We start from the raw sequence: 42,679 nt of genomic DNA, 5'->3' as shown, positions 1-42,679 counted from the left end.
GAATGCTCCCATCGGGGCCTAACGCCTATTGGACCCTGAAATCAGGGCGTCGGGGCGTATGGTTTGCACGGCCTCGCCGACGGGTCAAGCTGAATCTTACGAAGATTCAACGCATTGTCCGATCGCGGCTGGCTGCAGGCTTCTTCAGCATCCACGGATATGGAGAAGAAGCGACCGGTAGCGGGTTATTCGAGCGCGGGCGAGGCGTCGCAGGGCGACCCGGCGGGCGAGGGTGCGCGGCGTGCTCCGCGCCTGATGGACGAAGTTCGCCGCTGCATCCGGGTGCGGCACTACAGCCTGCGCACCGAGCAGGCCTACGTGGGGTGGATCACGCGGTTCATCCGCGCCAACCATCGGCGGCATCCGCGCGAGTTGGGGCAGCGCGAGGTCGAGGCCTTCCTGTCGCTGCTGGCGGTGCGGGGGCAGGTGGCGGCCAGCACGCAGAACCAGGCGCTGGCGGCGCTGCTGTTCCTGTACCGGGAGGTGCTGGGCCAGAAGCTGCCGTGGATGGACAACGTGGTGCGCGCCAAGCGGCCGCTCAAGGTGCCGGTGGTGCTGTCGGTGGCCGAGGTGCGGGCGCTGCTGGCGGCGATGGACGGGCGGGCCTGGCTGATGGCCAGCCTGATCTACGGCTCGGGCATGCGCCTGATGGAGTGCCTGCGGCTGCGGGTGAAGGACGTGGATTTCGACCGCGGCGAGATCACGGTGCGCGAGGGCAAGGGCGCGCGCGACCGGCGCACGGTGCTGCCGGCCTCGCTCGGGCCGATGCTGCAGCGCGAGGTCGAGCGCGTGCAGGCGCTGCACGCCGCCGACCTGCGCGAGGGCTTCGGCCGGGTCTGGCTGCCGTTCGCGCTGGCGCGCAAATACCCGAAGGCCGACCGGGCGCCGGGCTGGCAGTACCTGTTTCCGTCGGATCGGCGCTCGATCGATCCGCGCGATGGCATCGAGCGCCGCCACCACGTCGATGACCAGGTGCTCTCGCGCGGGATGAAGGCCGCGGCCGCGCGGATCGGCCTGGCCAAGCCGGTCAGCGCCCACACCCTGCGCCACAGCTTCGCCACGCACCTGCTCGAGGCGGGCTACGACATCCGCACCGTGCAGGAGCTGCTGGGCCACAAGGATGTCTCGACCACGCAGATCTACACCCACGTGCTCAACCGCGGCGCCGGCGCCGTGCTCAGCCCGCTGGACCGGCCTGGCTGAGCCGCCGGCTCAGCGCGGCTTGGCCGGCATCGGGAACGGGGTGACCACTTTCTCGCCGGTGCCGGCGTCGCGGATGCTCAGCTGGCCCTTGCGGTCGACTTCCTCCACCCGCAGCACGCTCTGCATCGGCAGGTGCAGCACGCGGGTGTGCGCGAACTCGTCGCGCAGGCGTTCCTCGGTCGGGTCCACCACCAGGCCTTCGTTGACGTCGAACACCAGGTCGGAGACTTCGGTGAAGCCCCACAGCGAACTGGCGGTCACGCGCCGCGCGTACAGCTCGTAGATCTTGCCGGCGCTCAGGAAGGTGATCTTGTAGAGGATGCGGGTCGTCATGGCGCGGATTCTAGCGCCAGACCGGGCGGGCCGGCGTCAGCCGCCGCGGGCGCGCTGCGCCAGCATTGGCTTCAGGGCCAGCGCGTACAGCAGGCCCACGCCGAAGCCGGCCAGGTGCGCCCACCAGGCCACGGCGCCGAAGCTGGGGCCGACGAAGGTGAAGACCAGCTGCAGCGCCGCCCACAGCCCGATCAGCAGCGCGGCCGGCACCTTGATGAACTCCAGCCACACGCCCAGCGGCACCACCACGCCCAGGCGCGCGCTGGGGAACAGCGCCAGGTAGGCGCCGATCACCGCCGACACGCCGCCGCTGGCGCCGATGATCGCGCGCGCCGGGCTGCCCATCAGCAGCGCCGCTGCCAGGTTGGCCAGCGCGCCGCCGGCCAGGAACAGCAGCAGGAAGCGCCACGGCCCCAGGCTGCGCTCGGCCGGTAGCCCGAACAGGAACAGGAACAGCAGGTTGCCCACCAGGTGCACCGGCCCGAGGTGGATGAACAGCGCGCTGACCAGGGTCAGCAGCCGCTCGTCGCGCATCGCCGCGCGCCATTCGGTGACGCTGCCCGATAGCGTGCCCCAGCGCAGCAGCGTGCTGCGCCAGGCGGCATCGTCGGGCAGCAGGGCGATCCAGATCAGGGCCGCCACCATCAGCGTCGCCAGCAGCGGCGTGGCCCAGCGCCACTGCGGCTTGCGTCGTTTCGGGAGGTGCACGAAAACCATGGCGTCCTACGGTCGCGCCAGCAGCAGGCGCTGGCCATTCACCGAGATTACCAAGCCTTCGCGGCGGATTTCCTCCAGCACGATGCCCGCGGCCGGGCTGGCGCCTTCGCCCAAGCGCTGGCCATCGAGGATCACGAAGCGCTGCGCAGGCGCCTCGGCGAACACATGCATGCTGAGCTTGAGCGGCGGCAATTGTGCTCGCGTCCCCGCATCCAGGCTCGCCAGCGTCGGCAGCGACTCCGCCGGTAACGGGGTCAGGTTCACTTCCTCAGGCGGAACCGATGCCTGCACCACGGCATCCCCGCGCTCGGCCGCTGGCGCAGTAAACGGGGTCAGGTTTGCTTCCTGGGCCCCGGTGGCTGCCTCGGCAGCGGGCGTCGGACGCCGCTCGCTGGCCTCGTTTCGCGCAATCGCCGTGCCTGCCGTTTCAGTCGTCGTCGAAGGGGTCGTCGCAGATGCCGGCATCGGCGCAGGAGGCTCGGTGGCGCTTCGGTCCTGCGGCGCCGAGGCAGCGAGGCTTGTCGCGGGCGACGGGGCACTCGGTGCAGGCGCCGCCGGGGGCGCTCCAGGCAACGGCGCTTGCCCGGCATCCACCGGACTCGATTCCGGCGAGGTCGGTGGGGTCAAGTGAACCTGGTTCCGTTCTTCGCGCGAGAGTTCGCGCCAGGTCAGGAAGGCGAGGGTGGCCAGCAGCAGCGCGCCAAGCAGCCACGCCCACGCGGGCATCGTCGTGGGGGCCTTCGGGCGGCTCGCCACTTGCTCGACGAACAGGCCGGGCGCGCGGCCGCGCTGGCGCTCGGCTTCGGACTTGCGCAGGGCTTCGAGGATCAGCGACATCAGTCCAGCCCCCGGCGCAGGCGCGGGCCGTCGCCATCGCCGGACGACAGCGCGAGCAGGGTTTCCGGGCCCACCACGCCGTCGGCCGCGAGGCCGTGCGCGGTTTGCAGGCGGCGCACGGCGGCCACGCTGGCATCGTCGAGCACCGCGGGGCCGGCATCGGCGTCGGCCAGGCCGGCACGGTCGCGCAGGCGGTCGTTGATCCAGTCGACCGCGGGGCCGCTGTCGCCGGCCGCAGGCGGCGTCGACAGGAAGGCCGGGCCGCGCCACACCGCCACGTAGTCACCGCGCCAGTGGCGCTCGAGCGCCAACCGATCCGTGTCGAAGCGGCCGCCGCCCAGCCACAGCCGCACGCGCAGTGCGTCGGCGCCCAGCAGCACCGCCCATGACTCGCCCGCGGGACCGGAAAGGCGCAGCAGCGCGGGTCGTCCCAGCGCCGCCAGTTTGTCGAGGCTGGCGCGTCCGCGCAGGCAATACAGCCCGGGCGAGACCACCGGCGGGCAGCGGCTGGCGTCGGCCACCGCCGCTTCCTGTGCGCGAACGGTCCACAGGCCCAGCAGTTGCCGCCACGCCGGCTCCGCGCTGGCGCCGGCCAGGGCGATGCGCTGCGCCAGCGATTCGCCCGGCAAGTAGGGCACGACGGTTTCCACCGTGGCCGGCGCGGGCGCGGGCAGGGCGGCTGTCGTCGTCGCGGGAAGGGGTTCCGGCGCCGGACGCTCCGGCCACAGCCAGAACCCCAGCGCCGCCAGCGCAATCACCGCGCCCACGCCGTGGGCGGCATTCAATTTCGGCAGCTTCGACAGCCGCGGCGCCAGCGCCTCGCGCGCCGCGCGGTCCACCCAGCGCTCGCCGATCTGGGCTTCGTCGTGCGCGTAGCCGGCCAGCAGCGCGCGCTCGGCGATGATGTTGGCCAGCCGCGGCACGCCGCCCGAATGCTGGTGGATGCGCTTCACCGCCAGCTTGGTGAACGGGAAGCGCTGGCCGCCGGCCACGGCGTACCGATGCCGCAGGTAGTGCTCGAGCTCGCCGGCATCGAGCGGCGTGAGGTGGAAGCGCGCGGTGATGCGCTGCGCCAGCTGGCGCAGGTCTTCGCGCGCCAGCAGGTCGCGCAGCTCGGGCTGGCCGAGCAGGATGATCTGCAGCAGCTTCTGGGTGTCGGTCTCGAGGTTGGTGAGCAGGCGCACCTGCTCCAGCGCCTCTACACTGAGGTTTTGCGCCTCGTCGATGATCAGCACCACGCGCAGGCCCTGTGCGTAGGCCTCGAGCAGGTAGGCGTTGAGCGCGTCCACCAGCGCCTTCTGGCTGCTGCGCTTGGCCGGCAGCCGGATGCGCAGCTCCTGGCAGATCGTCTGCAGCAGCTCGACCGGGTCCACGCGCGGATTCAGCACCAGCGCGACGCGGGTGTTCTCGGGCAGCTGCTCCAGCAGCAGGCGGCAGAGCGTGGTCTTGCCGGTGCCCACTTCGCCGGTCAGCTGCACGAAGCCGCCGCCGCCGCCCTGGCCGATGCCGAACAGCAGGTGCGCCAGCGCATCCCGGTGGCGCTCGCTCAGGTACACGAAGCGCGGGTCCGGGGTGATCGAGAACGGCGGCTCGGTGAGGCCGTAGTGCTCGAGGTACATGGCGCCTCGCCAGGAAAGGGATGCCTAGCCTGCCACAACGGCTCCCTGTAGGAGGGCCTTCAGTCCCGAAGCTCTTCGGCGAAGGGCTTCGGGCCTGAAGGCCCTCCTACAGGGGTCGGCTTATTCGTCGAGGGTGAGGAGGGAGGCGTTGCCGCCGGCCGCCGTCGTGTTCACCGTCAGCGTGCGCTCGGAGGCGAAGCGCAGCAGGTAGTGCGGGCCGCCGGCCTTGGGGCCGGTGCCGCTGAGGCCTTCGCCGCCGAAGGGCTGCACGCCGACCACCGCGCCGATCTGGTTGCGGTTCACGTAGCAGTTGCCCACCTTCACCGTGCGCGAGATCTTCTCGATGGTCGAGTCGATGCGCGAGTGGATGCCCAGCGTCAGGCCGTAGCCAGTGGCGTTGATCGCGGCCAGCACCTCGTCGAGCTGCGAGGCCTCGTAGCGGATCACGTGCAGCACCGGGCCGAACACTTCGCGCGTCAGCTGCGACAGCGACTTGAGCTCGTACGCGCGCGGGGCGAAGAAGCTGCCGTGGGCGGTGGCCCCGGGCAGCGTGACCGCCTTGATCAGCTTGGCCTCGCGGTCCATGCGCTCGGCGTGGTCGGCCAGGATCTTGCGCGCGTCCTCGTCGATCACCGGGCCCACGTCGGTGCTCAGCAGGGCCGGGTCGCCGACCACGAGCTCGTCCATCGCGCCCGCCAGCATGTGCACCACCTTGTCGGCGATGTCGGCCTGCACGAACAGCACGCGCGCCGCCGAGCAGCGCTGGCCGGCGGAATCGAAGGCCGAGGCCATCGCGTCCTTCACCAGCTGCTCGGGCAGGGCCGAGGAGTCGGCGATCAGCGCGTTCTGGCCGCCGGTCTCGGCGATCAGCGCGGCGATCGAGGCGTTGCGCGCCGCCAGCGAGCGGTTGATCGCCCAGGCGGTTTCAGTCGAGCCGGTGAAGCAGACGCCGGCCACGCGCGGATCCTTCGTCAGCGCCGCGCCGACGGTGGCGCCGTCGCCGGGCACGAACTGCAGCACGTCCTTCGGCACGCCGGCTTCGTGCATCAGCTGCGTGGCGACGAAGGCGGTGAGCGTGGTCTGCTCGGCCGGCTTGGCGATCACGCTGTTGCCGGCGGCCAGCGCCGCGGCCACCTGGCCCACGTAAATGGCCAGCGGGAAGTTCCAGGGGCTGATGCACACGAACACGCCGCGGCCGTGCAGCCACAGCTCGTTGGATTCACCGGTGGGGCCCGGCAGCTTCTCGGGCGCGCCGAACAGCTTGCGCGCCTGCAGCGCGTAGTAGCGCAGGAAATCCACCGCCTCGCGCACCTCGGCCACCGAGGCCGACATCGACTTGCCGGCTTCCTTGACGCACAGCGCCAGGAATTCCGGCATGCGCTGCTCCATCAGGTTGGCGGCGTGCTCGAGGATGGTGGCGCGGCTGGCGGCCGGCAGGCGGTCCCAGCCATCCTGCGCGGCGACGGCATTGGCCAGCGCCTTCTCGACGGTGGCGGCATCGGCGCCGGTCCACTGGCCGATCAGCTCGCGGCGGTCGGCGGGGTTGGTCACGGCGTTGGCCGCGCCCGCAGCGCTGGCGCCCGGCACCAGCGGCGTCGCCGCCCACGATTTCAGCGCGGCGTTGATCTGGCTGGCCAGCGTGGCCAGGGTGTCGTCGTTGGCGAGATTGGCGCCCATGGAGTTGTTCCTGTCTTCGCCCTGCGAGCGGTAGAGATCGGTCGGCGCGGGAATGCGCGGGTGCGGCTTGCTGGCGAGCGCGTCCACCTGGGCCACCGGGTCGGCGACCAGGTCCTGGGGCGGCAGCGTCTCGTCGGCGATGCGGTTGACGAAGCTGGAGTTGGCGCCGTTTTCGAGCAGGCGCCGCACCAGGTAAGGCAGCAGGTCCTCGTGCGACCCCACCGGCGCATACACGCGGCACGGCACGCCCAGCTTGTCCGCCGGGATCACCTCGGCATACAGGTCGTCGCCCATTCCGTGCAGCTTCTGGAATTCGAAGCGCTGGCCGCCGGCATAGTGATGAATCGCCGCGATCGTCTGCGCGTTATGCGTCGCAAACATCGGATAAACCGCATCCGAAGCCGCCAGCATCCGGCGCGCACACGCCAGGTAGCTCACGTCGGTATTCGCCTTGCGCGTGAACACCGGATACCCCGCATACCCTTCGGCCTGCGCTTTCTTGACCTCGGAATCCCAATACGCGCCCTTCACCAGCCGCATCGGCATGCGGCGGCCGGTCTTGCGGGCCAGGTCGGCCAGGTAGTCGATCACGAACGGCGCGCGCTTCTGGTAGGCCTGCACGGCCAGGCCGTAGCCCTCCCAGCCGTCCAGCGACGGGTCGGTGAAGGCGCCGCCGATCACGTCCAGGCTCAGCTCCAGCCGCTCCGATTCCTCGGCGTCGATGGTGAAGCCGATGCCGTGCGACTTCGCCAGCCGCGCCAGCTCCAGCACGCGCGGCGTCAGCTCGGCCCGCACGCGGGCGCGCTTGGCCAGCTCGTAGCGCGGGTGCAGGGCCGAGAGCTTCACGGAAATAGACGGGGCCGCGAACACATCCGGATACGGCCCGCCGGCGCCGATCGCGCCGATGGCGTCGCGGTAGGCGGCGAAATAGCGGTCGGCATCGGCCTGCGTGAACGCGGCCTCGCCCAACATGTCGAACGAATACAGGTACTTGGCCTGCTCGCCCTTGCGGCTGCGCTCCAGCGCCTCGGCAATGGTGCGGCCCATCACGAACTGGTGGCCCATGATCCGCATCGCCTGGCGCACCGCGAGGCGGATGGCCGGCTCGCCGGCCCGGCCCACCAGGCGGCGGAAGGCGCCGATGGCGTTGCGGCGGGTCTCGTCGGCCAGGTTCACCATGCGGCCGGTCAGCATCAGGCCCCAGGTGGAGGCGTTCACCAGCACCGAGCTCGACTGGCCCATGTGGCGGTCCCAGTCGGCATCGCCCAGCTTGTCGCGGATGAGCTTGTCGGCGGTGGCGCGGTCGGGGATGCGCAGCAGGGCCTCGGCCACGCACATCAGCAGCACGCCTTCCTCGCTGGAGAGGTCGTATTGCCGCATGAAGGCCTCGACCATGCCCGGGTCGGCGGCGCGCACCCGGGTGCGCTGCACCAGGGCGACGGCGGTGGCCTGCACCTGCGCCTGTTCGGCGGGCGGCAGCCGGGCCTGGTCCAGCAGGCCGGCCAGGTGCTCGGCCTCGTCGCGGTGGTAGGCGGCGGTGATCCGGGCGCGCAGTTCCGACGGCGGGCCGGGCAGTTCGGGGCTCAGGATCGGGGTCACGGGGGTCCAGGGCGGGGCGGCGCGGGTGTGCGCGAGAACGCGGATTCTAGTGCCCCCGCGGGGGGCGCGGAAGCGGGCGTCCTTCACGAAGCTGGCGGTCCCGGGGCCGATTTGGCTTGCCGGGCCTGCGCGTGGGCCGGTAAAATTCGCGGGTTTTCCGAAGCTGGTCGCAGGCCTCCCGCGTGATCGAGCTCGTCGCAGCGCTGCCGTCAGGTCCCGGAGCCCGTTTGGTGCTCCGCCCGAGGCGCGCGCTGAGTGCGGGCCAGTTCGCCGGGCTGTTCGCGTCCTTGTCGCTGGCCACCTTCGGGGTGGCGGGCTACGCCTTCGCGCAGGGCAACGTGTTCGCCCCGGTGTTCGCGCTGCTGGACGCGGCCTTCATCGCAGCGGTGTTGCGATGGGTGTGGCGGCAGGGCGACCGGTACGAAGAGATCGCGCTCGACGAGCGCCAGCTCGAAGTCCGGCGCTCCGCGCAGGCCGAGCCGGCCTTCCGGGCGCATCCCTACTGGGTGCGGCTGTCGGTCGACGGTGGCGAGGGTCGGGAACGGGTTTTGCTGGGCTCGCAGGGCCGGCAGGTGGAGGTCGGGGCATTCCTCTCCAACGAGGAGCGCCGCGACCTCGCCGTGCAGTTGAAAGGATTACTGGCGTCGGCCTCGAGCCGTGGCCGGAACGAAAATCATACGTTGGGGTAAGTTCGGATGAATGCAGCGATGAAAGCAGCGCGCGCCACCCGGTCCGGGGTCACCCGGATCACCGTCGGCCTCGCCGCCGGCCTGGCCAGCACCCTGGCCTGGGCCAGCGAGCCGGTCCGCTGGCAGCTCAACATGCCCGAGGGCGTCACCCGCACCGCGGAAAACGCCTACGAGATGCACATGCTGATGCTGTACATCTGCATTGGCATCGGCCTGATCGTGTTCGGCGCGATGGGCTATGCGATGTTCAAGTTCCGCAAGTCCAAGGGTGCGGTGCCCGACACCGGCTTCACCCACTCGACCAAGCTCGAGGTCATCTGGACCGTGGTGCCGGTGCTGATCCTGGTGGTCATGGCCTGGCCGGCCACCGTCAAGGTGATGGAGCAGTACGAGACCAAGGGCCACGAGATGACCGTCAAGGTCACCGGCTACCAGTGGATGTGGCGCTACGAGATCGTCGGCGAGGACGTGAACTTCATCTCCCGCCTCGACCGCGAGTCCGACCGCATCCGCCAGAGCGGCGAGCGCCCGACCGCCGAGACCGCGCCGCACTACCTGCGCGAAGTCGACCGCGTGCTGGTGCTGCCGACCGAAACCAAGATCCGCTTCGTGATCACCGCCGACGACGTCATCCACGCCTGGTGGGTGCCGGCCCTGGGCTGGAAGCAGGACGCGATCCCGGGAATCATCAACGAGGCCTGGACGGAAATCCGCGAGCCCGGCACCTACCGCGGCGTCTGCGCCGAGCTGTGCGGCAAGGACCATGGCTTCATGCCGATCGTGGTCAAGGCCGTCCCGCGCGCCGAGTACGAGGCCTGGCTGTCCGCCCAGAAGTCCGGCGACCTCGCCGAAGCCGCCCGCATCGCTGCCACCGCCCCCGCTGACGCGGGCGGCGAGGGCTGAGCAGAACCCGAGAGAGGCACAGAATCATGGCTAACCACGACGTCGCCCACGCCGACCACCACGGCGAGCACAAGCAGAGCTTCTTCCAGCGCTGGTTCTACTCCACCAACCACAAGGACATCGGTACCCTGTACCTGGTGTTCTCGCTGGTGATGTTCTTCATCGGCGGTTCGATGGCGCTCGTCATCCGCGCCGAACTCTTCCAGCCCGGCCTGCAGCTGGTCGAGCCGGAGTTCTTCAACCAGATGACCACCATGCATGCGCTGGTGATGATCTTCGGCGCCGTCATGCCCGCCTTCGTGGGCCTGGCCAACTGGATGATCCCGCTGATGATCGGCGCGCCCGACATGGCGCTGCCGCGCATGAACAACTGGTCCTTCTGGATCATGCCGTTCGCCTTCACCCTGCTGCTGATGCCGCTGTTCCTGTACTTCTTCGGCATCGGCGGCGGCGCCCCGGCCGGCGGCTGGACCCTGTACCCGCCGCTGTCGCTGCAGGGCGGCTCCAGCACCGCGTTCACCATCTTCGCCATCCACCTGATGGGCATCAGCTCGATCATGGGTGCGATCAACATCATCGCCACCATCCTCAACATGCGCGCCCCGGGCGTGGACCTGCTGAAGATGCCGGTGTTCGTCTGGACCTGGCTGATCACCGCCTTCCTGCTGATCGCCGTGATGCCGGTGCTGGCGGGCGCGGTCACCATGCTGCTGACCGACAAGTTCTTCGACACCAGCTTCTTCAACGCCGCCGGCGGCGGTGACCCGGTGATGTACCAGCACATCTTCTGGTTCTTCGGGCACCCCGAGGTCTACATCATGATCCTGCCGGCCTTCGGCATCGTTTCGGAGATCATCCCGACCTTCGCCCGCAAGCCGCTGTTCGGCTACCAGGCCATGGTGTACGCCACCGCGTCGATCGCGTTCCTGTCGTTCATCGTCTGGGCCCACCACATGTTCACCGTGGGCATGCCGCTCGGCGGCGAGCTGTACTTCATGTACGCCACGATGCTGATCGCCATCCCCACCGGCGTGAAGGTGTTCAACTGGGCCACCACCATGTGGCGCGGCTCGATGACCTTCGAGACGCCGATGCTGTTCGCGCTCGGCTTCGTGATCATGTTCACCATCGGCGGCTTCTCGGGCCTGATGCTGGCCATCGTCCCGGCCGACTTCCAGTACCACGACACCTACTTCGTGGTCGCGCACTTCCACTACGTGCTGGTGACCGGCGCCGTGTTCGGCATCATGGCCGGCGTGTACTACTGGCTGCCGAAGTGGACCGGCCACATGTACAACGAGACCCTGGGCAAGTGGCACTTCTGGCTGTCCACGTTCTTCGTGAACCTGCTGTTCTTCCCGCAGCACTTCCTGGGCCTGGCCGGCATGCAGCGCCGCGTCCCGGACTACAACGTGGCCTTCGCCGACTTCAACCAGTGGTCGACCATCGGCGGCTTCGGCTTCGGCCTCAGCCAGCTGCTGTTCGCCTACATCGTCTGGAAGGCCGCGCGTGGCGGCGTCAAGGCGGAAGCGCGTTCGTGGGAAGGCGCCAAGGGCCTGGAGTGGACCGTCGCCTCGCCGGCGCCGCACCACACCTTCACCGTGCCGCCGGTCATCAAGGACGGCGACCTGGCCCACGGCGACGTCACCCACTGACGTCGCCCGCCTGAGCCCGAGACCGCCATGACCCAGCCCACCGACAAGTCCGACCTGGAGAAGCGCCGCCGCGGCACGCGCCTCACCGCGTGGGCGATCGGCCTGGTCGCGGTCGGCATCTACGCGGCCTTCCTGCTCTCGGTGATGCTGCCATGAGCGCCGAAGGCCGCGCGTCCCGCCCGTCGGTCAAGTCCAGCCTGCGCACCATCGCGATGGTGTCGGCGCTGTCCTTCGTCGGCGCCTTCTCGCTGGTGCCGCTGTACCGCATCGCCTGCGAGAAGGTGTTCGGCATCAAGCTCGAACAGGGCCCGGCCGGCGAGCAGCACGTGGCCGGCCTGGTGGTGGATGAAACCCGCACCATCACGGTCGAGTTCGACGGCACCGTGAACTCCAAGCTGCCCTGGGCCTTCAAGCCGCAGGTGCTGAGCATGCAGGTGCACCCGGGCCGCACCTACGAGGCGAACTACATCGCCCGCAACACGGCCGACCACGCCATTGTCGGCAACGCCGCGCCGTCGGTGGCGCCGTCCACGGCGTCCACCTTTTTCAACAAGACCGAGTGCTTCTGCTTCACCGAGCAGCTGCTGCACGCCGGCGAGGAACGCCTGATGCCGGTGCGCTTCGTGGTCGATCCCGACCTGCCGGAGCACATCAGCACCATCACCTTGTCCTACACTTTCTTCAGCAACGAGCCGGCCACGGCGCGCCTCGTGGGCGAGGCCGGCACCGCGCCGGCCGCCGCCCGCAGCGCGCCCTGATCCAACCGCCTTACAGGAATACCGGGGAATCCCATGGCACAGACCCACGACGATCCGAACATCTACTACGTCCCGCACCACAGCCCGTGGCCCTTCGTTGGCTCGATCACGCTGTTCATCACCATGATCGGCGTCGCCAACTGGCTCAACGGCCAGGCCTGGGGCCAGCCGGTGTTCTTCGTCGGCCTGGTGGCGACGATGGCGGTGCTGTTCGGCTGGTTCGGCAACGTGATCAGCGAGTCGCTGGCGGGCAAGTACAACGACAAGGTCGACGCGTCGTTCCGCATGGGCATGATGTGGTTCATCTTCTCGGAGATCATGTTCTTCGCGGCCTTCTTCGGCGCCCTGTTCTACGCCCGCCAGTTCGCGCTGCCGTGGCTCTCGGGCGAGGGCGACGGTGCCCTGACCAACCAGTTCCTCTGGGAAGGCTACGTCGCCGGCTGGCCGACCGCCGGCCCGGAGCAGCTGGGCGGCGCCTTCCAGACCATCCCGGCCTGGGGCCTGCCGCTGATCAACACCCTGATCCTGCTGGCGTCCGGCGTCACCATCACCATCGCGCACCACGCGCTCAAGGCCGGCAAGCGCACCTCGCTGCTGGTCTGGCTGGGCGCCACCGTGCTGCTGGGCTCGATCTTCCTGTTCTACCAGGCGGAGGAGTACATCCACGCCTACCGTGACCTGAACCTCACCCTGGGCTCGGGCATCTACGGTTCCACCTTCTTCATGCTCACCGGCTTCCACGGCATGCACGTGTTCCTGGGCACGCTGATGCTGGCCATCATCTGGCTGCGCTGCCTGAAGGGCCACTTCAGCAAGGACCACCACTTCGCCTTCGAGGCCGTGGCCTGGTACTGGCACTTCGTGGACGTGGTCTGGCTCGGCCTGTTCCTGTTCGTCTACGTGCTCTGACGCACCGCGGGGGACTGCGGTCCCCCGTACTCCCTGTGGGAGGGACTTCAGTCCCGATGCTTTTCGGCGAAAGGCATCGGGACTGAAGTCCCTCCCACAGGTTCTTTAGCCACCAGCGAAGCTCAGCCGCCGACGCCGTGCGGCTTGATCACGCCGGTGAAGATGCCGGCGATGACCAGCAGGATCAGCCCCACCGACAGGCCGATGCGCCAGGTCAGCGACTTCACGGTGCGGTCGGTCTTGCCCTTGTCGACCATCATGTAATACAGGCCCGCGCCAAGGTTCCAGAGGATCACGATCAGGACAGCGATGATGAGGAGTTTCTGCACGACGACCGCCCGGTGTCTGGGGAAGCCCGCATTATCCGCCCGCGGAGCGCGGACCGCGTGAACCGCCGCCTGGTCCTCAGCGTTCTCGGCCTGTGCCTTGCGCTCGGCTTCGCCCAGCTGGGCCGCTGGCAGCTCTCGCGCGAAGGCATCAAGCGCGGGCAGCTGGCCGCCGCCGAGGCCGCCCTGGCGGGGCCGCCGCGCGGGCTGGCCGCGGCCCTGGCCGAGCCGGCGGGCATCGACAAGGTCGCGGGCCGCGCGCGCTTCACGGCGACGCCGCGCCTGTGGCTGGACAATCAGCGCCGCGGCCAGCAGGTGGGCATGCGCCTGTACTGCGCGGCCGCGCCGGCGGAGGGCGGCACGCCGCTGCTGGTGGACCTGGGTTGGCTGCCGGTGGCGCCGGATCGGCGTCTTCCGTCGGTGGCCTGCCCCGAAGGCGAGCATGCGCTGGCGGGCCTGCTGGTGCCGCCGCCTTCGGTCGGGCTGCGCCTTGGCCCGGGCCTGGTCGAACAGGACGGCGCCTGGCTGGCGACGCGGCTCGACCCGGCCGAAGTCAGCGCCGCGTGGACGGACACGCCGGCACTGGCGGCGCGCGTGCTGCGGCTGGATCCTGCGGTTCCGCTGGGCCACGCGCGCGACCTGGAACTGCTGGGCAACACCCTGCCGCCGGAAAAACACCGCGGCTACGCCGTCCAGTGGTTCGGACTGGCGCTGGCCACCCTCGTGATCCTGATCGTACTCAACCTGCGCCGACGCCGATGACCGCCGAAAACCAACGCACGCCGAACCAGACCCGCTCGCGCCTCTCCCTGCTGCTGGTCGCCGCGATGTTCCTGGGCAGCTTCGGCGTCGCTGCCGCGCTGTTCTTCGGCGGCTGGAAGCCGACCAGCACCCGCAACATCGGCGAGATGCTCTCGCCCTATCCGGACCTGCGCGATGTTGCGCTGGTGCGCGCCAACGGGCAGCCCTGGCAGTGGCGGCCGGCCGAGCGCCACTGGCACATCGTGGTGGCGCCGCCGGCCGACTGCGGCGAGCCCTGCGCGCAGCTGCTCAACGCCCTGCATCGCGTCTGGTACTCGGAAGGCCGCCACGCCGAGAAGCTCGAGGTGCTCTGGTTCGGCGCGCTGCCGCCCGGCGCGCCCGAGTTCAGCGGCCTGGTGCCGATGCAGCCCAGCGCCGCCCTGCAGGCCAAGCTGCCCGACCAGGCCCGCGCCGACGCGCTGCCGGTCTACCTCGCCGATCCCAATGGTTACCTGGTCCTGCGCTACGCCCCGGGCTTCAACCCGTCGGGCCTGCGCAAGGACCTCGGACGTGTGTTGAAGTAGGAAACCCATGAACAGCCCCCATCGCCACTACCACCGCCTCGCCTGGGCCGCCGTGCTGCTGGCCCTGTGCGTGATCGTGTTCGGCGGCTTCGTCCGCCTCTCCAACGCCGGCCTGAGCTGCCCGGACTGGCCCACCTGCTACGGCAAGGCCACCTGGCCCACGCTCGACCACGAGATCGCCAGCGCGAATGAAAGCTACGAGCGCGCCGTCGAAGTCAGCAAGGCCTGGCGCGAGCAGTTCCACCGCCACATCGCCGCGCTGCTGGGCGTGTTCGTGCTGGTGCTGGCCCTGCTGGGTGCGCGCCGCTATCGCCACGGCGTCGCCAGCGTACTGGCCGCGGCCGCGCTGGTGGCGCTGTCGATCCCGGTCTACATGGGCGTCGAGGGCCAGTTCGAAGGCAACCACATGCTTTCGGTGGCCTTGTTCATCGTGGCCGAACTGATCCTGGTCGCGCACGCGTGGCGCGGCTCGAACGCCGACGCCGCGCGCTTCTCCAGCCTGCTGCTCGGCGTGATCATCTTCCAGGCCGTGCTCGGTATGTGGACGGTGATCTGGCTGGTGAAGCCGGTGATCGTGATGGCCCATCTGCTCGGCGGCCTGCTCACGCTGTCGATGCTGACCTGGCTGGCGTTCAAGACCACGCCCGGCAGCGCGCTGGTGCTGGCCGAGGCGCCGCGCCTGCGCCGCCTGCTGTGGATCGGCCTGGGGCTGCTGGTGGTGCAGATCGCGCTCGGCGGCTGGACCAGCGCCAACTACGCCGCGCTGGCCTGCGGCACCGACTTCCCGACCTGCCTGGGCCAGTGGTGGCCGGAGCAGGATTATCGCGAGGGCTTCGTGCTCTGGCGCGGCATCGGCGTCGATTATGAAGGCGGCGTGCTCGACGGCGCCGCGCGCGTGGCCATCCAGATGAGCCACCGCATCATGGCGCTGTTGGTGGTGGGCCACCTGCTGGTGGTCGGCCTCCGCATGCTGCGCACGCCGGGCCTGGTGTTCTGGGGCGCGGTGCTGCTGGTGCTGCTGTCGGCGCAGGTCGCGCTGGGCATCAGCAACGTGGTGCTGGGCCTGCCGCTGTGGGTCGCCACCGCGCACAACGCCGGTGCGGCGCTGCTGCTGTTCACCGTCGTAGGCCTGCTGGCCCGGCTGCGGGCACCGGAGTGAGCACGCCCTTCGCCGCCTACTGGGAGCTGACCAAGCCGCGCGTGGTCGCGCTGATCGTGTTCACCGCGATCATCGGCATGTTCCTCGCGATCGAGCCGGGCGAGGCCTGGCCCTGGGAGCGGATCGTGCTCGGCGCGGTCGGCATCTGGCTGGCGGCATCGTCCGCGGCGGCGATCAACCACCTGCTCGACCAGCGCATCGACGTGCTGATGGCCCGCACCCAGCATCGCCCGCTCGCCACCGGCTCGCTGCGGCCGATGCAGGTGCTGGCCTTCGCGGTCGCGCTGGGCGTGCTGTCGATGGTGCTGCTGGCCTGGCGCGTGAATGGGTTTACCGCGGCGCTGACCTTCGCCTCGCTGATCGGCTACGCCATCGTCTATACGGGCTACCTGAAGCGCGCCACGCCGCAGAACATCGTCATCGGCGGCCTCGCCGGCGCGGCGCCGCCGCTGCTGGGCTGGGCCGCGGTAAAGGGCTGGCCCGCGGGCACGGCCTTCCTCGGCCTGGCCGGCGCGCCGCTGCACTACGACCACGCGCTGCTGCTGGTCCTGGTCATCTACGTCTGGACCCCGCCGCATTTCTGGGCGCTGGCGATCTTCCGCCGCGACGACTACGCCAAGGCGCTGATCCCGATGCTGCCGGTGGTCTACGGCGTCACCTACACGCGCTGGCAGATCCTGTTCTACACGGTGCTGCTGCTGGCGGTGACGGTGTTGCCCTGGGCGACCAAGATGGCCGGCGTCTTCTACCTCGGCGGCGCGCTGGTGCTCGGCGGCGTCTTCCTCTACTACGCCATCCGCCTGCTCAACCCACCCGGCGAGCTCTACGCGATGAAGGTCTTCAACTACTCCATCGTCTACCTGATGGCCCTCTTCGCCTTCCTCCTCGCCGACCACTGGCTCCTCCCGCCCGCCCTCGCCACCCCCGCGCTCGAGTTCGTGCCGTCGGCGGGGTGAGGGTTCAGAAGCCATGAACGCGGATCAAAGCAGAAACCTCCGATAAGAGCGGATTTCAAGAAAAGGGGTCAGAGTAAATATTCGTTTGAAACGAATAATTACTCTGACCCCTTTTTGTTGTCTCTCTTCGCTTTATCCGCACTTATCGGAGGTTTCTGCTTTGATCCGCGTTCGGACACTTGCCCCTGCACCGAAGCGAGGGCGCGCGTCCCGCGACGCGCGCCCCGAGCCTTACTTGGCGTTGATGAGGTGTTGCTGCCAGAAGAGGACGCTGGCGGCGCCGAAGTAGTCCGAGTTGGTCTTCTTGCGGAAGCCGTGGCCCTCGTCCTTGTAGAGCAGGTACCAGACGTCGCCGCCGTTGCCGCGGACCGCCTTCACGATCTGCTCGGCTTCCGTCCACGGCACCCGCGGGTCGTTCAGGCCCTGGGCCACGAACAGCGGGCGGGTGATCTTGTGCGCGTTGTTGAGCGGCGCGATGCGGTCGTGGAAGGCCTTCATCTCCGGGATGCGCTCGTCGCCGTATTCGGCCCGGCGCAGGTCGCGGCGGTAGCTCTCGGTGTTGGCGAGGAAGGTGCCGAAGTCGGAGATGCCCACCACGTCGATGCCGGCGCGGATGCGCTCGTTGTAGTGGGTCATGCTGGCCAGCACCATGTAGCCGCCGTAGCTGCCGCCGGAGACGCCGACGCGGTTGGCGTCAAGCTCGGGCTGCTTCGCGATCCAGTCCAGCAGGGCGCCGATGTCCTTGACCGAGTCCTCGCGCAGCATGCCGTTGTCGAGCTGCAGGTAGTCCTTGCCGTAGCCGGCCGAGCCGCGCACGTTCGGCACCAGCACCGCCACCTTCAGCTCCTCGAGCATGAACTGCACGGTCGGGTTGAAGCTGGGCAGCGACTGCGCCTCCGGGCCGCCGTGGATGCTGATCACCACCGGGAACGGGCCGTCGCCGGCCGGGCGGTAGTAGAACGCCGGGATGGTGCGCGGCTTGCCGTCCACCTGGTCGAAGGTCTCGTACCGCACCAGCGTCGGCGCGCGGAACTTGGCCACGTCCAGGCCACCGACTTCGCTGGCGGTCCACTGCACCAGGCGCTGGCTGCCGAGCTCGACCACGTGCACGTCGCTGGGCGAGGTGGCGCTGTTGAGCGTCACCGCCAGGCGCTGGCCGTCGGGCGAGAAGCCGAAGCTGCCGATCACGCCGACCGGCAGTTCCGGCAGCGCCACCGGCTGGTGGCCGGGCAGGGTGATGACGTGCAGCTTGCCGATGCCGTCCTCGTTGGTGGAGAAGGCGAGGTGCTTGCCGTCGGCGCTGATGTCGAAGCCCTCGACGTCCCACGGGATGTTGCCGCTGAGCAGCTCGGTGCGGCCACTCTCGGGGTCGTGGAAGCGCAGGGTGCGGAACTGGCGCTCTTCGTCGGAGATGAAGTACACCCCCTTGCCGTCCGGGGCGTACTGGAAGCCGCCGAACGCGGCGCGGCCGCCGTCCACCGGGAACATCTCGAGCTTGCCGGTGGCCAGGTCGAGCTCACCCGGGTAGGACTCGTTGATCGAGACGTAGCGGGTGACCAGCAGCTTGCCGCCGTCGGGCGAGAAGCCGGTGGCGTTCCACAGGCCGCCTTCGCTGAGCACCATGCGCGACTCGCCGGTGGCCATGTCGCGGATCCACAGGTCGTAGTCGGTGCCGTTGCGCGCGGTGCTGGACCACGCCAGCTGCCGGCCGTCCTCCGACCACAGCGGCGCGGAGTTCTGGCTGCGCTTGCCGTCGGTGAGCATCGTCACCGCGCGGGTGTCGAGGTCGAACCAGTGCAGCTGCCAGAACTCGGAGCCGCCCACGTCCTTGCCGAACACGAAGCCGTTCTTGCCCGGCGCCGGGCTGACCGCGCTGAGCGGCTCGGGGTAGAAGGTGAGCTGTTCGCGCGCGCCCATCGGCATGCGCACGCGGTGCGCCTGGTTGGTCTCGCCGAAGCGCGTGCTGATGACGAGGCTGCCGTCGGGCAGCCAGCCGTTGAAGCTGGCGCCGCGGGTGTTCTGGTAGCGGCTCAGGCGCTCGACGAGTTCGGCCGGCACGGCCGGCACGTTCTCGCTGACGCGGTTGCCGACGTCCTCGCGCACCACCGCCGGCGGCGTGGCGGCGAAGACGGGCGCGACCAGCGCCAGCGACAGGATCAAAGGTGTGAAGCGCATGTGTACGGCCCCCCCGGGCTTTGGAAAGAAGCCCGAGCATACCGCCAACCCCGCTCCCTGTAGGAGGGACTTCAGTCCCGAAGCCTTTCGCCGAAAAGCTTCGGGACTGAAGTCCCTCCTACAGGGAGCAGGGCTCAGCGGGCGGCGTGAAGGTCGCGGAGTTCGGCTTTCTCGGCGTCGCCGAGGCCGGACATGCCGACTTCGTTGATGCGGGCCTGCAGCTCTTCCAGCCGCTGCTGCCGGGTCTGCTTGTCGAGCTGGGCCAGGGCGTCCAGGAATTCCTGGCGCAGCGTGGCGACTTCACCGGGGAAGGACTGCACGGCGAGCTTCTGCAGCGCCGCGCCTTCTTCACGCTCGGCGAAATGCTCGAGCACGCCGCCAGTGCTGATGCCCGGCCGCGCGCGCGCCAGCTCGATCAGCTCCATCAGCAGCGGGATGCCGGGCTGGCGCAGGATGCCGAAGCGGTACGGCGGTTCGATCGCTTCCGCCAGCGCCGGCTGCTGCACCAGCAGCGCGATCGCCGCACGCACGAGGCTGATCTTCGGCGCCGGCGCGCCGCCGCGGCCGCGCATCGAGGGCGTGGGCTGGGGCGCCGGCGCGGCGGCGGCGCGCTGGCCGACGCCGGTGAGTTCGGTCAGGCGCTGCTGCATCAGGTCGCGGAAGGCGCCGTCGGGGATGCCCGCCAGCAGCGGCTTGGCGCGCTCGGCCAGCCGCGCCTTGCCCTCCATGCCGGCCAGGTTCACGTCCTTCGACAGCTCGGCGTAGAAGAACTCGGACAGCGGCGTCGCCTGCGCCAGGCGCGCGTCGAAGCCGGCGGCGCCTTCCTTGCGCACGATGGTGTCCGGGTCCTCGCCGTCGGGCAGGAACAGGAAGAAGGCCTGGCGCCCGTCGCGCATGCGCGGCAGCACCGATTCGAGCGCCTTCCACGCGGCGCCGCGGCCGGCGCGGTCGCCGTCGAAGCAGAAGTAGACGTCGGCGGCATTGCGGAACAGCAGCTCGGCGTGGTCGGGCGTGGTCGCGGTGCCCAGCGTGGCCACGGCGGTGTTCACGCCGAACTGGAACAGCGCCACCACGTCCATGTAGCCCTCGACGACGACGAGCTTCGGGATCTTCGAATGCGCCTGCCGCACCTGCCACAGGCCGTAGAGTTCGCGGCCCTTGTGGAAGAGGGCGGTCTCGGGCGAGTTGAGGTACTTCGGGCCGTCGTCCTTGTCCAGCACGCGGCCACCGAAGGCGATCACGCGGCCGCGGCGGTCGTGGATCGGGAACATCACGCGGTCGCGGAACTTGTCGTACACACGGCCGCTGTCGCTGCGCGAGAGCATGCCGGTCTTGTCGAGCAGGTTCAGCCGGCGCTCGTCGGTGCCCAGCGCATCCTTCAGGCCGTTGAAGCCGTCCGGCGCGTAGCCGATGCCGAAGCGCGCCTGGTTCTCGGCGTCGACGCCGCGCCGGGCCAGGTAATCGCGTGCCTTCGTGCTTCCGGCCAGCTGCTGCACGAAGAATTTCGCCGCGGCCTCCAGCGCCGCGTACAGCTCGCGCGACTCGTTGCCCTGGTGCGCCTGGCGCGTGTCGCGCGGCACCTCGATGCCGGCGCGCTTGGCGAGTTCTTCCACCGCGTCGAGGAACTCGAGGCGGTCGTAGTTCATCAGGAAGCTGATCGCGGTGCCGTGCGCGCCGCAGCCGAAGCAGTGGTAGAACTGCTTGGTCGGCGACACCGTGAACGACGGCGAGCGCTCGTCGTGGAAGGGGCAGCGCGCGGAGTATTCGCGGCCCTGGCGCTTGAGCGGCACGCGCGTGCCGATCACCTCGACGATATCGGTGCGCGCCAGCAGGTCGTCGATGAACGCGTCGGGCAGTCGGGCCATGGCCGTCAGGATGCCATGCGGGCAGTCACCCTGTGGGAGGGACTTCAGTCCCGATGCTTTTCGGCGAACAGCATCGGGACTGAAGTCCCTCCCACAGAGGGCCGGTCAGCCCGCGAGGGCTTTCTTGACCAGCTGCGACACCAGGCCCATGTCGGCCTGGCCCGCGAGCTTGGGCTTGAGCACGCCCATCAGCTTGCCCATGTCGGCCGGGCCGGTGGCGCCGGTCTCGGCCTTGGCGGCGTCGATGGCGGCCTGGATCGCGGCCTCGTCCAGCTTCGCGGGCAGGTAGGCCTCGAGCACGCCGAGCTCGTAGCGCTCGATCGCGGCGAGGTCGTCGCGGCCGGCGGCGTCGTACTGGCTGATCGAGTCCTTGCGCTGCTTGACCATCTTTTCCAGCACGGCCAGCACCAGCGCGTCGGTCATCTCGACCCGCTCGTCCACTTCCTTCTGCTTGATCGCGGCGTTGATCAGGCGGATGACGCCCAGGCGATCCTTCTCGCCCGACTTCATCGCGGCCTTCATGTCTTCAACCAGCTGGGCTTTCATGCTCATGGTTTTCTCCGGGGATCAGAAACACAAAAAGCCGGCAACGCTTGCGCGCGCCGGCTTCTTGGAGGGCACAGCGGCTCAGTACAGGCGCTGGCGCTTGGTGACGTCGCGCGAGCTGCGGCGCAGCTGGCGCTTCACCGCGGCGGCGGCCTTGCGCTTGCGCTCCTGGGTCGGCTTCTCGTAGAACTCGCGCTTGCGGGTCTCGGCGAGGACGCCGGCCTTCTCGCAGGTGCGCTTGAAGCGACGTAGCGCAAACTCAAACGGCTCGTTTTCGCGGACTTTGACAGACGGCATGTGGAATTCCTGGATACGTGGATTTCGCCCGGCACGGCCGGCGAGCCGCGTATGATACGCGGGCCCCGGGGCCGCAGGCAAGCCTGAATCCCGGGAAATCCTTGAATCCCGCGGTTTACCCCCAAGAAACAGGCACATGCGCGTCCTGGGCATCGAAACCAGCTGCGATGAAACCGGCGTGGCGGTGTACGACACCGAGCGCGGCCTGCTCGCGCACGCCCTCTACAGCCAGGTCGAACTGCACGCCGAGTACGGCGGGGTGGTGCCCGAGCTGGCCAGCCGCGACCACGTCCGCAAGCTGCTGCCCCTGGTCCGCCAGACCCTGGCCGAGGCCGGGCTGGGCGTCGAAGACCTGGACGGGGTGGCCTACACGGCCGGCCCGGGCCTGGTGGGCGCCCTGATGGTGGGCGCCGCCGCCGGCCGGGCCCTGGCCTGGGCGCTCGACCTGCCCGCCGTGGGCGTGCACCACATGGAAGGCCACCTGCTGGCCCCGATGCTCGAGGACCCCGGGCTGAAGCCGCCCTTCGTGGCCCTGCTGGTCTCGGGCGGCCACACCCAGCTGGTCGAAGTGGCCGCCATCGGCGCCTACCGGCTGCTGGGCGAGACCCTGGACGACGCCGCCGGCGAGGCCTTCGACAAGACCGCCAAGCTCATGGGCCTGCCGTACCCGGGTGGCCCGGAGCTGGCCCGGCTGGCCGAATCGGGCCGCCCCGGCCTGTTCAAGTTCTCGCGGCCGATGACCGACCGGCCCGGCCTCGACTTCAGCTTCTCTGGCCTCAAGACCCAGGTGCTGCTGGCCTGGCAGGCCTCGGACCAGTCCCCGCAGACCCGCGCCGACATCGCCCGCGGCTTCGAGGACGCGGTGGTCGAGACCCTGGCCGTCAAGTGCGAGCGCGCCCTGAAGCAGACCGGCGCCCGCACCCTGGTGGTGGCCGGCGGCGTCGGCGCCAACGTGCGCCTGCGCGAGCGCCTGCAAGCCCTTGTGGCTGGGCCTGTAGGAGGGCCTTCAGGCCCGAAGCTTTTCGCGAAGGGCTTCGGGCCTGAAGGCCCTCCTACAGGACGCGTTTGCTTCCCGCGCCCGGCCTTCTGCACCGACAACGGCGCCATGATCGCCTTCGTCGGCGCGCTGCGGCTGCGGGCGGGCCAGCACGAGGCCCCGGCCGTCACCGTGACGCCACGCTGGGACATGGCAAGCTTGCCGCCCCTTTAGGAGAGGTTGCGAGGCATGGACAAGGTCTTCATCGAAGCGCTCGAGATCGAGTGCGTGATCGGCATCTACGACTGGGAGCGCAAGATCCGCCAGCCGGTGGTGCTCGACATCGAGATGGCGTTCGACAACACCGTGCCCGCCGCCACCGACAACATCGAGCACACGCTGGACTACAAGGCCGTCAGCAAGCGCCTGATCCAGTTCGTGTCCGAGTCTGATTTCGGGCTGGTGGAAACCCTGGCCGAGCGCTGCGCCGCGATCATCACCGGCGAGTTCGGCGTCAGGCACGTGCGCCTGAAGCTGAGCAAGCCCGGCGCCGTGCGCGGCTCCAAGGCCGTGGGCGTGATCATCGAGCGCGGCCAGGCCTGATGGGCACCGCCTGGCTGAGCCTGGGCAGCAACCAGGACGCCGACGCAAACCTGCTGGCCGCGGCCGACGCCCTGCGCGAACGCTTCGGCGCGGTGCGCTTCTCGCCGGTGTACCGCACGCCGGCGGTGGGCTTCGACGGCCCGGATTTCCTCAACGCCGCCGCGGTGATCGAGAGCGACCTCGACCCGTTCGCGCTCAACGACTGGCTGCATGCGCTGGAGGACCGGCAGGGCCGGCGCCGCGACGTGCCGCGGTTCTCCAGCCGCACGCTCGACATCGACATCGTGTTCTACGACGACCTCGTGCTGAAGGGCCCGGGCAACCTCGAGCTGCCGCGCCCGGAGCTGAAGCACGCCTTCGTCCTCAAGCCGCTGGCCGACCTGTCGCCGGGCTACGTGGTGCCGGGCGGCGAGGCGACGCTGGCCGCGCTGTGGGCCGCGCATCCCGACGCGGCCGCGCCGCCGGCGGTGGACGCGCTCGCCCTGGGGTGACTTCCGGCCTTGCGTGAGGGCGTCGCCGGTCCATAATCACCGCCATCCCAGCCAGCAAATGAACCAGGTTCATTTGCTGGCGTCCCCACGGAGGCCACCGCCATGTTCGACCGACTCGCCCGCAGCTGGACCCTGGTCAAGGCCAGCGCCGCCGTGCTGCGCTCCGACAAGGAGCTGTTGCTGTTCCCGGTGATCTCGGGCATCGCCACCTTGCTGGTCGCGGCCTCGTTCGCGGTGCCGGTGATCGGGCTGCGCCTGTTCGAAGGCGGCGAGATCGGTCCGCTGGGCGCGGTGGTGGGCTTCCTGTTCTACCTCTGCCAGTACTTCGTGATCTTCTTCTTCAACACGGCCCTGGTCGGCGCCGCGATGATCCGCCTCGAAGGCGGCGACCCGACGGTGGCCGACGGCCTGCGCATCGCGCGCAGCAAACTGGGCGTGATCCTGGGCTACGCCGCCATCGCCGCCACCGTGGGCCTGCTGCTCAAGGCCGCCAGCGAACGCGCCGGCGCCTTCGGCAAGATCCTGATCGGCCTGCTGGGCATGGCCTGGACCGTCGGCACCTTCCTGGTGGTGCCGATCCTGGTCACCCGCGACGTCGGCCCGATCGACGCGGTGAAAGAGTCGATGACCCTGCTCAAGCGCACCTGGGGCGAGAACGTGGCCGGCAACGTCGGCATCGGCCTCGCGTTCGGCCTGCTGACCACGGCGGTGGTGATCGTGTCCATCGCGATGGTGATCGGCGCCGCGGCCCTCGGCGGCGGCAAGCTGGCCCTGGTCGCCGTCGTGCTGGCCGTGATCGCCGTCGCCAGCGTCGCCGTCATCCAGGCGGCGCTGTCCGGCGTCTATTCCGCCGCCGTCTACCGCTACGCCGTCGACGGCCAGGCCCCGCAAGGCTTCGCCGGCGACCAGCTGCAGGCCGCCTTCCGGCCCAAGTAAGCCACGACGCCCCCGACGCGCCGGCCTAGGGGGCGGTCGCCTCGGTAACCACGTAGCGTCGCGCGGCGACGCCGATCCGCGGTGGCCGGCCGCTGCGTTCGAAGGCATCGTGGCCCTCGCGCAGGTTGCGCCAGAAATCCGCCCAGGGTTGGTCGCGCCAACCCGCTTCGGCGCGGTCGGCGAACCGGAACGGGAAGATGTGGACCGGCACGGCGGGCTCGCCGCCATCCAGCGCGGCCGAGACCAGCGTGTAGATCTCCTCGATGCCGTCGTCGCCCATGGCATAGCAGCCGATCGAGACACAGCTGCCGTGCACCATCAGGAAATCCCCGGTGCGGCCGTGCGACCGGTCGTAGGCGTTGGGGTAGCCCAGGTTGAACGACAGGTGGTACTGGCTGCGCGGATTGAGCTGGCCGCGCGTGACCCGGTAGAAGCCTTCCGGCGACTGGCCGTCGCCCTGCCGCAGCTTGGGTCCCAGTGCGCCCGACCACGCGCAAACCGGATAGCGCCGGAACAACCGGTAGCGCGCGCCGTCCGCGACCCAGACTTCCAGTTCGCTCTCGGCCTTGAAGATCCGGATGAATACCGGCGCGCCAAACCGCAGTGACGAGGCGGCGAGGTCGCGTTCGAGGCCGGGACGCACGCGCGCGGCGGCACGGGCCGCGCGATCGCCGCCGCCGCCGACCCTGGCCTCGACCGTGCCCAGCACCGTGCGCCCGGTCACCGGCCAGAGCAGGGCCAAGGCCCCCAGCAGGCCCAGGCCGGCCAGCGCGAGCCACGGATGCTTCAAAGGTTCAGGCTCCGGCCGCCGTCCACGCGGATCACCTGGCCGGTGGTGTAGCGCGCGTCCTGGAGCAGCCAGCGGACGGCTTCGGCGACGTCTTCGGCGTCGCCGGCGCGCTTGAGGGCGGTGCTGGCGAGCATCGCCGCCTTCTCGTGTTCGGGCTTGCCCTCGGCCGGCCACATCACGGCGCCGGGGGCGACGGCGTTGACGCGCACTTCGGGGCCGAGCTCTTTCGCCAGGGACTGCGTCAGCATCAGGTTGGCGGCCTTGGCCATGCAGTAAATCGTGTGGTTCTTGAGCGGGCGCTCGCCGTAGATGTCGCCGAGGTTCACGATCGCGCCGCCGGTCGCGCGCAGGTGCGGCGCGGCGGCCTGGGCCAGGAAGAACGGGCCGCGCGCGTTGGACGCGAACAGCTCGTCCCACTGCGCGCCGGTCGCGCTGCCCACCGGCGTCGGGTAGAAGGCGCTGGCGTTGTTCACCAGCGCATCGAGCCGGCCGAAGCGCGCCACGGTGTCGGCGACCAGGCCGGGCAGGGCATTGTCGTCAGCCAGTTCGCAGGACAGCACGAGCGTGCTGCCGGGGCGCGCGGCCTCGAGTGCGGCGACCAGCGCGTGCATGTCCGCCGCGGAGGCGCGGTGGTGCAGGGCGAGGTCGTAGCCGGCGGCATGCAGGCGGCGGGCGATGCAGGCGCCCACGCGTTTGGCGGCGCCGGTGATCAGGGCAACGGGGGCGGTCATGCGGGGCTCCGTGGATTTGCCGGTATCCTGCGCGCAGGCACCTGAAGATTCCATCATGACCCGGCAAGCCCCCGCCCCCGACGCGGCCGCCCTCGCCCACAGCGAGCAGCTGCTCTCCCTGATCCGCGGCCAGATCCAGGCCAGCGGCGGCGTCATTTCGTTCGCCCGCTACATGGAGCTGGCGCTGTACGCGCCGGGCCTGGGCTACTACAGCGCCGGCAGCCGCAAGTTCGGCGCCGAGGGCGATTTCGTCACCTCGCCCGAGCTGGGTCCGACCTTCGCCGAGTGCATCGCGCAGGCGGCGGCGCAGGTGTTCGCGCAGCTCGGCGGCGAGGCGGACTTCTTCGAGATCGGCGGCGGCAGCGGTGCCTTTGCCGAGGCGGCGCTGCGGCGCTGGCAGGCCATCGGGGCGCTGCCGGCGCGCTACCTCATCCTCGAGCCGAGCGCCGACCTGCGCGAGCGGCAGGCCGACCGGTTGCGCGCGGCCTTGCCGGCCGACGTCTTCGCGCGCGTGCAGTGGCTCAACGGCCCGCCGGAAGCGGAATGGCGCGGCGTGCTGTTCGCCAACGAAGTGCTGGACGCGCTGCCGACGCCGCGTTTCGTGGTGCGCGGCGGCGAGGTGTTCGAGGAGCACGTGGCGCTGTCGCCCGAAGGCGCGCTGATCCGCGTCGACCAGCCGGCCGATGCCCTGCTGCACGCCGCCGTGCGCCACATCGAACGCGACATCGGCAAGCCCTTCGCCGACGGCTACCGCTCGGAAGTGCTGCCGCAGCTGCCGTACTGGATCCAGGCCGTTGGCGGCCTGCTCAAGGACGGCGTGATGCTGTACGTGGACTACGGCTACCCGCGCCACGAGTACTACCTGCCCGAACGCAGCGACGGCACCCTGGTCTGCCACCACCGCCACACCGCGCACGGCGATCCCTTCCACCTGCCGGGGCTGCAGGACATCACCGCCTTCGTCGATTTCACCGCGCTGGCCGAGGCGGGCGTGGGTGCCGGGTTTGATTTCGCCGGCTACTGCGCGCAGGCCAGCTTCCTGATCAACTGCGGCCTGGCCGAGCGGCTCTCGGACATAGAAGCCATCGGCGATGCGGTCGAGCGCCACCACCGCCACAACGAAGTGAAGCGACTGACGCTGCCGGGCGAAATGGGCGAGCGCTTCCAGGTGATGGGCTTCCAGCGCGGCGCCGAGATCCGCCCGCTGTTCGCCCGCGGTGACCTGAGCCGGCGGCTGTGATCCGCCGCGACCTGCACCGGCCGCGCCTGTGGCTGGGCGTTTGGCTTGGCGGGTGGACGCTGTGCATCGCGCTGTCGCTGCTGCCGCCGATCGAACTGGGCGGCCCGCCGGATTCGGACAAGCTCGGCCATTTCCTCGCCTACTTCACGCTGATGGCCTGGGCGGTGATGCTGTTCCCGCGCTGGCGAGCGTGCCTGCTCGCGGCCGGCGGTCTGGTTTTTCTGGGCTTGGGATTGGAATTCGCGCAGGCGACGCTGACGACGACGCGGCAGGGGGATGGACGCGACATGCTGGCCAATGCGCTTGGGGTGCTGGCGGGGTTGGGGCTTGCGTTGACGCCGGGGCGGCATCTTTTGGCTTGGGTGGACGTCAGGCTGCGGGGCGAAGGGCATCGGGACTGAAGTCCCTCCCACAGGAAGCCGCGTGTGGGAGGGACTTCAGTCCCGATGCTTCTCGCTCTCGATCGCCGCAATGCGCGCCTTGCGCAGCCACTCCCCCACTGCCGGCCCCTGCAGCCCGTTCGCCACCGCGTGCCCGGCCGAAATCGCCTGTGCCGCCACGTGCAGCCGTAGCAGCAGCGCGCCCGGCGGATACGGTTCTTCCTCGCGCCCCAGCCGCCCGCGCTTGTCGGCCTCGCAGGCCAGCGCCAGCAGCGGGATGCGCTCGGGCTTGCGGAAGCCGTCGCAGCGCGCGATCAGGTCGTGCACGGTCTCGGGCCGCAGTTCGGCCAGCCGGTGCACGTTGAGGTGCTCGCGGCACACGATCTCGGCCATGGCGGCGAACTCGGCCGGCACCTTGTAGCGCGCGCACACCGCGCGCAGCGGCCGCACGCCGCTGTGTTCGTGGCCGATGTGTTTCGGCAGCTCGGCCTTCGGCGTCAGCGCCTTGCCGAGGTCGTGCGTGAGCGCGCAGAAACCGAGCAGCGCGTCGCCCGGCGCCAGCCGCGCCGCCATGTCCAGCACCATCTGCACGTGCACGCCGGTGTCCACTTCCGGGTGGTATTCGGGGCGCTGCGGCACGCCGTACAGCGCGTCCACTTCCGGCAGCAGCTTCGCCAGCGCGCCGCATTCGCGCAGCAGCGCGATCGCGGCCGAGGGGCGCGGCATCTCCAGCGCCTTCTTCAGCTCCTGCCAGACACGTTCGGGAACGAGGTGGTCCACTTCGCCCGCGGCCACCATGCCGCGCATCAGCGCCAGCGTTTCCGGCGCCACCGTGAAGCCCAGCGGCGCGAAGCGCGCCAGGAAGCGGGCGGCGCGCAGGATCCGCACGGGATCCTCGGCAAAGGCGGGCGAAACGTGCCGCAGCACGCGCGCCTCGATGTCCGCGCGGCCGCCGAACGGATCGGTGAGCACGCCCTCGTCGTCCTCGGCGATGGCGTTGATGGTGAAGTCGCGCCGCGCCAGGTCGTCCTCGAGCGTCACCGAGGCATCGGCGTGGAAAGTGAAGCCACGGTAGCCCGGCGCGGTCTTGCGCTCGGTGCGGGCGAGCGCGTGTTCTTCCTTGGTGGCCGGGTGCAGGAAGACCGGGAAATCCTTGCCCACGGGCAGGAAGCCGGCGCGCACCATCTCCTCGGGCGTCGAGCCCACCACCACCCAGTCGCGGTCGCCGCCCGGCAGGCCCAGCAGCCGGTCACGCACGGCGCCGCCGACCCGGTAGGCCTTCATGTCAGCGCGCGGCGCGGTAGCGCGCGTAGCGCGTCTGGCGGTCGTCGAAGTGGCCCAGGATCTCCGGCAGCTTGGCGCCCACGCGCGTGGGCACGATGCCCAGGCGGTGCAGGCCATCGATGCCGCCGACGGAATCGGTGGCCAGCGAGCGGAAGTTGTCGGACGAGAACGGCTTGCCCGGCACGAAATCGAACACGAAGCCCTGCAGCCGGCCCAGCAGGTCGGGCAGCGGCACCACGAGGCGCGTCAGCCCGCGCGCCTTCGCGGTCATCTTCACGATCTCGGCCATGGTGAACACTTCCGGCCCGTACAGCTCGTAGACCTCGCCGATGCTGCGGCGGTTGCCCAGCGCGCGCACGAAGGCCTCGACCACGTCGCCCACGTACACCGGCGCGAACTTGCAGCCCGCGCGCGCCAGCGGCAGCACCGGCGCCAGCTTGAGCAGTTGCGCGAAGCGGCAGAACAGCCCGTCGCCGTGGCCGAAGATCACCGAGGGCTCGAAGATCGTCCAGTCCAGGCCCGAGGCCTTCACCGCCGCCTCGGCCTCGCCGCGCGACTTCAGGTAATGGCTCTGGCCACGGCCGGCGTTGAGCGAGCTCATCTGCAGCAGGCGGCGGGTGCCGGCCAGCTGCATCGCCGCGACCACCAGCTTGGTCAGCTCGACGTGCGCGCGGCGGAAGCCGCGGCCGCTGTCGCCGGCCTCGTTGAGGATGCCGACCAGGTTGATGACCGCATCGGCGCCGGTGAAGGCCTGGCGCAGCACCGTCGGGTCGTAGACGTCCACCTCGCGCAGCACCACGCCGGGCGGAAGCAGCCGGTCATGATGGCTGGCCAGGTTGCGGCTCAGCAGCGTGACGGCGTGGCCGTCGGCGGCCAGGCGGGCCACCAGGTGCCGGCCGACGAAGCCGGTGCCCCCGAGGATGACGATGTTTTGACGGATCATGGCGTGTTCGGTGCGCTCGAAGGGGTGGGGCAATGGAACTTGCGCCGGGACGCCGCGTTGACGGTGCGGCCGAGCATGCGCTCGGTCACCGGCACCGCGTCGCCGTCCAGGCGCCAATCGTAGATGACGCTGAAGGCCAGCACCCGGGCCACGTAGTCGCGGGTTTCCTTGTAGGTCACGGTCTCGATCCAGAAATCGGGCTCGAAGCCGGGACGATCGCGGTTCCAGCGGGCCACGGGCGTGGGCCCGGCATTGTAGGCGGCGATGGCCTGGTAGGGCAGGCCCCGCTGCTGGTCGAGCTCGAAACGCAGGTGGGCCGTGCCCAGGATGATGTTGATGTCCGGGTCGTACAGGCTGTCCACGCCGCGGTAGGCAATGCCCTGGCGTTTCGCGGTCATGTCGGCGGTGGTGGGCAGCAGCTGCATCAGCCCGCGCGCATTGGCCGGCGAACGCGCGCGCGCCATGAACGCACTCTCGGCCCGCGTCTGCGCCGCCACCCAGGCCGGGTCCAGTGCGTGCTTGCGCGCCTCGCGGCGGATCGTGCGCTCGTGCGGCAGCGGGAAGCGCAGGCCGTAGTAGCGCAGCGCATCGGGCGCCTCGCCGATGGTGAACACGCCGCGGTCGTGCCAGCCGGCATCGACCGCGAAATCGATGGCGACGTAGCGCTCGGCCTCGCCGAGGCCGCGCAGCAGCGCGGCCCACTCGCGGATCGCCAGGCCCAGGCGGTCCAGGCGATAGAGCTCGAGCGCGCGCACCAGGCCCGGGTTCGCCGCCACCCGCTGCCGCAATGCGGCGTCGGTCGACGGCTCCAGCGGGCACAGTGCGTACGGCAGCTTCAGCCGGTCGGCGGCGAGGAAGCCGTGGAAGGTGGCGGTGTTGGCGGCCTGCGCGTACAGCGTGCGGGCGCGGTCGCGTTCCTTGTTGCGCTCGCGCAGGCGCGCTTCGAAGTATTGCCAGCGCGGATCGGCGCGCTGCACCGCCGGCATGCGCTCAAGCGCGGCGAGCGCGGCGGCCGTGTCATGCCGGCTCATCGCCTCGCGCACGCGCCATTCGTGCAGGCGTTCGTCGTAGGCGCTGTCGGGCACTTCGGCCAGGCGGTCGGCCGAGCCGGGCAGGTAGGACGCCACCGTCCACAGCGCGACCTGGTAGAGCACCTTGCCGCGCTGCGCTTCATCCAGGTCCAGCGCCGGCGCGAGCGTGGCCAGCTGCTGGCGCGCAGCCTCGGGATCGCGGCGTGCGAGCCGGGCCAAGCCCTCGGCGGCGATGCGGCGGCTGCGCGCATCGCGCGGCCAGGCCGCGGTGCGGGCGTGCGGCGCGTCGACGAAATCGGCATAGCTGTTGGCGAGCGCCGCCGCGCTGGCCGACAGGCTGCGCGCCAGGAAGCGCGCCAGCGCCGACTGGCCCTCGGCCAGCGCCAGCTCGATGCGCTGCCAGCGCAAGTCCTCGCCCAGCTTGCCGCGCGCCTGCAGGGCCGCGAACGGGGCGTCGCAGTAGGCGGGCAGGCCGCTGCCGGTGAGCCACATCGCCTGGACTTCGGTTTCCCAGGCCGCATCCGAGGCACCGGTGGCCAGGCGCGCCGCCAGGTCGGCGCAGCGCAGCTCGGCCGTCGCCATCGGGCGGTAGTCGGCGCGGAACGTGGTCCATTCCTTGCGCCGCGCCAGCTCGACCAGCCAGGCTTCGCGCAGCCAGTCGGCGGCGGGCTGGCCGTCGTGGCGCGCCAGCACCGTGCGGATGTCGCCGGCGCCCGCGGTGGCGATGCGCTTGCGCCACAGCGTGGCCTCGACCCAGCCGTGCAGCGGGTGGCTGGCCAGGCGCGCGGCGTCGCTGGCGTTCAGGCGCCCTTGCTCGGCGAGCTGGAAACCACCGACGATGAGCGGGCGCTGCGCCGAGAGGTCGGCCGGCGCCGCCTGCGGCCGTGCGGTCGCGGGCAGGCCCAGCAGCAGGAAGATCATGAAAAATCGCAGCGACATGCCGATGAGTCTAGCCCATGGCGCCTGATTACCCGGCGGCGGCATGAGCCTGGACTGGGGTCTCTACCTCGCGCTGGGCGCGGTCGCGGGCGTGCTGGCGGGCCTGCTCGGCATCGGCGGCGGGTTGGTGCTGGTGGCGGCGCTGGTGTGGCTGTTGCCGGCCCAGGGCGTGCCGCCCGCGCTGGCGGTGCACGTGGCCTTGGCCACCGCGCTGGCGAGCATCGTGCTGACCGGCCTGTCCTCGGCGCGGGCGCACCACCGCCGCGGCAGCGTGCTGTGGCCCACCGTGGCCTGGCTGGTGCCCGGCGTGCTGGTGGGCGGCTGGCTGGGCAGCCTGCTGGCCACGCGCCTGGACGGCGGCTTGCTGCGGGCCGGCATCGCCGCCTACTGCTTCCTGGCCGCGGCGCAGCTGGTGCTGGACTGGCCGCGCTCGCGGGCCGAGCGCCCGGACGCGCCGCGCGGGCCGGGCTATTCAGCCGCTGGCGGCGTGATCGGTGCGATATCCGCCCTCGTCGGTATCGGCGGCGGCAGCATGACCGTGCCCCTGCTGGTCTGGCGCGGCGTGCGGCCGGTCCGGGCGGTCGGCACCTCCAGCGCCTGCGGCGTGGCCATTGCCCTCGCCAGCGCCGCCGGCTACGCCCTGCATGGCCCGGCGCCCGGCGCGCTGCCGGCCGGCAGCTGGGGCTACGTGTACCTGCCCGCCGCCGTCGCGCTGGCCCTGGCCTCGGTGCTGACGGCGCCGCTGGGCACCCGGCTGGCGCACCGCATCAGCGGGCAGGCCCTCAAGCGCCTGTTCGCGGCCTTCCTGGCGATGGTCGGGGCCAGCCTGGCCGCGGGCGGCGGGGGCGTTTAATTCACTACCAACGTTAGTGATTTCGTGGCTTGTTGGGCTGTCACAAACTCTTTACATCTGGTCCCGAGCCGGCGCATTGGGGGCAAGGCGCCGGTCCCACCAACCCTTGGGGACCACCATGAAGAGCACCCGTACCTCCCGCCTGAGCCTGGCGGTTCGCGGCGCGTTGCTGCTGGCGGCGCTGCCGCTCGCCGCGACCGCGCAGGACAGCAGCGAAGAAGAAGGCGTCCAGACCCTCGACCGCATCGAAGTCACCGGCACCCGCATCCGCACCGCCGAAGCCGAGGGCCTGGTGCCCGTGCAGCGCATCACGCGCGCCGACATCGACCGCAGCGGCCTCACCTCGGTCGGCGACCTGGTCCAGTCCCTCACTGGCTCGGGCTCGGCGCTCAACACCAAGTTCAACTCCAGCGGCAACTTCGGCTTCCCGCCGGACGGCAGCGGCGTCGGCGCGGGTTCCGCGCAGGCCGACCTGCGCCACCTCGGCGCCAAGCGCGTCCTCGTGCTGGTGGACGGCATCCGCTGGGTCAACGAGGCCTCGGCCTCCGGCGTCGGTGCCGCCACCGACCTCAACACCATCCCGCTGGCCATCATCGAGCGCATCGAAGTGCTCGAGGACGGCGCGTCCTCGCTGTACGGCTCGGATGCCATCGCCGGCGTGGTGAACATCATCACCCGCAAGGATTTCGACGGCATCTCGCTGAGCGCGCAGTACGGCGAATACGGCGAGGGCGACGGCGCCACCTCCAGCATCGACTTCGCCTGGGGCAAGAGCAGCGACCGCGCCAGCGTGTTCGTGGGCATCAGCCACACCGACCAGGACGTGATCTTCTCGCGCGACCGCGAGCAGTCCTCGTTCCCGGTGCCGGGCACCGGCGTCGCCTTTGGCAGCTCGGGCACGCCCACCGGCCGCTTCATCATCACCGACCCGAACACCGGCCGGACCATCGACGTCACGCCCAACACCGGCGTCAGCGACCCGGTGTACGACCCGACCCAGGTCGGCTGCGTGCGCACCGATGACTACCACTGCTTCACCACCGCCGACCGCTTCAACTTCTCGCAGTTCAACCTGCTGCTGACGCCGTCCGAGCGCACCGGCGTGTTCGGCCAGGGCCGGTTCCAGTTCACCGATGCGGTCAGCGGCTACGCCAAGGTGCTGTTCAACCGCCGCCAGTCGACCAACCAGGCGGCGCCCGAGCCGATCTTCCTCGGCCCCGAGGCCGGCACCGGCAACCCGCTGGCCGACAACATCTTCATTTCCGGCCTGAACCCGTTCAACCCGTTCGGCTTCGACCTCGACGGCCGCCTGACGACGCCCGAAGCCGACCGCAACCTGATCCTGATCGGCCGCCGCCCGGTCGAGGGGGGTCCGCGCATCTTCGAACAGGACGTCGACACCTGGTATGTCGGCGCCGGCCTGGAGGGCGTGTTCGACGCCGGCAGCCGCAGCTTCTACTGGGACGCCAACGTCGCCTTCAGCGAGAACGAGGCCGAGCAGACCAACTTCGGCAGCTACGACATCCGCAACATCGCGCTGGCGCTGGGCGACCCCGCCGCCTGCGCCGCGGTCGCCGGCTGCACCCCGCTGAACATCTTCGGCGGCCCGGGCACGATCACGCCGGAGATGCTGGCCTTCATCTCGCCGGTGGTGCGCGACCAGAGCCGGAACGAGCTGGCGCTGGTCACCGCCAACCTGTCCGGCAGCCTGTTCGAGCTGCCCGCGGGTTCGGTCGACTTCGCCGCGGGCGTCGAGCACCGCCGCCTCGAGGGCTCCTACCAGCCCGATCCGCTGACGGTGGCCGGCTTCTACAACGGCGTGCCGTCGCTGCCGACCGCGGGCAAGTACGACGTGAGCGAGGTCTATGCCGAGTTCAACGTGCCGCTGTACGCGAACGCCGAGAAGGGCAGCCGCCTCGACTTCACGCTGGCCGGCCGCTACTCCGACTACAGCACCGGCATCTCCGAAGTGACGCCGAAGTACGGCCTGCGCTGGCAGGTGGCCGAGGAACTGGTGCTGCGCGCCAGCTTCGCCGAGGGCTTCCGCGCCCCGTCGATCGGCGAACTGTTCGGCTCCGCCAGCCGCTTCGACGCCCAGCTCGACGATCCCTGCACCACGCCGCTGCTCGACCCGTCGCTGGCCGCCAACTGCGCGGCGCTCGGCGTGCCCAGCAACTACGTGCAGCCGAACCCGCAGATCTCGGTCACCACCGGCGGCAACGAGCAGCTCGAGCCGGAGTTCGCCGACAGCTTCACCGCCGGCTTCGTCTGGAGCCCGTCCTTCCTCGAGGATTCGTCGATCGCCGATCGCGTCGACCTCGAGTTCACCTTCTACAAGCACGAGATCGAAGGCGCGATCCAGGCCATCGATGCCCAGACCCAGCTCGACCTGTGCGTGCAGACGCTCGACCCGCTGTACTGCTCGGGCATCAGCCGCGCCTCCACCGGCGGCATCAACGCCTTCGCCAACCGCCTGAGCAACCTCGGCTCGATCAAGACCGACGGTTGGGACGTGGACCTGTCGTGGGTGTTCCCGATGCAGGACTGGGGCCAGGTGAAGATGGCCTGGCGCAACACCTTCGTCGGCCGCTACGAGGCGGTCGGCGCCGCCGGCCAGCTGCAGCCGCAGGCACCGGGCCGCGAGGTCGTGGACAGTGCGATCCCGGACTGGACCTCCAACCTCACCACCGAGTGGGCCAACGGTCCGTGGTCGGCGTCCTGGACCTTCCGCCACATCTCGGAGCTGCGTGAGTCCTGCGGTCGCGTGATCTCGTTCTCGGTCTGCTCGGACCCGGCGCGCGACACCAACGTGCTAAAGGCGATCACCTACAGCGACCTGCAGGTGGGCTACCAGTTCGAGGACCTGGCCAACCTGAAGCTGACCTTCGGCGCCAACAACGTGTTCGACAAGGACCCGCCGATCTGCGTGTCCTGCTCGCTCAACGGCTACGACGCCTCCACCTACGACATCCCGGGTGGCCGCTTCTTCTACCTGCGCGGCGAAGTCAGCTTCTGATCCACCTCCCCCGCGTCACCCTTGAAAGGCCGCCTTCGGGCGGCCTTTCTTCATGTCGGGATTTTGGGGGCTATGGCGTGTCCGTAGAAAGAAAAATTTGGACACGGATAAAAGCGGATGAACACGGATGAACACAGATAAAGCAAAGGCAATCGGATATTGGCCAAGGCACGCCGCCGCATCCGGCGAGAAGCCAATCAAGCTTCCGCTTTATCCGTGTTCATCCGCTTTTATCCGTGTCAAACGCTTTTCTAGGTCACGGGCTTGGCGGTGGGGACCTGGAGTTCGACGGCGACGGCCATGTGGTCGGAGCCGGCGGCGGGGATGGCCTGGTAGTGGTTGATCTTGAGGCCGCCGACCAGCACGTGGTCGAGGCAGCGCTGCGGCGCCCAGCTGGGGAAGGTCGCGATGCGCTCGGCAGGTGGCTCGAGTTTGGTTTCCCGGTAGAGCGCGCGCATCTCGGGAGCGTCGAAATCGCAGTTGAAGTCGCCCATCAGCACAAGCCGTGGTGATTCCGAGAGCAGGTCGGCGAGGAAGCCCAACTGCAGCTGGCGCGACTTCGCCCCGAGCGAGAGATGCGTGACCGCCAGGTCCCAGGCCGTGTCGCCCTCGCCGAAGCGCGCCAGCAGCACCCCGCGGCCGGCGATGCGGCCGGGCAGGGCGTAGTCGAGCAGCTCCTTCGGTTCCAGCCGGCTCAGCAGCGCGTTGCCGCTGCCGGCGATGCGCGAGATTCGGCGGTTGGGCTGGTGGCTCCAGTAGGGGAAGCCGCCGCGTTCGGCCAGGTAGTCGGCCTGGTTGGTGAAGCCCGAGCGCAGGCTGCCCGGATCGCTTTCCTGCAAGCCCACGAGGTCGAAGGGCTCGGCGAGTGCGGCGAGGCTGTCGAGGTTGAGGCGCTTGCCGTTGGGCAGCACGTGCGACCAGCTGCGGGTGACGTACTCGCGGTAGGCGCGCGTGCTCGAGCCGGCCTGGATGTTGGCGCTCAGCAGGCGCAGCGGGCGGGTGGACGCGGGAGGTTTGGGCTTGGCGGCCATGTCGGCATGGTGCGGCCGTGCGCGCCCCATCACAAGGCCAAAAATGAACGGGGCCGCAGTGCGGCCCCGGGCATGTGACGCGTGTCGCGAACGATCAGCGACGTGCGGCTTCGGCGCGTTCCTTCTGCACCAGCCAGTCGATGGTCTCGACCAGGCCGGCCGGGCCGCGGTCGCCGGTCATCGAGGCGCTGTACTTGCCGGCGATGATGACGGTGGGCGTGGCCTGCACGCCGGTGCGCAGCGCGAACTGGCGGGCGCGGTTGAGCTTCGCGGTGACCGCGAAGCTCTGCATGGTGGAGAGGAAGGTGTCGCGGTCGGCGCCGAGGCTGGCGTAGTGGTCGGCCACTTCCTCCGGCGACGCGGTCTGGAACTTCCGCTGCACGAAGAAGGCGTCGAAGGTCGCGTTGTGGGTCTTTTCCAGGATGCCCATTGCTTCGGCGGCGAAGAAGCCGCGGGCGAAGTTGTCGCCGGGGCCGCCGAAGGCCGCCGGCACGTAGACGAAGCGCACGTCCGAGGCCAGGTTCGGCTTCCACGCGTCGAGGGTCGGCTGCAGGTTGGCGCAGTGGATGCAGGTGTAGGCGAAGACCTCGGCCACTTCGATGCCGGGGCCGGTGGTGTAGGTCGGCTGAGGCTCGGCGAGCACGACGTAGTCGGTGCCCTCGCGCGGCGCCTTGGCCGGGTCCGGCATGGCCGGCAGCTCGGCGACCGGGGCGTCGGTGCCGGCTTCCGCGGCGGCGGCCGCATCGGCGGCCGGGGCTTCGGCGTTCTCGCCCTCGGCGGGGGCGGCGGGCGCTGCGTCGGTCGGGGCGGCGGCCTCGGCGGCGGGCGCGGCCGCGGGTTCAGCCGTCGGGGCGGCCGGCTCAGCCGGGGTGGCCGGGGCAGCCGGCTCGGACGGCGCCTGGCTGCAGGCGGCGAGGGCGAGGACGAGCAGGAAGGACAGCAGGCGCTTCATCGGGTCGTGCTCCTTGAGGGGACAGCCAACCAGACCACGCCTGGCCGGCAAGGTTCACCGGGGCGGCGCAAGCCGCCGGCCGCGGGGCTCAGCCCTGCGGCGGGGCCGCGTCGGCCACGGCCTCGGCAGCGGGCGCGTCGGCGACGTTGTGCAGGCCTTCGATGTAGGTGGCCAGGGCCTGGATCTCTTCGTCGGTCAGGTTGCCGGCCACGCCCGCCATCAGGGCGTTGGCGTTGGCGTCCTTGCCCCAGACCATGCCGTCGCGGAAGGCGGTGAGGGCGTTGGCGGTGTAGCCCGCGTGCTGGCCGCCCAGCTGCGGCCAGGCCGAGCCCGGGTTGCCGCGGCCGTCGGGGCCGTGGCAGGCCTGGCAGGCCGGCACGCCCTGGTCGGGGTTGCCGTAGCGGTACAGGCGCTGGCCGACTTCGAAGAACTTGCGGTCGGCGTTCGGGCCCGAGGCGATCACGGTGTCGTCGGCGACGCCCGGCACGACCTTCTGGCTGGCGAAGTAGGCGCCGATGTCGCGCATGTCCTGCGCGCTCAGGGTCGAGGCGAAGCCGAGCATGATGGCGTTGTTGCGCTCGCCGCTCTTGTACAGCGCGAGCTGGCGGGCGATGTAGCGCTCGTGCTGGCCGGCCAGCTTCGGGTACTGCGGGTCGGCCGAATTGCCGTCCAGGCCGTGGCAGGCGGCGCAGGCGGCGGCCTTGCCGGCGCCGGCCTGGGCGTCGCCCCAGGTGGCCGGGGTGTTGTCGGCTTCCAGGGTGGCGACCGGGGCGGCTTCGGCCTCCGGGGCCGGCGTCACGGTGGCGGCTTCCTGGGCCAGGGTGGAACCGGCGGCCAGGAGGGCGGCGACACCGAGGATGCGCGAGAACTTCATGGACTGCTCCGGAACGCTGGAATTCGGGTGGATGGGGCTCGGCGCGAAGGACGCGCGGGAAGGCGCGGATTATCCCAGCCCGCGCCGTGAGGGGTCAATCAAGCCGGCCCGGAACCGGCCCGATGCTGGTCAGGGCGGCCCGGGCAGGCCAAGCTAGTGGCCTTTCCTGCACCGGCCGACCCGATGGCAAACCCCCTGGCCCGCGCCAAGTACACCTTTTCCGCCCACGCCCTGAAGCAGCTGCCGCCCGACGATGCCCGGGAAGTGGCCTTTGCCGGGCGCTCCAACGCGGGCAAGTCGACCTCGCTCAACGCGCTCACCAACCAGCACGGCCTGGCCCGCGTTTCCAAGACCCCCGGCCGCACCCAGGCCCTGAACTACTTCGAAGTCGCGCCCAACAAGCACCTGGTCGACCTGCCGGGCTACGGCTACGCCAAGGTGCCCGAGGAGATGCGCGAGCGCTGGAAGGAGTTCATCAACGTCTACTTCCACACCCGCCAGTCGCTGGCCGGCCTGGTGGTGGTGATGGACATCCGCCACCCGCTGCGCGAGTACGACCTGCAGATGCTCGACTACGCCTTCGGCCGCGGGCTGCCGGCGCACTGCCTGCTCACCAAGGCCGACAAGCTCGGCCGCGGCGAGCAGGGCAACACGCTGCTCAAGGTCCGGAAGGAGCTGGGCGAGCGCGCGTCCGTGCAGGTGTTCTCCGGCGAATCCAAGATCGGCGTCGACGAGGCGCGTGCCGTCGTGTCGCGCTGGCTGGAGCTTTGAGCCAACATCCCCCTGTCGCCATCGACCCGGAGCCCCGCCGCATGATCACTTTCCGTTGGGTACTGCTGGCGCTGATGCTCGGCCTCGCGGCCGGCCGCGCGGCCGCCACCGCCCAGATCCCCGACCAGATCAGCTTCGACGGGCAGACCGCCGCCCTCTACGCCCAGCCCATCCAGCCGCTGCTGTCGGCCCGGCCCGACCTGAAGAAGAAGGTCGACCGCTACATCAAGGGCGGCTGCAGCGCCTCGTGGTCCGGGCTGCGCGCGAGCTGGGAGATCCGGGACGACCAGCTCTACCTGGTCAGGCTCGAGGCCAATCCCTGCGCGGATCCGAAGGACGTGCCGCTGCGCAAGCTGGGCGCGGCGCGCGGTGCCGATCGCCTGCTGGCCGACTGGTATTCCGGCCAGCTGCGGGTGCCGCAGGGCGCGGAGATCGAATACGTGCACATGGGCTTCGAGTCGCAGTACGAGCGCGACCTGATCCTGACGGTGGAAAAGGGGCGGATCGTCGGCCGCGAAGTCCGCGAAAACCCGCTGCTGCAGCGGCCGCCGCCGGAGCCGCAGTATCCGCCGGAGCCTGCGCCGGAATCCTAAGGGTCCGCGTCGCGCAGGCGCGGGTCCATGCCCGCCCGCGCCGCATCCACCGCGGCGTTGATCAGCACGATCGCCGCGCCCACCACCAGCACCACGCCCAGCACCAGGGTGTAGTCGCGGTTGAGCGCGCCCTGCACGAAATAGCGGCCGATGCCCGGGATGCCGAACACCTGTTCGACCACCGCCGACCCGCTGACGACATTGATCAAGGCGGGGCTCAGCCACGCCACCACCGGCAGCAGGCCGGGGCGCAGGGCGTGCGCGAACAGCAGCCGCGTTTCGGACAGGCCGCGGGCGCGGGCGGCGCGCAGGTAGTCGGCGCCCAGCACCTCCAGCATCGCCGCGCGCGTGAGCCGCGCGCAGTAGGCGAGGTTGGGCAGCGCCAGCGCGATCACCGGTAGCACCGCGCTGCGCCAGCCGCCGTCCCAGCCGCCGGCGGGCAGCCACTGCAGCGTCACCGCGAACAGCAGGATCAGCAGCGGCGCCGCCACGAACTTCGGCACCGCCAGGCCCAGGCCGGCGCCGAACATCAGCACGCGGTCCGCCCAGCGCCCGGCCCGCAGCGCCGACCACACCCCCAGCGGCAGCCCGATCGCCAGCGCCAGCAGCAGCGCCAGGCCCCCGTTCACGAGCGAGATCGGCAGGCCGGCGGCGATGAGCTGGTTCACGGTGTAGTCGGGGTACTGGAACGAGGGCCCGAGGTCGCCGCGCAGCACGTCGCCGAGCCAGTGGCCGTATTGCGACAGCAGCGGCTGGTCGAGGCGGTACTGCGCGGCGAGCGCGGCCTCGACCTCCGGCGGCGCGGCTTTCTCGGCGTCGAAGGGACCGCCGGGCGCCGCGCGCAGCAGCACGAAGCAGAGCGTGGCCAGCAGCCACAGCGTCAGCACCGCCTCGAGCGTGCGCACGGCGAATCGCTTCATTCGCCCGGCGCCAGCGTGAGGAAGCGGCTCGGGTGGCGGTCGAGCAGGTTGGCTTCGAAGCCGCCCACCTCGGGGCGCACCAGGTGCTTCGAGGTGTAGAAGTAGATCGGCACGATCGCGTGCGCGCGCAGCAGGTGCGCCTCGGCCTCGCGCAGGCGCGCGGCGCGGGCCGCGAGCGTCGGCGCGGCGTCGGCGGCGTCGAGCAGGGCGGTGAAGGCCGGGTCGTCGTAGCCGGTCCAGTTGGCGTTGCTGTCGCCGCGGAAGTTGTCGAGGAAGTTGCGCGGGTCGTCCACGTCGGCGATCCAGCCGCCGCGGAACACCTGCGTGATCACCCGCTGCCGGCGGTTGCCGACGAACACCTTCCACTCTTCGTTGCGCAGCCGGACGCGCGCGCCCAGCACTTCGCGCCACATCGCGGCGACGGCAAGCGCTAGGCGGCGGTGCGGGGTGGAGGTGTTGTAGCGCAGCTCCACGTCCAGCGGGTTGCCGGGGCCGTAGCCGGCCTCGGCGTAGCGTCTGCGCGCCAGCGCCTCGCGCTGCGCCTGGGTCGCGCGGCCCCAGCCCAGGCTGGCCGGTGCGTAGCCCGCCACGCCCGGCGGCACCAGGCCGTAGGCCGGGACTTCGCCCAGCCCGGTGACGTGGCGGGTGAGGATGTCGCGGTCGATCGCCAGCGACAGCGCCTCGCGCAGCGCGGGCGCGTCCTTGAACGGCGGCTGGTCGAGGTTGTAGCCCAGCCAGAAGCTGCCGAGGTAAGGGCTGATGCGCAGCTGGTCGCCGAAGCGCGCGCGCAGCGCCGGCAGCGGCTGGGGCGGCACGGTCTCGGTGAGGTGCAGGCCGCCGGCCTCGAAGCGCTTGAGTTCGCTGCTGGCATCTTCGGTGACGTGGAAGCGCACGCGCGGGATCGGCGCCGGCTCGCGGAATTTCGGATTGCGCTCGAGCGTGATCATCGCCTGCGGCAGCCAGCCGGCCAGCCGGTAGGCGCCGTTGCTGACCAGGCGGCCGGGGCGCGTGTGCTGGGCGCCGTGCTCGGCCAGCGCCGGCAGGTAAACCGGAAAGGCGGTGGGCAGCGTGAGCAGCCGCGGCAGGTCGGCGCTGCGCGAGAGCGTGAACACCACCGTGCGCGGGTCCGGCGCCGTGATGCCGAGCCGCTCCGGCGGCAGTTCGCCGCGCTGCACCGCGGCCGCGTTCGTGATTGCCTCGAAATGGCCGGCAAAGGGCGCCGCCGTCGCCGGCGTGAACGCACGCCGGAAGCTGGCCACCACCTGCCCGGCGTCCAGCGCCTCGCCGTTCGACCAGCGCAGGCCGGGCCGCAGGTGGAAGATCCAGGCGCGCCCATCGGCGGAAACGTCCCAGCGCTCGGCCAGGCCCGGCACCAGCCGCCCGCCGCCGTCCTCGGCCACCAGGCCTTCGTACAGGTCGCGCAGCACGTTGGCGCAGGCCACCTCCGGGCAGCGGTGCGCGTCCAGCGTGGACGGCTCCGGGCCGTTGCCGCGCTCGAGCACCTGGCCCAGGGCCGGCCCGCAACACAGCAGCAGCAGGGGCAGGACGCCAGCCTTCATGGGTTGCGGGATAAACTCGCCATCCTTGCGATTGTAGGCCAGCGGCCGCACATCGCTTCCACCCCCAGCAAGGCGCGCCCCGTGTCCGGACCCAGCAACGTCAAGGAAAGCCCCATCACCGGTCGCGACCAGCTGGTCGAGTACCTGGCCACGGGCGCCCGCCCCGCGTCCGAGTGGACCATCGGCACCGAGCACGAGAAGTTCGGCTTCCGGCTCGA

At 70.5% G+C, this 42,679-nt stretch carries 42 protein-coding genes (1 of these 42 cut by a window edge); 22 read left to right on the top strand and 20 right to left on the bottom strand.

Going from position 1 to position 42,679, the window contains the following annotated elements:
• Window positions 1-255: 255 nt before the first annotated feature.
• Window positions 256-1,203, top strand: coding sequence for an integron integrase (locus N787_RS01385; protein WP_034210232.1), 948 nt, complete (start codon window positions 256-258; stop codon window positions 1,201-1,203).
• 9 nt (window positions 1,204-1,212) lie between these two features.
• Here the strand turns inward: N787_RS01385 and N787_RS01380 are convergent, their stop codons facing one another.
• The 5 genes from N787_RS01380 to putA all read right to left on the bottom strand — a co-directional run bounded on the left by N787_RS01380 (window position 1,213) and on the right by putA (window position 7,985).
• On the bottom strand, window positions 1,213-1,536 hold the full coding sequence (locus tag N787_RS01380) for a DUF1820 family protein (RefSeq protein WP_034210183.1): 324 nt from the start codon (window positions 1,534-1,536) through the stop codon (window positions 1,213-1,215).
• A gap of 36 nt (window positions 1,537-1,572) precedes the next feature.
• A complete protein-coding gene (locus tag N787_RS01375) occupies window positions 1,573-2,253 on the bottom strand; it encodes a rhomboid family intramembrane serine protease (RefSeq protein WP_034210181.1) in 681 nt (226 codons plus the stop codon).
• 6 nt (window positions 2,254-2,259) lie between these two features.
• Window positions 2,260-3,090, bottom strand: coding sequence for a general secretion pathway protein GspB (locus N787_RS14565; RefSeq protein ID WP_084590559.1), 831 nt, complete (start codon window positions 3,088-3,090; stop codon window positions 2,260-2,262).
• Window positions 3,090-4,709 (bottom strand): ExeA family protein, encoded by a 1,620-nt coding sequence (locus tag N787_RS01365; protein ID WP_034210178.1) that lies wholly within the window; start codon window positions 4,707-4,709, stop codon window positions 3,090-3,092. The genes N787_RS14565 and N787_RS01365 overlap by 1 nt, the downstream gene beginning before the upstream one ends.
• 120 nt (window positions 4,710-4,829) lie before the next feature.
• Window positions 4,830-7,985, bottom strand: a complete 3,156-nt coding sequence (putA, locus tag N787_RS01360; RefSeq protein ID WP_245593932.1) for a bifunctional proline dehydrogenase/L-glutamate gamma-semialdehyde dehydrogenase PutA — start codon at window positions 7,983-7,985, stop codon at window positions 4,830-4,832.
• A 182-nt stretch (window positions 7,986-8,167) separates the two neighbouring features.
• On the opposite strand from putA, the gene N787_RS01355 reads away from it, so the two are divergent.
• Genes N787_RS01355 through N787_RS01335 form a run of 6 tightly spaced genes read left to right on the top strand, consistent with a single transcriptional unit; the run spans window position 8,168 to window position 12,899 of the window.
• Window positions 8,168-8,674: a DUF2244 domain-containing protein gene (locus tag N787_RS01355; RefSeq protein WP_034210177.1), complete on the top strand. Its 507-nt coding sequence runs from the start codon at window positions 8,168-8,170 to the stop codon at window positions 8,672-8,674.
• A gap of 18 nt (window positions 8,675-8,692) precedes the next feature.
• Window positions 8,693-9,577 (top strand): cytochrome c oxidase subunit II, encoded by an 885-nt coding sequence (gene coxB / locus N787_RS01350; RefSeq protein WP_034210175.1) that lies wholly within the window; start codon window positions 8,693-8,695, stop codon window positions 9,575-9,577.
• 26 nt (window positions 9,578-9,603) lie between these two features.
• Window positions 9,604-11,232: a cytochrome c oxidase subunit I gene (ctaD, locus tag N787_RS01345; RefSeq protein ID WP_034210174.1), complete on the top strand. Its 1,629-nt coding sequence runs from the start codon at window positions 9,604-9,606 to the stop codon at window positions 11,230-11,232.
• 27 nt (window positions 11,233-11,259) lie between these two features.
• Window positions 11,260-11,388: a hypothetical protein gene (locus N787_RS15400; protein ID WP_281174054.1), complete on the top strand. Its 129-nt coding sequence runs from the start codon at window positions 11,260-11,262 to the stop codon at window positions 11,386-11,388.
• Window positions 11,385-11,990 carry a cytochrome c oxidase assembly protein gene (locus N787_RS01340; RefSeq protein WP_034210172.1) on the top strand — a complete coding sequence of 202 codons (606 nt, stop codon included), beginning with the start codon at window positions 11,385-11,387 and terminating at the stop codon, window positions 11,988-11,990. The genes N787_RS15400 and N787_RS01340 overlap by 4 nt, the downstream gene beginning before the upstream one ends.
• Before the next feature lie 33 nt (window positions 11,991-12,023).
• Window positions 12,024-12,899 (top strand): cytochrome c oxidase subunit 3, encoded by an 876-nt coding sequence (locus tag N787_RS01335; RefSeq protein WP_034210170.1) that lies wholly within the window; start codon window positions 12,024-12,026, stop codon window positions 12,897-12,899.
• A gap of 122 nt (window positions 12,900-13,021) precedes the next feature.
• On the opposite strand, the gene N787_RS01330 is transcribed toward N787_RS01335, so the two are convergent.
• Window positions 13,022-13,228 carry a twin transmembrane helix small protein gene (locus N787_RS01330; RefSeq protein WP_034210169.1) on the bottom strand — a complete coding sequence of 69 codons (207 nt, stop codon included), beginning with the start codon at window positions 13,226-13,228 and terminating at the stop codon, window positions 13,022-13,024.
• 57 nt (window positions 13,229-13,285) lie between these two features.
• Between N787_RS01330 and N787_RS01325 the strand changes: the two genes are divergently transcribed.
• Genes N787_RS01325 through cyoE form a run of 4 tightly spaced genes read left to right on the top strand, consistent with a single transcriptional unit; the run spans window position 13,286 to window position 16,665 of the window.
• Entirely contained in the window at window positions 13,286-13,987 is a 702-nt protein-coding gene (locus tag N787_RS01325) for an SURF1 family protein (protein WP_245593931.1), read from the top strand.
• Window positions 13,984-14,550 carry a hypothetical protein gene (locus tag N787_RS01320; RefSeq protein WP_034210168.1) on the top strand — a complete coding sequence of 189 codons (567 nt, stop codon included), beginning with the start codon at window positions 13,984-13,986 and terminating at the stop codon, window positions 14,548-14,550. Before N787_RS01325 ends, N787_RS01320 begins: the two co-directional genes overlap by 4 nt.
• 7 nt (window positions 14,551-14,557) lie before the next feature.
• Complete coding sequence (locus tag N787_RS01315; RefSeq protein ID WP_034210166.1) at window positions 14,558-15,709, top strand: COX15/CtaA family protein; 1,152 nt, start codon at window positions 14,558-14,560, stop codon at window positions 15,707-15,709.
• Window positions 15,706-16,665, top strand: coding sequence for a heme o synthase (gene cyoE / locus N787_RS01310; protein ID WP_034210165.1), 960 nt, complete (start codon window positions 15,706-15,708; stop codon window positions 16,663-16,665). The genes N787_RS01315 and cyoE overlap by 4 nt, the downstream gene beginning before the upstream one ends.
• 231 nt (window positions 16,666-16,896) lie before the next feature.
• Here cyoE and N787_RS01305 read toward each other — a convergent pair whose 3' ends face one another.
• The 4 genes from N787_RS01305 to rpsU all read right to left on the bottom strand — a co-directional run bounded on the left by N787_RS01305 (window position 16,897) and on the right by rpsU (window position 21,548).
• The gene (locus N787_RS01305; protein WP_084590558.1) at window positions 16,897-18,840 is read right to left on the bottom strand and encodes a S9 family peptidase; all 1,944 of its coding nucleotides are present in this window, start codon (window positions 18,838-18,840) and stop codon (window positions 16,897-16,899) included.
• Between the two features lie 134 nt (window positions 18,841-18,974).
• The gene (gene dnaG / locus N787_RS01300) at window positions 18,975-20,705 is read right to left on the bottom strand and encodes a DNA primase (protein WP_034210163.1); all 1,731 of its coding nucleotides are present in this window, start codon (window positions 20,703-20,705) and stop codon (window positions 18,975-18,977) included.
• A 105-nt stretch (window positions 20,706-20,810) separates the two neighbouring features.
• Window positions 20,811-21,257: a GatB/YqeY domain-containing protein gene (locus N787_RS01295; protein WP_034210161.1), complete on the bottom strand. Its 447-nt coding sequence runs from the start codon at window positions 21,255-21,257 to the stop codon at window positions 20,811-20,813.
• A 75-nt stretch (window positions 21,258-21,332) separates the two neighbouring features.
• Window positions 21,333-21,548: a 30S ribosomal protein S21 gene (gene rpsU / locus N787_RS01290; protein WP_002808376.1), complete on the bottom strand. Its 216-nt coding sequence runs from the start codon at window positions 21,546-21,548 to the stop codon at window positions 21,333-21,335.
• Window positions 21,549-21,684: 136 nt separating this feature from the next.
• On the opposite strand from rpsU, the gene tsaD reads away from it, so the two are divergent.
• The 4 genes from tsaD to N787_RS01270 all read left to right on the top strand — a co-directional run bounded on the left by tsaD (window position 21,685) and on the right by N787_RS01270 (window position 24,554).
• The gene (gene tsaD, locus N787_RS01285) at window positions 21,685-22,758 is read left to right on the top strand and encodes a tRNA (adenosine(37)-N6)-threonylcarbamoyltransferase complex transferase subunit TsaD (protein ID WP_034210160.1); all 1,074 of its coding nucleotides are present in this window, start codon (window positions 21,685-21,687) and stop codon (window positions 22,756-22,758) included.
• Between the two features lie 15 nt (window positions 22,759-22,773).
• Window positions 22,774-23,127 carry a dihydroneopterin aldolase gene (folB, locus tag N787_RS01280; RefSeq protein WP_034210158.1) on the top strand — a complete coding sequence of 118 codons (354 nt, stop codon included), beginning with the start codon at window positions 22,774-22,776 and terminating at the stop codon, window positions 23,125-23,127.
• Entirely contained in the window at window positions 23,127-23,618 is a 492-nt protein-coding gene (gene folK, locus N787_RS01275) for a 2-amino-4-hydroxy-6-hydroxymethyldihydropteridine diphosphokinase (protein WP_034210157.1), read from the top strand. Before folB ends, folK begins: the two co-directional genes overlap by 1 nt.
• 102 nt (window positions 23,619-23,720) lie before the next feature.
• Entirely contained in the window at window positions 23,721-24,554 is an 834-nt protein-coding gene (locus N787_RS01270; RefSeq protein ID WP_034210156.1) for a DUF6159 family protein, read from the top strand.
• Window positions 24,555-24,579: 25 nt separating this feature from the next.
• Here the strand turns inward: N787_RS01270 and N787_RS01265 are convergent, their stop codons facing one another.
• Window positions 24,580-25,344 carry a L,D-transpeptidase family protein gene (locus tag N787_RS01265; RefSeq protein WP_052575017.1) on the bottom strand — a complete coding sequence of 255 codons (765 nt, stop codon included), beginning with the start codon at window positions 25,342-25,344 and terminating at the stop codon, window positions 24,580-24,582.
• On the bottom strand, window positions 25,341-26,075 hold the full coding sequence (locus N787_RS01260) for a pteridine reductase (protein ID WP_034210154.1): 735 nt from the start codon (window positions 26,073-26,075) through the stop codon (window positions 25,341-25,343). Before N787_RS01260 ends, N787_RS01265 begins: the two co-directional genes overlap by 4 nt.
• Before the next feature lie 55 nt (window positions 26,076-26,130).
• Here N787_RS01260 and N787_RS01255 point away from each other — a divergent pair, with 55 nt between their 5' ends.
• Together N787_RS01255 and N787_RS01250 are read left to right on the top strand one after the other, a co-directional pair.
• Window positions 26,131-27,315: a class I SAM-dependent methyltransferase gene (locus tag N787_RS01255; protein ID WP_034210153.1), complete on the top strand. Its 1,185-nt coding sequence runs from the start codon at window positions 26,131-26,133 to the stop codon at window positions 27,313-27,315.
• Window positions 27,312-27,716, top strand: a complete 405-nt coding sequence (locus tag N787_RS01250; RefSeq protein WP_034210151.1) for a VanZ family protein — start codon at window positions 27,312-27,314, stop codon at window positions 27,714-27,716. The genes N787_RS01255 and N787_RS01250 overlap by 4 nt, the downstream gene beginning before the upstream one ends.
• A gap of 36 nt (window positions 27,717-27,752) precedes the next feature.
• On the opposite strand, the gene N787_RS01245 is transcribed toward N787_RS01250, so the two are convergent.
• From N787_RS01245 to N787_RS01235, 3 genes are read right to left on the bottom strand one after another with little or no spacing between them, the layout of a single operon-like run.
• The gene (locus tag N787_RS01245) at window positions 27,753-28,979 is read right to left on the bottom strand and encodes a multifunctional CCA addition/repair protein (RefSeq protein WP_034210150.1); all 1,227 of its coding nucleotides are present in this window, start codon (window positions 28,977-28,979) and stop codon (window positions 27,753-27,755) included.
• Window position 28,980: 1 nt separating this feature from the next.
• Entirely contained in the window at window positions 28,981-29,922 is a 942-nt protein-coding gene (locus N787_RS01240) for a complex I NDUFA9 subunit family protein (protein ID WP_034210224.1), read from the bottom strand.
• Window positions 29,919-31,892, bottom strand: a complete 1,974-nt coding sequence (locus tag N787_RS01235) for a lytic transglycosylase domain-containing protein (RefSeq protein WP_034210148.1) — start codon at window positions 31,890-31,892, stop codon at window positions 29,919-29,921. Before N787_RS01235 ends, N787_RS01240 begins: the two co-directional genes overlap by 4 nt.
• A 43-nt stretch (window positions 31,893-31,935) precedes the next feature.
• Here N787_RS01235 and N787_RS01230 point away from each other — a divergent pair, with 43 nt between their 5' ends.
• Both N787_RS01230 and N787_RS01225 read left to right on the top strand, forming a co-directional pair.
• Window positions 31,936-32,745 (top strand): sulfite exporter TauE/SafE family protein, encoded by an 810-nt coding sequence (locus tag N787_RS01230; protein ID WP_034210147.1) that lies wholly within the window; start codon window positions 31,936-31,938, stop codon window positions 32,743-32,745.
• A gap of 118 nt (window positions 32,746-32,863) precedes the next feature.
• Window positions 32,864-35,761, top strand: a complete 2,898-nt coding sequence (locus N787_RS01225) for a TonB-dependent receptor domain-containing protein (RefSeq protein WP_034210146.1) — start codon at window positions 32,864-32,866, stop codon at window positions 35,759-35,761.
• A 251-nt stretch (window positions 35,762-36,012) separates the two neighbouring features.
• Here N787_RS01225 and N787_RS01220 read toward each other — a convergent pair whose 3' ends face one another.
• The 3 genes from N787_RS01220 to N787_RS01210 form a co-directional block, all read right to left on the bottom strand.
• The gene (locus N787_RS01220; RefSeq protein ID WP_034210222.1) at window positions 36,013-36,747 is read right to left on the bottom strand and encodes an endonuclease/exonuclease/phosphatase family protein; all 735 of its coding nucleotides are present in this window, start codon (window positions 36,745-36,747) and stop codon (window positions 36,013-36,015) included.
• A gap of 139 nt (window positions 36,748-36,886) precedes the next feature.
• On the bottom strand, window positions 36,887-37,744 hold the full coding sequence (locus N787_RS01215) for a thiol:disulfide interchange protein DsbA/DsbL (RefSeq protein WP_034210144.1): 858 nt from the start codon (window positions 37,742-37,744) through the stop codon (window positions 36,887-36,889).
• Between the two features lie 88 nt (window positions 37,745-37,832).
• Window positions 37,833-38,618: a c-type cytochrome gene (locus tag N787_RS01210; protein ID WP_034210143.1), complete on the bottom strand. Its 786-nt coding sequence runs from the start codon at window positions 38,616-38,618 to the stop codon at window positions 37,833-37,835.
• Window positions 38,619-38,801: 183 nt separating this feature from the next.
• Here N787_RS01210 and yihA point away from each other — a divergent pair, with 183 nt between their 5' ends.
• Both yihA and N787_RS01200 read left to right on the top strand, forming a co-directional pair.
• On the top strand, window positions 38,802-39,389 hold the full coding sequence (gene yihA, locus N787_RS01205; protein WP_034210142.1) for a ribosome biogenesis GTP-binding protein YihA/YsxC: 588 nt from the start codon (window positions 38,802-38,804) through the stop codon (window positions 39,387-39,389).
• A 41-nt stretch (window positions 39,390-39,430) separates the two neighbouring features.
• Window positions 39,431-39,982: a hypothetical protein gene (locus N787_RS01200; RefSeq protein ID WP_052575016.1), complete on the top strand. Its 552-nt coding sequence runs from the start codon at window positions 39,431-39,433 to the stop codon at window positions 39,980-39,982.
• Here the strand turns inward: N787_RS01200 and N787_RS01195 are convergent.
• A complete protein-coding gene (locus tag N787_RS01195; protein WP_034210141.1) occupies window positions 39,979-40,902 on the bottom strand; it encodes an ABC transporter permease subunit in 924 nt (307 codons plus the stop codon). The two genes, N787_RS01200 and N787_RS01195, sit on opposite strands and share 4 nt — an antisense overlap.
• Window positions 40,899-42,461: a peptide ABC transporter substrate-binding protein gene (locus tag N787_RS01190; protein ID WP_052575015.1), complete on the bottom strand. Its 1,563-nt coding sequence runs from the start codon at window positions 42,459-42,461 to the stop codon at window positions 40,899-40,901. Before N787_RS01190 ends, N787_RS01195 begins: the two co-directional genes overlap by 4 nt.
• Window positions 42,462-42,542: 81 nt before the next feature.
• Between N787_RS01190 and N787_RS01185 the strand changes: the two genes are divergently transcribed.
• Window positions 42,543-42,679, top strand: partial view of a glutamate--cysteine ligase gene (locus N787_RS01185; protein ID WP_034210140.1) — the 5' portion only. The gene runs 1,228 nt beyond the window's last position; only the first 137 of its 1,365 coding nucleotides appear in the window; it begins with the start codon at window positions 42,543-42,545; its stop codon lies beyond the right edge, outside the window.

It is taken from the genome of Arenimonas metalli CF5-1, from assembly GCF_000747155.1.
Taxonomy (GTDB): Bacteria; Pseudomonadota; Gammaproteobacteria; order Xanthomonadales; family Xanthomonadaceae; genus Arenimonas; species Arenimonas metalli.
Note: the sequence above shows the minus strand (reverse complement) of the source record. Positions and strands in the feature narration are given on the sequence as shown.

What these genes read in the sequence shown, in the direction of transcription:
- N787_RS01385 (WP_034210232.1), top strand. Translation starts at nt 256, where the DNA reads ATGGACGAAGTTCGCCGCTGCATCCGGGTGCGGCACTACAGCCTGCGC.
- N787_RS01380 (WP_034210183.1), bottom strand. Translation starts at nt 1,536, where the DNA reads ATGACGACCCGCATCCTCTACAAGATCACCTTCCTGAGCGCCGGCAAG.
- N787_RS01375 (WP_034210181.1), bottom strand. Translation starts at nt 2,253, where the DNA reads ATGGTTTTCGTGCACCTCCCGAAACGACGCAAGCCGCAGTGGCGCTGG.
- N787_RS14565 (WP_084590559.1), bottom strand. Translation starts at nt 3,090, where the DNA reads ATGTCGCTGATCCTCGAAGCCCTGCGCAAGTCCGAAGCCGAGCGCCAG.
- N787_RS01365 (WP_034210178.1), bottom strand. Translation starts at nt 4,709, where the DNA reads ATGTACCTCGAGCACTACGGCCTCACCGAGCCGCCGTTCTCGATCACC.
- coxB (WP_034210175.1), top strand. Translation starts at nt 8,693, where the DNA reads ATGAAAGCAGCGCGCGCCACCCGGTCCGGGGTCACCCGGATCACCGTC.
- ctaD (WP_034210174.1), top strand. Translation starts at nt 9,604, where the DNA reads ATGGCTAACCACGACGTCGCCCACGCCGACCACCACGGCGAGCACAAG.
- N787_RS15400 (WP_281174054.1), top strand. Translation starts at nt 11,260, where the DNA reads ATGACCCAGCCCACCGACAAGTCCGACCTGGAGAAGCGCCGCCGCGGC.
- N787_RS01340 (WP_034210172.1), top strand. Translation starts at nt 11,385, where the DNA reads ATGAGCGCCGAAGGCCGCGCGTCCCGCCCGTCGGTCAAGTCCAGCCTG.
- N787_RS01335 (WP_034210170.1), top strand. Translation starts at nt 12,024, where the DNA reads ATGGCACAGACCCACGACGATCCGAACATCTACTACGTCCCGCACCAC.
- N787_RS01320 (WP_034210168.1), top strand. Translation starts at nt 13,984, where the DNA reads ATGACCGCCGAAAACCAACGCACGCCGAACCAGACCCGCTCGCGCCTC.
- N787_RS01315 (WP_034210166.1), top strand. Translation starts at nt 14,558, where the DNA reads ATGAACAGCCCCCATCGCCACTACCACCGCCTCGCCTGGGCCGCCGTG.
- N787_RS01305 (WP_084590558.1), bottom strand. Translation starts at nt 18,840, where the DNA reads ATGCGCTTCACACCTTTGATCCTGTCGCTGGCGCTGGTCGCGCCCGTC.
- dnaG (WP_034210163.1), bottom strand. Translation starts at nt 20,705, where the DNA reads ATGGCCCGACTGCCCGACGCGTTCATCGACGACCTGCTGGCGCGCACC.
- N787_RS01295 (WP_034210161.1), bottom strand. Translation starts at nt 21,257, where the DNA reads ATGAGCATGAAAGCCCAGCTGGTTGAAGACATGAAGGCCGCGATGAAG.
- rpsU (WP_002808376.1), bottom strand. Translation starts at nt 21,548, where the DNA reads ATGCCGTCTGTCAAAGTCCGCGAAAACGAGCCGTTTGAGTTTGCGCTA.
- tsaD (WP_034210160.1), top strand. Translation starts at nt 21,685, where the DNA reads ATGCGCGTCCTGGGCATCGAAACCAGCTGCGATGAAACCGGCGTGGCG.
- folB (WP_034210158.1), top strand. Translation starts at nt 22,774, where the DNA reads ATGGACAAGGTCTTCATCGAAGCGCTCGAGATCGAGTGCGTGATCGGC.
- folK (WP_034210157.1), top strand. Translation starts at nt 23,127, where the DNA reads ATGGGCACCGCCTGGCTGAGCCTGGGCAGCAACCAGGACGCCGACGCA.
- N787_RS01270 (WP_034210156.1), top strand. Translation starts at nt 23,721, where the DNA reads ATGTTCGACCGACTCGCCCGCAGCTGGACCCTGGTCAAGGCCAGCGCC.
- N787_RS01260 (WP_034210154.1), bottom strand. Translation starts at nt 26,075, where the DNA reads ATGACCGCCCCCGTTGCCCTGATCACCGGCGCCGCCAAACGCGTGGGC.
- N787_RS01255 (WP_034210153.1), top strand. Translation starts at nt 26,131, where the DNA reads ATGACCCGGCAAGCCCCCGCCCCCGACGCGGCCGCCCTCGCCCACAGC.
- N787_RS01245 (WP_034210150.1), bottom strand. Translation starts at nt 28,979, where the DNA reads ATGAAGGCCTACCGGGTCGGCGGCGCCGTGCGTGACCGGCTGCTGGGC.
- N787_RS01240 (WP_034210224.1), bottom strand. Translation starts at nt 29,922, where the DNA reads ATGATCCGTCAAAACATCGTCATCCTCGGGGGCACCGGCTTCGTCGGC.
- N787_RS01235 (WP_034210148.1), bottom strand. Translation starts at nt 31,892, where the DNA reads ATGTCGCTGCGATTTTTCATGATCTTCCTGCTGCTGGGCCTGCCCGCG.
- N787_RS01230 (WP_034210147.1), top strand. Translation starts at nt 31,936, where the DNA reads ATGAGCCTGGACTGGGGTCTCTACCTCGCGCTGGGCGCGGTCGCGGGC.
- N787_RS01225 (WP_034210146.1), top strand. Translation starts at nt 32,864, where the DNA reads ATGAAGAGCACCCGTACCTCCCGCCTGAGCCTGGCGGTTCGCGGCGCG.
- N787_RS01215 (WP_034210144.1), bottom strand. Translation starts at nt 37,744, where the DNA reads ATGAAGCGCCTGCTGTCCTTCCTGCTCGTCCTCGCCCTCGCCGCCTGC.
- N787_RS01210 (WP_034210143.1), bottom strand. Translation starts at nt 38,618, where the DNA reads ATGAAGTTCTCGCGCATCCTCGGTGTCGCCGCCCTCCTGGCCGCCGGT.
- yihA (WP_034210142.1), top strand. Translation starts at nt 38,802, where the DNA reads ATGGCAAACCCCCTGGCCCGCGCCAAGTACACCTTTTCCGCCCACGCC.
- N787_RS01200 (WP_052575016.1), top strand. Translation starts at nt 39,431, where the DNA reads ATGATCACTTTCCGTTGGGTACTGCTGGCGCTGATGCTCGGCCTCGCG.
- N787_RS01195 (WP_034210141.1), bottom strand. Translation starts at nt 40,902, where the DNA reads ATGAAGCGATTCGCCGTGCGCACGCTCGAGGCGGTGCTGACGCTGTGG.
- N787_RS01190 (WP_052575015.1), bottom strand. Translation starts at nt 42,461, where the DNA reads ATGAAGGCTGGCGTCCTGCCCCTGCTGCTGCTGTGTTGCGGGCCGGCC.